The organism is Collinsella aerofaciens (assembly GCF_040926265.1).
GTDB lineage: Bacteria > Actinomycetota > Coriobacteriia > Coriobacteriales > Coriobacteriaceae > Collinsella > Collinsella aerofaciens_BB.
In genome coordinates, this window is the sequence record NZ_JBCOIL010000017.1 from 1 (window position 1) to 53,735 (window position 53,735).

Annotated in this window: 43 protein-coding genes; 18 read left to right on the plus strand and 25 right to left on the minus strand. The window is 58.8% G+C overall.

The features are described from left to right. Window positions 1-153: 153 nt before the first annotated feature. Both AB5767_RS06225 and AB5767_RS06230 read left to right on the plus strand, forming a co-directional pair. Window positions 154-756: an HdeD family acid-resistance protein gene (locus AB5767_RS06225; protein ID WP_035137275.1), complete on the plus strand. Its 603-nt coding sequence runs from the start codon at window positions 154-156 to the stop codon at window positions 754-756. Next, the gene (locus tag AB5767_RS06230; RefSeq protein ID WP_055310731.1) at window positions 757-1,239 is read left to right on the plus strand and encodes a YaiI/YqxD family protein; all 483 of its coding nucleotides are present in this window, start codon (window positions 757-759) and stop codon (window positions 1,237-1,239) included. 166 nt (window positions 1,240-1,405) lie between these two features. Here the strand turns inward: AB5767_RS06230 and AB5767_RS06235 are convergent, their stop codons facing one another. Next, window positions 1,406-2,506, minus strand: coding sequence for a putative manganese transporter (locus AB5767_RS06235; protein ID WP_368132074.1), 1,101 nt, complete (start codon window positions 2,504-2,506; stop codon window positions 1,406-1,408). Between the two features lie 172 nt (window positions 2,507-2,678). On the opposite strand from AB5767_RS06235, the gene AB5767_RS06240 reads away from it, so the two are divergent. From AB5767_RS06240 to AB5767_RS06260, 5 genes are all read left to right on the plus strand, one after another. After that, window positions 2,679-3,647 carry a 3'-5' exonuclease gene (locus AB5767_RS06240; protein ID WP_006235437.1) on the plus strand — a complete coding sequence of 323 codons (969 nt, stop codon included), beginning with the start codon at window positions 2,679-2,681 and terminating at the stop codon, window positions 3,645-3,647. Between the two features lie 351 nt (window positions 3,648-3,998). Next, complete coding sequence (locus tag AB5767_RS06245; protein WP_368132073.1) at window positions 3,999-5,189, plus strand: putative endonuclease domain-containing protein; 1,191 nt, start codon at window positions 3,999-4,001, stop codon at window positions 5,187-5,189. Window positions 5,190-5,608: 419 nt separating this feature from the next. Then, window positions 5,609-5,974 (plus strand): ArsR/SmtB family transcription factor, encoded by a 366-nt coding sequence (locus tag AB5767_RS06250; protein WP_035137284.1) that lies wholly within the window; start codon window positions 5,609-5,611, stop codon window positions 5,972-5,974. A 62-nt stretch (window positions 5,975-6,036) separates the two neighbouring features. Continuing rightward, a complete protein-coding gene (locus AB5767_RS06255; protein WP_195445857.1) occupies window positions 6,037-6,255 on the plus strand; it encodes a cation transporter in 219 nt (72 codons plus the stop codon). Between the two features lie 100 nt (window positions 6,256-6,355). Continuing rightward, a complete protein-coding gene (locus AB5767_RS06260; RefSeq protein ID WP_368132072.1) occupies window positions 6,356-8,308 on the plus strand; it encodes a heavy metal translocating P-type ATPase in 1,953 nt (650 codons plus the stop codon). A gap of 283 nt (window positions 8,309-8,591) precedes the next feature. Here AB5767_RS06260 and AB5767_RS06265 read toward each other — a convergent pair whose 3' ends face one another. From AB5767_RS06265 to AB5767_RS06305, 9 genes are all read right to left on the minus strand, one after another. Then, the gene (locus AB5767_RS06265) at window positions 8,592-8,981 is read right to left on the minus strand and encodes a metal-dependent transcriptional regulator (RefSeq protein WP_343000608.1); all 390 of its coding nucleotides are present in this window, start codon (window positions 8,979-8,981) and stop codon (window positions 8,592-8,594) included. A gap of 182 nt (window positions 8,982-9,163) precedes the next feature. Continuing rightward, window positions 9,164-9,934: a Cof-type HAD-IIB family hydrolase gene (locus AB5767_RS06270; RefSeq protein ID WP_195363826.1), complete on the minus strand. Its 771-nt coding sequence runs from the start codon at window positions 9,932-9,934 to the stop codon at window positions 9,164-9,166. Between the two features lie 6 nt (window positions 9,935-9,940). After that, complete coding sequence (locus AB5767_RS06275) at window positions 9,941-11,800, minus strand: ABC-F family ATP-binding cassette domain-containing protein (RefSeq protein ID WP_368132071.1); 1,860 nt, start codon at window positions 11,798-11,800, stop codon at window positions 9,941-9,943. 204 nt (window positions 11,801-12,004) lie between these two features. Continuing rightward, window positions 12,005-12,877 (minus strand): phosphate ABC transporter ATP-binding protein PstB, encoded by an 873-nt coding sequence (pstB, locus tag AB5767_RS06280; protein ID WP_368132070.1) that lies wholly within the window; start codon window positions 12,875-12,877, stop codon window positions 12,005-12,007. Further along, window positions 12,874-13,800, minus strand: a complete 927-nt coding sequence (gene pstA, locus AB5767_RS06285; protein WP_368132069.1) for a phosphate ABC transporter permease PstA — start codon at window positions 13,798-13,800, stop codon at window positions 12,874-12,876. The genes pstB and pstA overlap by 4 nt, the downstream gene beginning before the upstream one ends. Continuing rightward, on the minus strand, window positions 13,793-14,701 hold the full coding sequence (gene pstC, locus AB5767_RS06290) for a phosphate ABC transporter permease subunit PstC (protein WP_368132068.1): 909 nt from the start codon (window positions 14,699-14,701) through the stop codon (window positions 13,793-13,795). Before pstC ends, pstA begins: the two co-directional genes overlap by 8 nt. Window positions 14,702-14,725: 24 nt before the next feature. Beyond that, the gene (locus AB5767_RS06295) at window positions 14,726-15,664 is read right to left on the minus strand and encodes a phosphate ABC transporter substrate-binding protein (RefSeq protein ID WP_368132067.1); all 939 of its coding nucleotides are present in this window, start codon (window positions 15,662-15,664) and stop codon (window positions 14,726-14,728) included. A 392-nt stretch (window positions 15,665-16,056) separates the two neighbouring features. Further along, window positions 16,057-17,493, minus strand: coding sequence for a M20 family metallopeptidase (locus tag AB5767_RS06300; RefSeq protein ID WP_368132066.1), 1,437 nt, complete (start codon window positions 17,491-17,493; stop codon window positions 16,057-16,059). A gap of 55 nt (window positions 17,494-17,548) precedes the next feature. Beyond that, entirely contained in the window at window positions 17,549-18,217 is a 669-nt protein-coding gene (locus AB5767_RS06305) for an HAD hydrolase-like protein (protein WP_368132860.1), read from the minus strand. Window positions 18,218-18,367: 150 nt separating this feature from the next. Here AB5767_RS06305 and AB5767_RS06310 point away from each other — a divergent pair, with 150 nt between their 5' ends. Further along, window positions 18,368-19,228 (plus strand): DegV family protein, encoded by an 861-nt coding sequence (locus AB5767_RS06310; RefSeq protein WP_368132064.1) that lies wholly within the window; start codon window positions 18,368-18,370, stop codon window positions 19,226-19,228. Window positions 19,229-19,970: 742 nt separating this feature from the next. Then, entirely contained in the window at window positions 19,971-22,955 is a 2,985-nt protein-coding gene (locus AB5767_RS06315) for a TOTE conflict system archaeo-eukaryotic primase domain-containing protein (RefSeq protein WP_368132063.1), read from the plus strand. Window positions 22,956-23,019: 64 nt separating this feature from the next. On the opposite strand, the gene AB5767_RS06320 is transcribed toward AB5767_RS06315, so the two are convergent. The 5 genes from AB5767_RS06320 to AB5767_RS06340 form a co-directional block, all read right to left on the minus strand. Continuing rightward, the gene (locus tag AB5767_RS06320; RefSeq protein ID WP_195502729.1) at window positions 23,020-23,328 is read right to left on the minus strand and encodes a type II toxin-antitoxin system RelE/ParE family toxin; all 309 of its coding nucleotides are present in this window, start codon (window positions 23,326-23,328) and stop codon (window positions 23,020-23,022) included. Between the two features lie 2 nt (window positions 23,329-23,330). Then, a complete protein-coding gene (locus tag AB5767_RS06325) occupies window positions 23,331-23,630 on the minus strand; it encodes a type II toxin-antitoxin system RelB/DinJ family antitoxin (protein ID WP_022093815.1) in 300 nt (99 codons plus the stop codon). Window positions 23,631-23,742: 112 nt separating this feature from the next. Then, window positions 23,743-24,501 (minus strand): LOG family protein, encoded by a 759-nt coding sequence (locus AB5767_RS06330; protein WP_022093814.1) that lies wholly within the window; start codon window positions 24,499-24,501, stop codon window positions 23,743-23,745. 213 nt (window positions 24,502-24,714) lie between these two features. Continuing rightward, window positions 24,715-25,854: a tRNA guanosine(34) transglycosylase Tgt gene (gene tgt / locus AB5767_RS06335; protein WP_055285790.1), complete on the minus strand. Its 1,140-nt coding sequence runs from the start codon at window positions 25,852-25,854 to the stop codon at window positions 24,715-24,717. 422 nt (window positions 25,855-26,276) lie between these two features. After that, a complete protein-coding gene (locus tag AB5767_RS06340) occupies window positions 26,277-27,077 on the minus strand; it encodes an SDR family NAD(P)-dependent oxidoreductase (RefSeq protein ID WP_195544915.1) in 801 nt (266 codons plus the stop codon). A 294-nt stretch (window positions 27,078-27,371) separates the two neighbouring features. Here AB5767_RS06340 and AB5767_RS06345 point away from each other — a divergent pair, with 294 nt between their 5' ends. Continuing rightward, window positions 27,372-29,135, plus strand: a complete 1,764-nt coding sequence (locus AB5767_RS06345) for a coiled-coil domain-containing protein (protein WP_215673880.1) — start codon at window positions 27,372-27,374, stop codon at window positions 29,133-29,135. Window positions 29,136-29,375: 240 nt separating this feature from the next. Here AB5767_RS06345 and queA read toward each other — a convergent pair whose 3' ends face one another. The 4 genes from queA to AB5767_RS06365 form a co-directional block, all read right to left on the minus strand. Beyond that, complete coding sequence (gene queA, locus AB5767_RS06350; protein ID WP_215694831.1) at window positions 29,376-30,587, minus strand: tRNA preQ1(34) S-adenosylmethionine ribosyltransferase-isomerase QueA; 1,212 nt, start codon at window positions 30,585-30,587, stop codon at window positions 29,376-29,378. Between the two features lie 134 nt (window positions 30,588-30,721). Continuing rightward, on the minus strand, window positions 30,722-31,732 hold the full coding sequence (argF, locus tag AB5767_RS06355) for an ornithine carbamoyltransferase (protein WP_138112876.1): 1,011 nt from the start codon (window positions 31,730-31,732) through the stop codon (window positions 30,722-30,724). A 32-nt stretch (window positions 31,733-31,764) separates the two neighbouring features. Beyond that, entirely contained in the window at window positions 31,765-33,009 is a 1,245-nt protein-coding gene (locus AB5767_RS06360; protein ID WP_138112878.1) for an arginine deiminase, read from the minus strand. Between the two features lie 28 nt (window positions 33,010-33,037). After that, window positions 33,038-34,480: a YfcC family protein gene (locus AB5767_RS06365; protein WP_368132062.1), complete on the minus strand. Its 1,443-nt coding sequence runs from the start codon at window positions 34,478-34,480 to the stop codon at window positions 33,038-33,040. A 253-nt stretch (window positions 34,481-34,733) separates the two neighbouring features. Here AB5767_RS06365 and AB5767_RS06370 point away from each other — a divergent pair, with 253 nt between their 5' ends. Both AB5767_RS06370 and AB5767_RS06375 read left to right on the plus strand, forming a co-directional pair. Beyond that, window positions 34,734-35,984: an arginine deiminase gene (locus AB5767_RS06370; RefSeq protein ID WP_138112882.1), complete on the plus strand. Its 1,251-nt coding sequence runs from the start codon at window positions 34,734-34,736 to the stop codon at window positions 35,982-35,984. Between the two features lie 2 nt (window positions 35,985-35,986). Beyond that, on the plus strand, window positions 35,987-36,643 hold the full coding sequence (locus tag AB5767_RS06375; protein ID WP_052044062.1) for an XRE family transcriptional regulator: 657 nt from the start codon (window positions 35,987-35,989) through the stop codon (window positions 36,641-36,643). Between the two features lie 60 nt (window positions 36,644-36,703). On the opposite strand, the gene AB5767_RS06380 is transcribed toward AB5767_RS06375, so the two are convergent. Both AB5767_RS06380 and AB5767_RS06385 read right to left on the minus strand, forming a co-directional pair. Beyond that, window positions 36,704-37,279, minus strand: coding sequence for an epoxyqueuosine reductase QueH (locus AB5767_RS06380; protein ID WP_195544304.1), 576 nt, complete (start codon window positions 37,277-37,279; stop codon window positions 36,704-36,706). Between the two features lie 10 nt (window positions 37,280-37,289). After that, the gene (locus tag AB5767_RS06385) at window positions 37,290-37,856 is read right to left on the minus strand and encodes a DUF3267 domain-containing protein (RefSeq protein ID WP_138375224.1); all 567 of its coding nucleotides are present in this window, start codon (window positions 37,854-37,856) and stop codon (window positions 37,290-37,292) included. 132 nt (window positions 37,857-37,988) lie between these two features. Between AB5767_RS06385 and AB5767_RS06390 the strand changes: the two genes are divergently transcribed. Further along, window positions 37,989-40,139: a class I tRNA ligase family protein gene (locus tag AB5767_RS06390; RefSeq protein ID WP_368132857.1), complete on the plus strand. Its 2,151-nt coding sequence runs from the start codon at window positions 37,989-37,991 to the stop codon at window positions 40,137-40,139. Window positions 40,140-40,296: 157 nt separating this feature from the next. Continuing rightward, a complete protein-coding gene (locus AB5767_RS06395; protein WP_368132427.1) occupies window positions 40,297-41,400 on the plus strand; it encodes an RsmB/NOP family class I SAM-dependent RNA methyltransferase in 1,104 nt (367 codons plus the stop codon). Window positions 41,401-41,424: 24 nt separating this feature from the next. Here the strand turns inward: AB5767_RS06395 and AB5767_RS06400 are convergent, their stop codons facing one another. Then, window positions 41,425-41,595, minus strand: coding sequence for a hypothetical protein (locus AB5767_RS06400; RefSeq protein WP_006235403.1), 171 nt, complete (start codon window positions 41,593-41,595; stop codon window positions 41,425-41,427). Window positions 41,596-41,786: 191 nt separating this feature from the next. Between AB5767_RS06400 and AB5767_RS06405 the strand changes: the two genes are divergently transcribed. Further along, on the plus strand, window positions 41,787-42,878 hold the full coding sequence (locus AB5767_RS06405) for a beta/alpha barrel domain-containing protein (RefSeq protein ID WP_148332085.1): 1,092 nt from the start codon (window positions 41,787-41,789) through the stop codon (window positions 42,876-42,878). Between the two features lie 81 nt (window positions 42,879-42,959). On the opposite strand, the gene AB5767_RS06410 is transcribed toward AB5767_RS06405, so the two are convergent. Beyond that, window positions 42,960-43,850, minus strand: a complete 891-nt coding sequence (locus AB5767_RS06410; RefSeq protein WP_368132426.1) for a DegV family protein — start codon at window positions 43,848-43,850, stop codon at window positions 42,960-42,962. A 319-nt stretch (window positions 43,851-44,169) separates the two neighbouring features. Here AB5767_RS06410 and AB5767_RS06415 point away from each other — a divergent pair, with 319 nt between their 5' ends. From AB5767_RS06415 to AB5767_RS06425, 3 genes are all read left to right on the plus strand, one after another. After that, a complete protein-coding gene (locus tag AB5767_RS06415; protein WP_368132425.1) occupies window positions 44,170-46,086 on the plus strand; it encodes a fructose-1,6-bisphosphatase in 1,917 nt (638 codons plus the stop codon). Window positions 46,087-46,164: 78 nt separating this feature from the next. Then, window positions 46,165-46,560 carry a GtrA family protein gene (locus AB5767_RS06420; RefSeq protein WP_117583990.1) on the plus strand — a complete coding sequence of 132 codons (396 nt, stop codon included), beginning with the start codon at window positions 46,165-46,167 and terminating at the stop codon, window positions 46,558-46,560. A gap of 219 nt (window positions 46,561-46,779) precedes the next feature. After that, on the plus strand, window positions 46,780-47,184 hold the full coding sequence (locus AB5767_RS06425) for a GtrA family protein (protein WP_368132424.1): 405 nt from the start codon (window positions 46,780-46,782) through the stop codon (window positions 47,182-47,184). Window positions 47,185-47,364: 180 nt separating this feature from the next. Here AB5767_RS06425 and AB5767_RS06430 read toward each other — a convergent pair whose 3' ends face one another. Both AB5767_RS06430 and AB5767_RS06435 read right to left on the minus strand, forming a co-directional pair. Continuing rightward, the gene (locus AB5767_RS06430) at window positions 47,365-48,225 is read right to left on the minus strand and encodes a DUF4430 domain-containing protein (RefSeq protein ID WP_368132423.1); all 861 of its coding nucleotides are present in this window, start codon (window positions 48,223-48,225) and stop codon (window positions 47,365-47,367) included. Between the two features lie 9 nt (window positions 48,226-48,234). Further along, the gene (locus tag AB5767_RS06435; RefSeq protein ID WP_368132422.1) at window positions 48,235-53,136 is read right to left on the minus strand and encodes a DUF4430 domain-containing protein; all 4,902 of its coding nucleotides are present in this window, start codon (window positions 53,134-53,136) and stop codon (window positions 48,235-48,237) included. Window positions 53,137-53,735: the final 599 nt, after the last annotated feature.

A 53,735-nucleotide genomic window follows, 5' to 3' on the forward strand; every position in this document is an offset into this window, starting at 1 on the left:
CTCGACCTTCTCCCTGCTGTACATGCGAACCTCCAGTCCGGACCGCCCCGCGGTCCAACTTTCTGTCCGCACCCCCCCCGACCCATACGTCAGCGCCTTTAGGCGATACTGGTCGTAACGATCAAGGCTTACGCCGCACGGAAAGGAGACATTATGGGCATCTTTAAGAATGATGACCAAAAATCGAGCCAGTTTGGATTTGACGAGAAAAGCATGGCAGGCAAGGCCGTCAAGGCCGTACGCTGGATTTACGCCATCACGGGCGTCTTGGCGCTCGTCGCCGGCATCGCACTGCTGTTTGCGCCCGCCAAGTCCCTCGTCTTCCTAACGACCGTCTTGGGCTTCTACTTTGTGATCACGGCCGCGATCAGGCTGTTTACCGCTGTTTTCGAGCCACTGCTGCCCACCGGCTGGCGCGTGACGAGCATCATCTCCAACCTACTCATTATCTTGGGCGGCGTCATAATCCTGCGCAACCAGGCCTTCTCGACCGCGACGCTCACCACGATGGTGGTTATCGTGGCCGGCTTTGGCTGGATCGTCGAAGGTGTCATGTCCATTCTGGAGTCCGAGCTTTCGTCCAACCGTGCCCTCGCCATCCTGAGCGGCGCGCTCTCCATCATCGCCGGCATGTTCGTGTTTATCTATCCGCTGTGGTCGGCCAAGATGCTCGTCATCTTTAGCGGCGCCGCACTGCTGGTGTTTGGCGTAACGCTGATTGTTCGCGCTATTCAATTTGGCAAACTGGTGCACTAGATGCCGCGAACGCTCTTTATTGATGCAGACGCCTGCCCGGTCACGCGCGAGTCGATTGACTGCGCGCGGCGGGCGGGCGTCGCCGTCGTTATCGCCGGCAACAGCACACAGAACCTGGAACGCCACATTCGCCGCGACGATCCGCGCGACGTCGAGCATGCGCGACGCGGATTTTGGGTCACGACGCTCGATGTGAGCGTGGGCGCCGACAGCGCCGACTTTGCCATTGTCGAACGCCTGCAGGCGGGCGACGTAGTCGTGACGCAGGACATTGGCTTGGCGAGCATGGTGCTCGGGCGCGATGCCGCCGCCATCGGCGTACGCGGGCGCGTCTACGATAAGGCGACCATCGACATGCAACTGTTTATTCGCCACGAGGAAAAGAAGGTGCGCCGCGCCGGCGGTCGCACTCGCGGTCCGGCGGCATTTACCAGCGAAGACCGGGCCCGCTTTAAGCGCAACCTCACCGAGCTGCTGCGCTAACCAAGGTAGATTTTCGGGACATGCCCGGAAATCTACCTTTTTGTTTTGAGCGGTGTGAGCGCTCGGAATCCATGGCTCAACAAAAAAACGGGCTTCAAAATGCCATGCGTCGCCGCATTGCGCAGGCGCCGAGCATGGCTATTTGAAGCCCATTTTTTAAGCCTACTTAGAGGCCGAAGGCGGATAGGATAAGGCCCCAGCCGGCGCCGATGACGTACATCATGACCAGGAACACGGCGTTTTCACGAGCGCTGCGGTTGGTGCGGAACAGGACAAGATAGCCCACGCCGGCGGAAATGAGCGTGCCGGCGAGCATCGGCGCCAGCTGTAGCGCGCCCTCCAGGTACAGCTGCGTAATGACCACGCTGGCCGAGCAGTTGGGGATCAGGCCGACGAGTGCCGAGCCCAAGACGGCGAGCGTCTCGTTGCCACGCAGGAACTGCTCGATCGCGGACTCTCCGAAGGTCTCGAGCACGGCAACTAGAATCAGCGTCACCAGGAAAATAAAAACCGAAACCTGCACGGTGTGCGAGATCGCGCTGCGGATAATCGACAGGACGGGCGCACCTTCGTGGGAGTGACCGTGGTCGTGCCCATGGCCGTGGTGGTGCTCATGCTCGCTTGCGTGACCGTGGTCATGGCTGTGTCCGTGGTCGCGCTCGTGTTCATCTTCATCATCATCGCAACCGCAATGGTCGCGCTCGCACAACTCGTGGATGTGGTCGGCGCTCACGCCCGCCTCGGCCACTTCATCAATGATGTCGCCCCCGGTATGGTCGTCGTGCGCGCAGTTCACATGAGCCGGATTGGCAGCGGTCCCCAGCACGGTACGGCGAATCGCCGCATGCGCGCGGGCATTACGACGAAGGCCGCGGATAGCCGCGTCCACGATAAAGCCCGTGACCAGCGCGATCAGTGCCTTCGAAGCCAAAAGCATCGCCATGGTCTGCACGGGCACCTGCTCGGCGAGCAACAGCGGCAGCATCTCATCGGAGGTCGAGAGGAACACGGCGACCAGCGTGCCCAGCGTCACGACACGGCCGGCGTACAGCGTTGCTGCCATGGCCGAAAATCCGCACTGCGGCACAATGCCCAGCAGCGAGCCAGCCACGGGACCCGCAGCGCCGGCGCGCTTGATAGCGCCGTTGACGCGGTCGCCCGCAACGTGCTCAAGTGTCTCGAGAGCAAGATACGTCACCAACAAAAACGGCGCCAGCGAGAGCGTGTCCTTGCCGGCGTCGAGCAGAATATCAATCAGCAAATCCATGACGGATGGAACCTTTCATGTCTTTCGGCAGCATTGTAAAAGTCCTATCGGTCAACTAGGGTATTGTAGTTGTCCTAGGCGCGATGTCAATAGTTGCCCATGGTAAACTATCATCTCGCCACATCTCAATGAACCCGAGCCGCGCGGTGCGGCCCGTCCAAGGAGCAGTTATATGAACGTTTCACAAGCACTCGAATACGAGCGCCAGCCGTTTATTCCCATGTTTATCTATGGCGATCACGGCGCCATGGAGTCCGAGCGCCAGAAGGGCGAAGAGGCCCTTAAGGTGCTCGAAACCGAGTACTTTACCGCCGAGGGCGACCCCAGCTTCGACTTTGCCACCGTGCGCGACCTGGCTGACCGCAACCGCGACCTGTGCGACCAGATTGGCGAGGCACGCCTGCGCAACGTGACGCCCGCGACGCTTTCGCGCGGCCTGTCCGATGCCGACACCTGCGCCGCCATCGGCAAGATGCAAAAGCGCACCGCCGCGTCCGTTATGCGCGAAATCCGCGGCGACCGCGACGCGCTCGGCGTGGCCTACGCCCGCAAGCCCATCCAGGGCACCGTGCTCGGTATCGACATCGAGACCACCGGCCGTGCACCCGAGCGCGGCTATATCATCAACGTGGGCTGGGAGATCATGGAGCTCACCAGCGACGCCGTCCCGCATGACGCCGAGGCACACTACTGCGGCCTGCCCGACATCTACCGCGGCGAGGATGTGCCGCTATCGAACATCCATCACATTACCTGGGACGACATCGACGGCAAAAAACCATTCCGCGAGAACAAGGAACTGCAGAAGCAGCTGCTCAAACTTATGAAGAAGTACCCGTACATGGCGCATAACGCCGCGTTCGAAGACAGTTGGTTCAAGATCCACCTGGACGGTTACGCCGAGGCACGCCGCGCCGGCAAGATCATCGTCATCGACTCGCGCCAGATCTGCCGCAGCCTGGATGCCGACGTCCGCTCGCTCCCCCGCGAGTCCGCGCCCGCCGCGCTCGAGAACTGGGCGCGCCGCCGTGGCACCCTCGCCGCCGACGCCAACGAGCAGCACCTGGGCCTCGACGACACCGACCTCATGCTCCGCACGGTTCAGGCCGAGTTCAACCTCAAGAACCTATTCGCCAAGTAGAAACGCCTGCGACAAACCCCGGCGTAGATCACGAGCGGTCTCGCAGCGGGAAACCCCGCAGTGGGGCCGCCCTACGTTCCACAGATAGATTTGCCATCACAAATTCTGAACACTCATTGCGAACGATTTCGGCCAATTCCCGACACGTAATTCGTTGTCGGATGGCGATGCATCGATATCAAATGTGCGGCAATTGAGTATTTATATGCTATAGCTAAGCTGCGAAAACTTTTATTTAGGGCATACCAACTCATAATTGCGTCAAGCTTTTGGACAGCATTTGGTTAGACCTCTAAAACGGCTTTTCCACTCAGCGCCGTCAACACGGCATTAGCTGACACGATATATATCATGAGTATCGTATTGTCACATACCACTGCAAAAGCGGTCTACCAGGCCGCGCATTCGGTGTCTGCGAAAGGCATCGAGTCCTGTAGCCCTGCCGCGATTTACGGATCATGTCCCACCGGAACGTTCCTTGACGCAGCCGCAGAATGGCTCACCAAGCATGATGTTTCCCTCGACACAAATGATTCCCTCGAGGTGATGGTGTTTGATCGCAGGAATGCGCGCTATGCAATGAACTGTCAATGCCACGTTTCTTCAAAACGATTCTCGAACTCACGCTTTATAGAGCTCAAAGATGGCATCTTCATTGTTGGCGTTGAGCTTTGCGCACTTCAGGCCGCCACCTATCTTTCTTTTCGCGAACTAGTGGAGTACTACTTTGAACTGTGCGGCGCTTATTCCCTTGGAACCGACTCTTCCACCTCCTATACCGAGCGTTTCGCGCTCACCTCGACCGAGAGGTTAAAGCAGTTCTTTAATTCCATTACCAGATGCGACGGTCTGGCCCTTGCCCGAAAGGCGATCCAATGTGTGCGCGACGGATGCCGGTCTCCTATGGAAACAGCCTTTGTCATGATGTTAACGCTGCCCAAAAGCGAAGGAGGGCTTGGTATTAAGGGAATTGAGACCGATTACGAGGTGCAGGTCACCACTGCCGCAAAGAATCTCACGAGACGCAAAAAGTTCTTTATGGATGCGTATCTAAAGAAATCTCGCACAGACATTGAATACAACGGTTTTTATCATGACGCGGAAGAAGACCGCGCGATCGATGAGGAGCGCAAGAATGCACTTGCGTCCATGGGGTACGGAATCATCACCGTCAGCCGTTATTCCTTTATGCATGCCAGCTCTTTTGTTAGGGTCATGGAAGCAATCCAGCGGAAAGAGGGCGTACGCCCCTCGCGTCTGCCAAAAGACTTTCAAATCATGCAAGAGGACCTGAGACAGTTTGTGCTCAGAAGGTTTATAGAAGAGAAAAAGCGAATTCAGAAGCAGCTTCGCCAGGATTCCGAAGAGCGTCAACGAATCGACCTCGAAAAAGCAACGCTCGAAGGCATCACGCTGGATGACCCGACAATTAATAAAGTTCCGGCAATCGATGACATGCAGACTGTCGAATCCGACAGCCCATCATTTGTCCAAACAAGCAGCCTCGCGCCCGAGGGCAGGGTCTTCGGGGCCGGAGACTAGGCCGGCTAACAAGGTGGGTACCCTAGCGACGTGCAAAATTGCGAGTATTCAGCAGGGTCGGGTGTCTATCACCCTCGAGTGGATCCAAATGTGAAGCGAAATCACTCTTGCGTGAGAGCGTTAGGCAACATTTGAGGAAGAACTCATCGGATTAACACCCTAAGATAACTCTTGAACTGCATTATATGACCTGCAATAAATTAGCGGACCCCTATAGTTGCAGAATACTCCATTTTTTGCACGGCACGAGGGTACCCACCTTGGCATCGACTATCAAAAAACGCTCAGTCCGGGATCTCGTCCACTATTCCCCATCATTTTGTACAACGAATTACCTGAACGTCATTGACATATGAACATGCACTCATATAATCGAAAGTAAATTATATGAGCGCATGTTCATATGAAAGGATATTGCAATGAGCATCCGCGTTGATGAAACGAAACTCGACATCGAGGCCACCGAACCCGCGATCCCGACCACCTGCTCGCCCGAGGACCTTCCCGACGAGGAGCTTCTCTACGACCTCGCCGACCTGTTCAAGGTCTTCAGCGACACCACGCGCATCAAGATCCTTTACGCCCTCATGGGCCGCGAGCTCTGCGTGGCAGACATCGCCGAAGCGACCGAAACCTCGCAGTCCGCGGTGTCGCACCAGCTGCGCACACTCAAGCAGTCGCACCTGGTTAAATTCCGGCGCGACGGGCGCAATATCCTCTACTCGCTCGCCGACGACCACGTCTACACCATGCTCAACCAGGGCATGAGCCATATCTGCGAATAGCGGCCAACCACGGTACCAGCGCGGCCTGCACCCAAGCCGCAAAAACGGGAAAGGAACCCACCATGAAAAAGCAGTACAAGCTCGATGAGATCGATTGCGCCAACTGTGCGCGCGAGCTTCAGGACGAGTTGGCCAAGCTCGAGGGCGTCAAATCCGTTTCGGTCAACTTTATGACCCAGAAGTTGACGCTCGAGGCCGATGACGCCGAGTTCGACGAGGTCCTCGACCGCGTTGTGGAGTTCACCGCCGACGCCGAGCCGGACTGCGAGATCATTCTCTAGCCAAGGTTTACGCCAACCTGCAAGGCCGCGCTTGCTGCGGCCTTTGCTCGCGAAATTATATGAGCGAATGTTCATACATTCAAATGGGAGGATACGAGTCATGGCCACCGCCGACCCCAAAAAGAAAAAGAAGAAGCGCAAGAAAAAAGAATCACTCGAGCATAAGCGCAACCGCATCCTGGTAGCGCTGGGCATTTTTGCCGTGGTGTACGCCCTCGATGAACTCGGCACCCTCACTGCCGCATTCGGCACCCCGGGCGACATCTACGCCAGCTTTGTGCTGTTCCTCGTGCCGTTTTTGATTGCCGGCTACGACGTACTGCAAAAGGCATTCAATAACATCCGCCGCGGCAAGGCCTTCGACGAGAGCTTCCTCATGGCCGTCGCGACCATCGGCGCGTTTGCCATGGTGCTCTTCCCCGACACCGACCCGCACATGGCCGAAGGCGCCGCCGTCATGCTGTTCTACCAGGTCGGCGAGCTGTTCCAGGCATACGCCGTGGGCAAGAGCCGCAAGTCGATCAGCGCCATGATGGACATCGCGCCCGACTACGCCAACGTCGAGCAACCCGACGGCACACTCGAGCAGGTCTTCCCCGATGACATCGCCGTCGGCACCGTGATCGTGGTCAAGCCCGGCGAGCGCGTGCCTATCGACGGCGCCATCGTCGAAGGCGAGACACAGCTCGATACCGCTGCCCTTACCGGTGAGTCGGTCCCCCGCCCGGCCAAAACCGGAGACGATATCATCAGCGGCTGCATCAACATGACGGGCCTCATCCACGTGCGCACCACCAAGCCATTTGGCGAGTCCACCGTCGCGCGCGTCCTGGAGCTCGTAGAAAACGCCAGCGAAAAGAAGGCGCGCACCGAGAACTTCATCACGCGCTTCGCCCGCGTCTACACGCCCGCCGTCACCGGCGCTGCCGCGGTACTCGCGCTCGGCGGCGGCTTGGTCACCGGCGCCTGGTCCGACTGGATCCTGCGCGGCCTGACTTTCCTGGTCGTCAGCTGCCCGTGCGCGCTAGTGATCAGCGTCCCGCTCAGCTTCTTTGGCGGCATCGGCGGCGCATCCAAGCTGGGCGTCCTCATCAAGGGTTCTAACTACCTCGAGACGCTCGCCGATGTGGACACCGTCGTCTTTGACAAGACGGGCACCCTCACCAACGGCACGTTCTCGGCGGTCGCGGTGCACCCCGAGTCTGGCTATACCGAGCAGTCGCTGCTTGAGGTCGCAGCCCTCGCTGAGTCATTCTCCGACCATCCCATCGCGCAGTCGGTGCGTGTCGCCTACCAGGGCGAGGTCGACCCCAAGCGCGTAAGCGACTCCACCAACGACGCGGGCCATGGCGTGACGGCAACCGTCGACGGCAAGCACGTCGTCGTCGGCAACGCTAAGATGCTCGCCGCGACCGGCGTCGAAGCGCCCGATTGCGAGGTCGTCGGTACGATCCTTCACGTGCTGGTCGATGGCATCTATGCCGGCCACATTGTAATTGCCGACACCGTCAAGGCCGATGCCGAGCAGACGATCAGCGACCTGCACGCCGCCGGCGTCAAGCGCACCGTCATGCTCACGGGCGACCGCGAGGAAGTGGCTGCTGCGGTGGCCAAGCGGCTGGGGCTCGACGAGTTCCACGCGCAGCTGCTGCCGGGCGACAAGGTCGAGCGTGTTGAAGCGCTGCTTGCAACCGAGAGTGGCAAGGGCAAGCTCGCCTTTGTGGGCGACGGCATCAACGATGCGCCCGTGCTTACGCGCGCCGATGTGGGCATTGCCATGGGCGCTATGGGTTCCGACGCCGCGATTGAGGCCGCCGATGTTGTGCTCATGGATGACAAGCCGTCCAACATTTCCCGCGCGATTCGCGTGGCGCGCAAGACCATGGCGATTGTCTGGCAGAACATCATCTTTGCGCTGGGCGTTAAGCTGCTGATCCTGGTGCTGGCAGCGCTGGGCATTGCCGACATGTGGCTTGCCGTGTTCGGCGACGTAGGCGTGGCGATCATCGCCATCCTGAACGCCATGCGCGCGATGGGTGTCAAGAACCTGTAGCGTTCGTGGGCTGTCCGGCCGGGGCCGGGTTTGGTTTTGAAAACGTCCTCGCGCATGAGGCCCGTCTTTCCTGCTCCTGCGGAGCAGCGGAAAGGCGGGCCTCGCGCTGCGGAGTGTTTTCAAAACCAAGCCCGGCCCCGGCCTGCGGTAACGTTGCTGGCGGTTCTTGGGCATCGCTTGCTGGTGGGGTTCCTTGTCTGAGTTGGACTTAGTTGGTGGGACCACTCGTCTCGGTCGCTGTCCCGCGCCGTTCCGGCGCGGGAGGCGCGCCGCTGCGGGAGTGCTAGTCGGTCATTATTGGCGCCGAAGCACCGTCCCGTCCCAGCATCGCCCTCAGCTTCTCGAAGCTTTCCTCGCTTAGGCAGTGCTCCATGTGGCAGCCCTCTTGCGACGCGACCTCAGCCGAAACACCCGCATCCTCTAGCAGCCCCACGAAAAAGCAGTGACGCTCCCACATTTGACGAGCGACCTCCAGACCACGCTCCGTCAGATGAACATCTCGCTTGCCCATTTCGACATAGCCGTTGCTTTCCAACGTCGCCATGGCCTTGGAAACGCTCGCCTTAGTTACACCGAGGTACTCCGCAACGTCGATCGAGCGCACGATGCCCTGACGTTCCGACAGAACGTAGATCGATTCGAGATAGTCTTCTCCGGATTCACGTAGGGCCATGGGCCGCCTTTCGCGATGATTGCTAGTTAGCCTTTGGATACTTTCCACGGCTTACTTTACCGCAAAAGTTGCCCATGTCTTACTACTTTGCCTAAAAGTTAGCCGTGTTTCACAAAACGAGCGGGACGAAAACAAAATGGGAACACGCCCCGCAAGGAGTGTCCCCAAGTGCCGAGCCGCAGCTATAGCAGTCCAAAGTACTTCGCGGCGTTGTAGATGCCGTCGTCGTCCACGGCGGTCGTCACATAGGTCGCCGCAGCCTTCACCGTGTCCTGCGCGTTGCCCATGGCCACGCTCGTGCCCACGGCGGCAAACATCGACAGGTCGTTCTCGCCGTCGCCAAAGGCAATCGCCTCGCTCGCGTCGATACCAAGCCGCTCGAGCGTCGCCGCCACGCCCAGGTCCTTGCCGCCGTTAGCGGGAATAATGTCGCAGAATAGGTCGCACCAGCGCGTGGTGAGCGAATGCGACACGGCGTCGGTCACGATATGCTCGTCGACCGGGTCCACAAAGGCGCAAAACTGGTAGACCGGTGCGTCAAAGGCGTGCTCAAACGGCTCCTCGTGGTAGACGATTCCCGCGTTGCTGCCAGCCGTCACCACGCGCTCGGACAGGCGGTTCACAAACGAGTTCTCGCCCTGCATGCACAGCGAGTCGTAGCGCCCCTGCGCCACCTGGTCCACAATCACCGCGACGTCGTCCGAATCGATCGGGCAGCTGCGGTAAACCCCCTCGGCATCAAAGCAGTGCTGGCCCGAAAGCGTAATGTACGCATCCCAGCCCAGGTCGAACAGCCAGTCCGGCATCTGGTAGGTCGGACGGCCCGTGGCGATCACGCACGCAATCCCCTGCTCGTGAAAGCTGTCGAGCACCTGCTGCGCCGACGCCGGAATCCGGTGGGTCTTAAAGCTCAGCAGCGTGCCGTCGATATCGAAAAACGCGGCTTTGATCATTCTCGCCTACTCCTCGCCCTCGAGCTTTTCGCTCGCCTCGAGCCACGCCATCTCCAGCTCGTCCATGGCAGCGTGAGCCTCGTCGATCTTTGCCTGCTGCTCGCCGAGCGCCGTGTAGTTGGTGGGATCGACTTGGGCCATTGCTGCCTCGGCCTCCTCAACGCGGGTGCGCTGCGTCTCCATCTTGCGCTCGAGCGAACTCACCTCGCGGCGGAGCTTCTGGCGCTCGGCGTTGGACAGGCCGTTGGGCTGACCGCTCGACTTGGGCTTTTCGGCCGCAGCTGCCGCGGCACCGGTGTCGAACGTGCCGGTCTTGGCGCTCGGCGCGCCCACGGGCTCGCCCTCGGCGGTAGCGTTGCACAGGCGCAGGTACTGGTCCACGCCACCGGGCATATGCGTCAGGTGGCCGTCGAGCAGCGCCCACTGCTGGTCGGTCACGCGCTCCATCAAAAAGCGGTCGTGCGTCACCAGGATCAGCGTGCCGGGCCAGCCGTCCAGCAGGTCCTCGACAATCGCGAGCATGTCGGTATCCAGGTCGTTGCCCGGCTCGTCCAGGATGAGCACGTTGGGCTCGTCCAGAATCGTCAGCAACAGCGACAGGCGACGGCGCTGGCCGCCCGAAAGATCGCCGATGCGGCTCCAGAGCTGCTGCGTCGTAAAGCCCAGACGCTCGCAGAGCTTCTCGGGCGAAGTCTCCTTGCCGTCGATGACGTAGTACTTCTTATAGTTGCCGAGCACCTCGCGGATCGTGTCGCCCATGTAGGGCTTGAGCTCCTCGAGCTGCTGCGACAGCACGCCAAAGCGCACTGTCTGGCCAATCTTCACGCGGCCGCGCGTGGGTTCAATCTTGCCCTGGATCACGTCGAGCAGCGTCGACTTACCGGCGCCGTTCTCGCCCAAAAGGCCATAGCGGTCGCCCGCACCAATGAGCCAGGTCACATCGGTGAGCACCTGCTTGGGCGCGCCGTCGGTATCGGCATAGCCGGCATCCACGTCGACCACATCGATAACCTGCTTGCCCAAGCGGCTCACGGCCAAGCGCTTGAGCTCCAGCTCGTCACGCACGGGCGGCACGTCGGCGATCAGCTCACGAGCGGCATCCACGCGAAACTTGGGCTTGGTGGAACGAGCCTGGGCACCGCGGCTCAGCCACGCGAGCTCCTTGCGCGCCATGTTGCGACGGCGCTCCTCGGTAACCGCGGCCATGCGGTCGCGCTCTACGCGCTGCAGGATGTAGGCCGAATAGCCGCCCTCGAAGGGATCGACCTGGCCGTCGTGGACCTCCCACATGCTGGTGCAGACCTCGTCCAAGAACCAGCGGTCGTGCGTGACCACGAGCATGGCGCCCTGACCGCGCTGCCAGCGGGCCTTAAGGTGACGCGCGAGCCAGTTGATGGTGCGCATGTCCAGGTGGTTGGTGGGCTCGTCGAGCATGAGCACGTCGTAGTCACCAATCAGCAGGCGCGCGAGGTCCACGCGACGGCGCTGGCCGCCCGAAAGCTCGCCAACCGTGCCCTCCCAGGGCACATCGCTAATAAGACCGGCGAGAATCTGGCGCGTGCGGGGGCTCGACGCCCACTCGTACTCAGGCGTGTCGCCCACAACGGCATGATGCACGGTATCGGTGTCGACAAGCTGGTCCTTTTGGCCGAGCAGACCAATCGTGGTGCCGCGACGGTGCGTCACGCGGCCGTCGTCGGGCTCCAGCGTGCCGGCGAGCACGCTCAGCAGCGTCGACTTGCCGTCGCCGTTTTTGCCGACAATACCAATGCGGTCGCCCTCGCCCACGCCGAGCGTCACGCTATCGAAAATATGCTTGGTGGGAAACTCTAGGCTGACGGAATCGCATCCCAAAAGAATCGCCATATGCCCTGCTCCTTCGTAGAAATTCAACGTTGTCCATGATAGCAGCGAGCCCCACCCCAAACCACCACGAAGGCGCCTGTCCCCTTTGTGGTGGTCGTTTCGGTCGCAGAGCAAAAGGCGGGCCATCTCCCGCAAGAGATGACCCGCCTCTCCAATCAGTCCTGCGGCAACCGTGGCCGCTGCAGGCCTCAAGCATGTCCCGGACTAGGAGAACATGCCGGTGAGGTAATCATTCAGCCGCTTATCCTTGGGCCGTTGGAAAATCTCGTCAGTCTCGTCGTACTCGACCATATCGCCCATGTAGAAGAACGCCGTGCGGTTGGACACGCGCGACGCCTGCTCCATGTTGTGCGTCACGATAACGATGGCGCGGTCGGCCACGATCGATGACATGAGGTCCTCGATCGCCAGCGTCGAGATGGGGTCGAGCGCCGAGCAGGGCTCGTCGAACAGAATCACGTCGGGGTTGAGCGCCAGCGTGCGCGCGATGCACAGACGCTGCTGCTGACCGCCCGAAAGCGCATAGGCGCTCTTATCGAGCTTGTCTTTGACCTCGTCCCACAGCGCCGCGCCGCGTAAGCTTTCCTCGACCATGCGGTCGAGCTCGTCACGGTCGGTGATGCCGTGGCGCTTGGGCGCAAACGTGATGTTGTCGCGAATGGACTTGCGGAACGGGTTGGGCTGCTGGAACACCATGCCAATGGAACGGCGCAGCTCGTAGGTGTTTTCGGTCTTGGTGTTCACGTTGCGCCCGCGATAGTTGATCTCGCCCTCCACGCGGCAGCCGCGAATCTCGCGATTCATGAGGTTGAGGCTACGCAAGAAGGTCGACTTACCGCAGCCCGAAGGCCCAATGAGCGCCGTGATCTCGCCCTTGTGGAAGTCGAGCGACGTATTGTGCAGGGCATGGTGGTCGCCATAGTACACGTTGACGTCCTTGGTGGAGAGCGCAACCTCGTCGCTCACGGCCTTGCCGCTCACGCGCACGCGCTTCTCGCTCTCCCCCACGCTCGACAGGAAGTCCCGGGTGTCGGACGATGCCGCTTCGGTTGCGGGCGTTACATTCATCTCGCTCATTCGGCCGTCATCTTCCTTGCCAGTTGCTTGCCCACAATGCGGGCGATTACGTTAAACAGCAGCACGCAAATCATCAGCAGTGCCGCGGTACCCCAAACGATCTGCTGGGCCTCGGGGCTGCCTTCGCCATAGATCTTGTAGATATGCACGGCGAGCGACTCACCGGGGCGGAACACGTTCCAGGCGCAAGTAGGGCTCGACAGGTTAAGGCTCAAGAAGTTGAGGCGAACCGGCGAGCTCATGCCCGAGGTAAAGAGCAGTGCTGCGGCCTCGCCAAACACGCGACCGGCCGAAAGCACGATGCCCGTCACGATGGCAGGCATGGCCTCGGGGATCAGGATGTGCAGCGTGGCCTCCCAGCGAGTGAGGCCCATGGCCAGGCACGCATCGCGCTGGGCCTGCGGCACGTCCTCGAGCGCCTGCTGGATCACGCGCACCAGGATGGGGATGTTGAACATGGTGAGCGCGACGGCGCCGGAGATGATGGAGTACTTCCAGCCCAGCTGCACCGAGAACACCAGAAAACCGAACATGCCGACGACGATGGAAGGCAGCGAGGACAACGTCTCGATGGCGGTGGAGGCGATGTCGCGGATGGGTCCGTCCGGCGCGTACTCAACCAAAAAGACCGCTCCGCCCAGGCTGATGGGCACCGAGATGATCAGGGTGATCAGCAGCAGGTAGAACGAGTCGAACAGCTGGTAGAGCACGCCGCCCTGCGTTCCGTTGGCGCGCGACGGCTCCGTGAGAAAGCCCGGCTGGAACAGCGTCGAGATGCCCTCGAACAGGATATAGGCCACCATGGAGACGACGATGAGCATGACGATGGCGACGATCGCCGTCAACACGCCCGTGGCGAAGCGGTCCTGCTTTTGGACACGCCCGAGCCTCGCCTCGTCGATGTGGATACGCGTGCTAGCCACGAGCCTTCGCCCCCTTGCGGCCGATAAGGTGGATGATCAGGATGAAGATGAGGCTCATGCCCATCAGCAGCAGACCGAGCGCCCACAGAACATCGTCCTGGGCCGAGCCCTCGGCATAGACCGCCATAGACGTGGTGAGCGTGGTGGTGATGGTGGATGCCGGCGACAGCAGTGACGTCGGCATGGCCTCGATACCGCCGATAACCATGCGCACGGCAAGCGTTTCGCCAAAGGCGCGGGTCATACCAAGGATGACCGCAGTCATGAGCGACGGCATGGCGGACTTGAGTACCACGTGCCAGATGGTCTGCCAGCGGGTGTAGCCCAGCGCGAGCGAGCCCTGGCGGTAGCTGTCGGGCACGGCGCGCAGGCCATCGACCGAAAGTGTGGTCATCGTCGGCAGGATCATGACGGCCAGCACGATGGCGCCGGGCAAGATGCCCAAGCCCGTGCTTGCGTGGAAAACGCTCTTCATGAGGCCGACGACCACGTGAAAACCGATCAGGCCAAAGACGACCGAGGGAATACCGGTCAAAAGCTCAATGAGCGGCTGAAAGATCTTGGAACCAAACTTAGGCTGGATCTCGACCGCAAAGATGGCAGAGCCGATAGCGATGGGCAGCGCGATAAGCGTGGAGAGCACCATGACCGCAAACGTGGTGACGATCAGGGGCAGGGCGCCGGTATAGGGCAGGCCGCTTTCGGCTGTGTTGGCCAGGTCCCACTTGGTGCCGGTGAAGAACTCGACGACCGAAACGCCGTCCTTGAGAAAAGCCGAGAGGCCCTTTTGGGCGACCATAAAGATGAGCGCGGCAACGACAAGCGTCACGAGCGCAACGCACGCGCCCGTGACGCCCAGGCCCACGTTCTCAAGGTCGCGCTTTGGCAGCTGTTTTGCCATTGCAAACCTTTCCGGGGCGATTACTTATTTAGCGGAGACCTTGCCGCTGGCGTCCTTGACGACCTTCATGGCAGAGACGGGGATGAAGCCCTGCTCCTCGACGAGCTTGCCCTGGACGTCGTCGGAGAGCATAAACTCCAGGAAGGCCTTGGTGGCCTCGTCGGCGTCCTTGGAGCAGTACATGTGCTCGGTCGCCCAGATCTTGAAGGAGTCGTCGGTGACGTTCTTGCTCTTGGGCTCGACGCCCTCGACCTTGATGGCGTTGAACTTGGAGTCATCGAAGTGCGAGAAGTCGAGGTAGGAGATGGCGTTGTCGGTACTGCCCATCTGAGTCTGGACATCGCCGGACTTGTCGAGCTCGGCGTCGCCCTTAAAGTCGACGGCCTCGTCGCCAAAAACGGCGGCCTCGAAGGTGGCACGGGTACCGGAGCCAGCCTTGCGGTTGAGAACGACGATCTTGACGTCGTCGCCGCCGACCTCCTTCCAGTTGGTGATCTGGCCGGAGAAGATACCCTTGAGCTGCTCGAGGGACAGGTCGTCGACCGTCACGTTCTTGGAGACGACGGGACCCATGCCAACGACGGCGACCTCGTGGTCGACGAGGTTCTTGACCTGGTCGGCCTCGAGCTTGGTCTCGGCGAAGACGTCGGAGTTACCGATGGTGACGGTGCCAGCGGCGACAGCGGTCAGACCCTTGCCCGAACCGTTGCCCGAGCCGGAGATGGAGACGTCGGGGTTGGCATCCATGAACTTCTCGGCAGCAGCCTCGACGAGAGCCTGGAACGAGGAGGCACCGTCGTAGGTCACCTCGCCGGAGACGGACTCGGCAGCGGCGGCACTACCCTTGTCGGCGGCACCGGAGGCACCTGAGCCGCCGCAGCCAACGAGGCCGAGGCCCACGAAGCTGGCGAGGCCACCAGCGAGGCCGAGGAACTGACGACGAGAATAAGCCTGATCGAGCATGATCTTCCTTTCATACATGCGACTCGCGGGCACCCTGCCCGCTTTGCTGTTTGGAAAGATACGGCCCCGATCGGGCGACGGCCGCGTTATCTGCGGTTTCTTACGGGCATCTGATAGACCCTTACCGCGAGCGCGGCCCAGCCTTTACAAACGGATAACAAACCCCACCCAAGCATGGCACGCTTTTTACACCAGAGCAAAGTAGTCATTGAGGACGTTCTTGTTTGACTAGTCATTTAAGAACGTCCCCAATGACTACGCCAGAGCGAGCAAGGTGCCTTGAAACAAGGCGGCATTGACCTTCTGGTCATGCCGCCGAAGTTGAAAGGCAGATTGCCGCTCTGGCGGGCTTGCAGCGTCGACTGGTTACGCGGTTTGGTAAAACCGCGTAACTATAGTTCGAGTTCGTTGAGACGCAGGATTGCCACGATGTAAATCTTGAGTGCTTGCTTGAGCTGCTCTTCGTTGGCGCACTCGTTGGGACCGTGCATCTGGCCGCCCCACTCGGGCAACTCAAGGCCGGTCTCTTCGGGGCCAAACGAGACGGCGCGGGCAAAGTTGCGTGCGTACGTGCCACCGCCCATGGCAAAGGGTTCGGCATGCTTGCCGGTGAACTCGTTATAGGTATCGATAAGCGCCTTCACGGCCGGATCATCGGCAGAGACCGAGAACGGCACCTTCGCGCGACCCAGCTGGCACGTCACGCCGAAACGGCCCACGAGCGGATCGAGCTGCTCGCGGATGGTATCGGCACTCGTGCTGTCGGGGAAGCGCACGTCGATGACCTGCTCGATATGGCCATCCGCCACGCGGATGACGCCGGGGTTGCAGGTGAGCGGGCCAAACGCCGGGCTCGTCGCGTCGATACCCAGGCCGCGGCCATAGGCGTCCGCATGCACAAAGGCCAGAAACTTGACAAACTCGTGCTCGGCAGGCGTCAGCAGGCGCTCGTCGCGCGCACCAAACGCATCCTCGGCCTCGCGCAGATACGCCACGATGAGGCCGACGGCATTGATTGTTCCCTCGGGCATCGAGGCATGACCGCCAATGCCGTGGGCGAAAATCTGCGCATGCCCGTTGCCGAGCGCCGTGATCTCCAGGCGGTCGGCGTTCTCAACAGGCGCCGGCAGCTCATCGGCGGCAATCGCAAGCTCGCAGATAGACTGCGACGGAATGGCGTTGCTCGCTTCGGCGCCGCTCCACGACACAATGCGCCCGCCGTCAATCTTGGAGCTCACAAACGTCGCCCCAAACTGGCCCTTCTCGGCATTGCAGACCGGGAACTCAGCATCGGGCGTAAACAGAAAGTCGGGGTTCGCGTGGTTCTCCAGATAATGGTGAACGTCGGACATACCCACTTCCTCATCGCAGCCCAGCAGCGCGCGGAAGGTATAGCGCGGCACAATGCCGTGTTTGAGCAGATAAGCGCCGGCGTAGAGCGACAACACCGCCGGGCCCTTGTCGTCGATCACGCCACGGCCGAGCAGCCAGCCCTCGCGGCGCTCCATCGCAAACGGGTCGGTGTTCCAACCGGGGCCAGCGGGAACCACGTCCACGTGGCAGATAGTCGCGAGCTGCTTGTCGCCGCGACCCGGGATATCGGCGATTCCCACATAGCCCCCGTCGTCGCTCGTCTGATAGCCGAGCTTTTGCGCAATGCCGAGCGCGCAATCGAGCGCGTCACGGACCGGGCGGCCAAACGGCGCACCGGGCTCCGCATCGGCAGCAACGGCCACGGACGGATAGCTCACCAGTTGTTCGATATCGGCAACGACATCCTCCCAGACCTCGTCGACATACTCGGCAACGCTCTGCTCCACCTGATTCATGAACGACCTCCTTACCAATGAGCGACGGGTACGCCCGCCCCTCACATTATGTCTATTAGATAGCGAAAAGTTTAGCAAGCTCGGCCACCGAGTGCACCACCGCATCGGCGCCCGCGGCCTCGTGCTCCCCCGGCGCTGCCGCGCCCGAATAGATGCCGATGCACGGCACGCCCATCGCGTGCGCGCCCTCCACATCGTTAAAGCGATCGCCGATCATCACGGCATCGTCGGCCGTCGCGCCGAGCGCCGCCAGGGCATCGCGAACCGAATCGGCCTTGGTCTCGCGTCCCTGCGGCGGATTCATGCCAACCACAGCTTCGAACTGGCAAAGCCCCAGCTCATGAACCATATCGATGCACTTCGCCTCCATGCGAGACGTCGCCACGGCCATACGCTTGCCCTGGGCGGCCAACCCATCCAGCAGCTCGGGGACCCCATCGAACACGGGGTACTCCTCCGGCCCCAGCTCATCAAAAAAGGCGCGGTACTCGTCGGCCACCACAAGCGACTCCTCGCGGGAAAAGCCGTAAAAGTCGTGAAAGCTCTTCCACAGGGGCGGCCCGATCATACGGCGCAGATCACCCATCTGCGCCTCCGAAAACCCGCGCGCAGCCAGCGTCTTGCGCGTCGAGGTCATCACTGCCCGGCCCGTATCTGCCACCGTGCCGTCAAAATCAAACAGCACGACCGGCCGCTTGCATATCTCCAGCGCCTCCATCGGCATCCCTCTTCCCCAGTTGACGATTTCCACACCGACACTTCAAACTGTTGACTATTCAACAATTGAACCTATAAATGTGGAACGACTCCACTATACTTGTCGCACTTTGCTCTCAGAAGGCGGCGCTGCCGCGCCCCAACGAAAGGTGCAATTATGTCTTTTGCCATCATAACCGACTCCACGTCGGACATCTCCCCCGCCCGCGCCCAAGAGCTCGGCATTTACGTCATTCCGCTGCATGTGATTATCGAAGGCGAGGACCTGCTCGACCAGGTACAGATCACCGCCCAGGAGTACGTCGCCCGCATGGCCGGCTCCGAGCAGCTGCCGCATACCTCGCAGCCGAGTGCCGGCGAGTTCAAGGCGCTGTTTGACCGCGTGCGCGCCGATGGCCACGACAGCGCGATCTTTATCTCGCTGTGCAGCGAGTGGTCCGCCTGCTATTCCAATGCATGCCTGGTCGCCGAGACCCACGAGCTCGACGTGCGCTGCATCGATTCGCGCACCGGCTCGGGTGCCGAGGGCCTGCTGGTGGAGTACGCGCTCGCCATGCGCGAGGACGGCCGCAGCCTGGACGAGACCGAGGCGCAGATCCGCGCGACGCTGCCCGACGCCCACCTGCTGCTGATTCCCCGCACGCTCGAGAATCTCGTTAAGAACGGCCGCGCGCCCAAGCTCGCCGGCCAGCTCACGCAAATGCTCAACATTCGCCTGGCCGTTTCGCCGGAGTGGAAATCGGGCGAGATCAAGGCCATAAAAAAGGGCCGCGGTGCCAAGCGCATCGTTACCAACACCATGGCCGATTGCCTCGCATTTTTGGCCGAGTATCCGGGCTCCAGCGTGCGCGTGCTCACGACCGGCGCCGCCGAGGAGCAGGAGCTTGTCAACGAGGCACTCGCGGGCCAGGACTACGTAGACGCCGGCACCGGCCCCATCGGCTGCACCATCGCCACCCACGTGGGCGTCGATGCCATCGCCATCAGCTACTGCCCCCGCTACCAGCCCATCCACTAGGGGCACCTTTACCTCTTGCGGTGGAATAGGGACTGTTTTTGGCTTATTAGCCGCCAATCAATCCCTATTCCACCGCAAATTAGAAGCAGTTCGTTTGGGACGGGGCTAAAAAGACTGGTATCAAACGTTTCAGACCAGTCTTTTTAGCCCCGTCCCATTTTAGCTACTCTACATCAGCCCGCTCAGGGCGATGTCGACGGCCTCGTTGAGGTCGTCAGTAATGTGTACCAGATCCGGATCGAGCGGGCTGATCATACCGGCGCTCATCACCGGGCCGTTGGGCCAGTCGAACAGACCCCCTCGCGGTACCCACTGGACAAAAATGGCAAATATGAGTACTGCCACCAAATTAGTAGCAGCAAAATCTCGCCGGAATCGATCGTTTCGATTAATTTCACGCCTTGCCAAGGCTCAAAATGCCGTGTTTGGTGGGTTAGATATATAGAATAATGTCGAATTGGTATTCTATTCTTGCCAAATATTATGAGACTACATTAACAGCAGTACTCACATTTGACGTTATTTGACCACGGGGTCATTCGAAAACCCCTCCCCACGCCGCCAACCCGCCCCATAGCCGTCAAAAACCTTTAACAACAGCCGCCGCACGTTTTGGCACCGGCTGATTGCCACTCACGGATCGGTACCCCACTATTACCGAACCAAAATCGAAGTCGCGTATCTCATAAAGCTGAAATGACGTACCCTCATCCCAATGAACGCTGATAAGAATGGCTTTCAAATGAGCAACGGCACGCATCAATACGCCCTTTTCGGGAGCGCCCTATTCAAATTCAATAAAACGGTCGTCCACGCTTCGGATCCGCGCAAGCAAATCGTTATCTGCAGCAGCGGTCCAGACATCCGTTATACAACGCTGGAAGAATGGGAGAAAGCTGGCGATTCTTTCGATAGACGGGCGCAGATCGAAGATATCGTCACCAGCGCAAGCCCAGCGCGCGACAAACTCGAGCTCTTCCGCAATCTCTTTACTGGTCGCAAAGATGTCTACGCTCATGGGTACCGCAGAAAAGACGGAGGAATTGGCTATACGCCCGCCTGCGCAAATGAGTGGAAGTCAGGCATTTGCCCCAAAGCAAGCCACCAGAGAGTCAAATGCACGGAATGCAGCAGCCGCGTCTTCCCCGAGTTGAGCGATGCCGCGATCATCGCCCATTTCAGAGGCAATGACGATAGGCTTCGAGACGTTATAGGCCAATATGTGCTCGATAAAGACAGTAACACGAAAGTCCTGGTCATCGATTTTGACGGAGCCGATTGGAAAGAAGCGACGAAAGCCATTCGACATGTCGCAAAAAGCCACGGAATCGATGTCGCAGTTGAGCGATCGAGATCGGGCGACGGCGCACATGTCTGGTTTTTCTTCCTAGAGCTCGTCAGCGCAAAGACCGCACGAGATTTTGGAAGCAGCCTTATCACCGAAGCGGCGATACTGAACAAGACAATCACCTTCAAAGCATTTGACCGAATGCTGCCCGCGCAGTCCACCATTCCTGAGGGCGGCTTTGGAAATCTCATAGCGCTGCCTTTTCAAGGAAAAGCGCAGCGAAAAGGGAGCAGCGTATTTGTTGACGAGCAATTTGAGCCCTTTCCCGATCAATGGCTTTACCTTTCGCAAATCCAGTTAATCCCGCGCGTGACGGTGCAAAATCTGATCGAGAGCATCGAAAATAGGTCACATGGAATAGCAGCTGTTGCGGCGGCAAACACCGGTGTGCCACATTCCCAGAGACTGCGAAAGCGGCTTCCGCTCACACCGCGGGACTTCCCGTCATCGCTGTCCGTCACGCAGACCGATATGCTCTATATCCCCGAAAAATCTCTGAGTCCCGCAGCTCAAATGGAAGTCCGCAGGCTTGCAACATTTGCCAACCCAGAATTCTTCCGCGCACAATCTATGCATCAATCGGTATTCGGCAAACCGCGGTTCATAGACCTCAGCGAACTTAGAGATGGCTACGTCGCGATTCCCAGAGGCTGCAAGGTTCAACTTGAGCGGCTGCTTCAAGAAGCCGGCGTTTCTGCCCACTATTCAGACAAACGCAAGTCGAGCCATCCAATTGCGATGGCATTTAAAGGGACTCTTCGCCCTGAACAGCAAATTGTCGCTGAACAGACGCTCAGCTATGAAGACGGGATTATGTCCGCACCGACGGGGTTCGGCAAAACCGTCATCGGAGCTTATCTTATTGCTGCCATTGGTCTTCCAACGCTCGTCATCGTTCCTAAAACTGCGCTCATTGCCCAATGGAAATCCCAACTCGAACGATTTCTCGACATCACGGACAACAGAGAGCCCGTCCGAACCCCAAAGGGACGAATCAGCAAAAGACAGCCTCCGCTCATTGGGCAAATCGGAGGAGGCAAGACCGCCATAAGCCGTCTCATCGACATTGCTTCATTCCAGTCGCTATCCGGCAAGGATCCCCAAACCGGCGAGTCATTAGCCAAGGAGTTCGTTCGCGATTACAGTCTCATCATCTGTGACGAATGCCACCATGCGGCCGCGCCACAGCTTGAGCTTGTCCTCAAGTCCGCTCCTGCCAAATATGTATATGGCCTTTCCGCAACGCCCGAGCGTTCGGACGGACTCACGCGGGCACTCTCGATGCTCTGCGGCCCGGTTCGCTATGTCGTCGATCCAAAAACGCAAGCAATCCAACAGGGGATTCAGCGCATTGTTAGACCGCGTTTCACCGGAATTCGATTACCCACCTACGGACCAGGAGCATCCTTTAACCAAATTCTCGATCTCCTGTGTGTACACGCCGCGAGAAACGAAGCAATTATCGAGGACGCCCTCGAGGCCGCATCAAACGGCCGGCATCCGCTTGTGCTATCTAAAAGAAAAAAGCATGCCGAAGAGCTATGCAGGCTACTTCAAAGCCGTGGACACGAACCCATACTCTTAACCGGAGAAATCGACGCCAAAGAAAGAAAAGCAATACTGAAGAGTCTTCCCAGCTTTGAGCATGATCATCGAATCATCGTCGCAACTGAAAGTCTTCTGGGCGAGGGCTTCGACCTGTCTTACCTTGACACTTTGCTCATTGCCACTCCAATATCTTGGGACGGCAGCATAACGCAGCAGGCAGGTAGGCTACACAGAAGCCACGAGGGCAAACAGCGGGTTGAGATATTCGACTATGTTGACCTGTCGATACCCATGTTCGCGCGCATGTACCAAAAGAGGCTCAAGACCTACGCCAAGCTGGGGTATGAAGTCTTTGCGGCAAACGACAACAGACAGGACGATCGAAACATCCTCGTTAGGTCGGCAAGAGCCGTGGAGGCTTTAGTGAATGACATCGAGAACGCATCGAAAAGCATTTTTATTGCCGCACCCTACGCGTCCGCCGCATGCCTTGAAAAGCTCGCCGCTGCACTCGCGGATGCCGCTACCCGTGGAATTGCCCTTGAGATTTCTATTGCTTCAACTCCACGCGATGACGTGAAAGCGATTTTTGCCGAGATGAACGTCAACTATCTCATCAAAGCCGAAGGACGCCTGTGCGCATCAGTGATTGACGAGGAAACTGTCTGGTACGGAGCTATTCCGTTGCTGGCTTTCCCAAAGAAAGAAGACTGCAGCATTCGTTTCAAAAGCAGCGAAGTCGCAGCCGAGCTTTTGAGCGAAATTCAGCGAAAAGTGGAACCGGAGGCCGCGGCGACGAACGGGGTACCCCCAGCAGTTGCGGTGAAATAGGGACTGTTTTTGACTTATTAGCCGTCAATCAATCCCTATTCCACCGCAACTTAGAAATCGGCAATCAGCCCTGCGGGCCCTGGAACAGCTCCTCATGCGAGCCCATTCTGACCAGCCGGATCACAGGATTAGTCTTATGCGGTAAGTAGAGAACGACCACGTCGACCAAGCCATCGGATAGGTGGAAATCGATGTGGCCGTTGTAGTTTCCGCCCGGGTTTGAAAGCTCATGGGCGCCATATTCCGCGGGAAGCGAGCCGTGAGCTGCAAGCTCTGCGACTGCCGCCTTAAACTCACTCTTTAGCTGCGGATGCATGCGCATCGTTCGTTTGTAGTCCGCCCTAAATTGAGCCTCGACTTTAATCTCGAACATCGCTATTCCTCATCGAGGAATGACATAAGCTCATCAGCGTTGTTGAATGACGGGCTATCGTCCGGCAAAATCCCCAACTCATGAGCCTCGGCGATCACCATGGCACGCCTCGTCGCCTCGTTGGGCACCTCCGCCCTTCCTACAATCTCAAAAGGAATCTTTCGCTGATTTACAAGCTGCCGAACGGCAAGATTGAGATAGGAATTGAGGCTGAGGCCGACCGAATCCAAGAACTCAGTCGCCTGTTCCTTGAGCCCCTCTTCGATGCGAACCGTCGTAGGCTTAACCGTTGCAGTAGACATACGCGACCTCCTCGCCTCGTCTTTTGCATCAGTATACCCCGTTTTGATGGCATACTGATGTTAAATAGCATCAGTATGCCGTTCACATTACTATAACAACAGTCACAGCGCCCTACATCAGCCCGCTCAGGGCGATGTCGACGGCTTCGTTGAGGTCGTCGGTGATATGCACGAGCTCGGGATCGAGCGGGCTGATCATACCGGCGTCCATCACCGGGCCGTTGAGCCAGTCGAACAGGCCCTGCCAGTACTCGGTTCCCACCAAAACGAGCGGCATGCGCTTGACCTTGTGTGTCTGCACCAGCGTGAGCACCTCAAACATTTCGTCGAGCGTACCAAAACCTCCGGGAAACACGATGGCACCCGAGCTGTATTTGACGAACATGGTCTTGCGCACAAAGAAGTAACGGAAGTCCATGCCGAGGTTCACGTATTTATTGAGCCCCTGCTCGTGCGGCAATTCAATGCCCAGGCCAACTGACTTGCCGTTGACACTCGCCGCTCCCCTGTTGGCCGCCTCCATGATGCCGGGACCGCCGCCGGTGATAACCGCCACGCCGCGCTGGGCGATTTTGCGCCCGACGGTGCGCGCCGCCTTGTAAAGCGGATCGGTCTTGGGCGTGCGGGCGCTACCGAAGATGGTCACCGCAGGACCAAGCTCGGCAAGCGCGCCGAAGCCATCGACAAACTCGGCCTGAATGCGCAGCACGCGCCACGGATCGGCATGCAACCAGTCGGTCGACTCCTCGGGCGCCAGCAGGTTGGCGTAGGTGTTGTCCTTAGGAATCATGGGACCGCGCATGACCACGGGACCGCGTCGGTACGTCTCGTCGTAGGCAGGCTCGCCCTCGACGTTCTCATTCTTAATCATGGGTACTCCTATCGAGAAAAAGAAAAGCGGGCGGGGTCGACGCCATGCGCCAAACACCCGCCCGAACATCAACTATTCGGTATGGTACCCACGTTGCATCAAGCGCTTGCAAGGCATCGGTCAGCCGCCGCGCAGCCGGCGTCAGCGAATGTGACGAGCAGCTGCCGCTCAACCTTTGCCGTTGCCCACGCTCTGCAAGCGTGCCTGTCGCCCTTAGTAATCCACCGCAGCAGGACTGTTCATCCAGTCGCTCACGAATGCACCGTAACGGCCCTCGATAATGGCCTGGCGGGCACGCTGCATAAGGTTGAGCAGGTAGTAGATGTTGTGCATCGACAGCAGAATGCCGCCGAGCATCTCCTTCTGCGTGACCATGTGGCGAATGAGCGCGCGGCTGTAGCCGCCCGTGCACACCGGGCAGGTGCAGGTGGGATCGATGGGGCCGTCGTCGTGCGCAAAACGCGCGTTGCGGAAGTTGAGGCGACCCTCGCTCGAGAACGCTGTGCCCATGCGGCCGGTGCGCGTCGGCAGCACGCAGTCGAACATGTCGATGCCCACGCCCACACCGCGCACGAGGGTGGTGGGGTTGCCGACGCCCATCAGGTAGCGCGGCTTGTGCTTGGGCATGTACTCGCTTACGAGCGGTGCCAGGGTCTCGAACATGGTCTCGTGGTCCTCGCCCACCGAGTAGCCGCCGATGCCGTAACCGGGGAAGTCGCCGCACTCCTCCAAATGGCGCAGCGAGCGCAGGCGCAGATCTAGGTGCATGCCGCCCTGAACAATGCCAAAGAGCGCCTGGTCGTCGCGGGTATGCGCCTTATAGCAGCGCTCGGCCCACATACTCGACAGCTCAACGGCGCGCTCAACGTAGGCGCGCGTGGCGGGATAGCCCGGGCACTGGTCCAGCTGCATGCAGATGTCGGAGCCGAGTTTCATGGCGATTTCCATGTTGTCCTCGGGCGTCCAGAACACGTGGCGGCCGTCGTAATCGTTGACGATAAAGCGCACGCCCTCATCGGTGAGCTTGACCGCGTCGTTGTGGCTGAACACCTGGAAACCGCCCGAGTCGGTGAGGATAGGACCGTGCCAGTTCATAAACTTGTGCAGGCCGCCCAGCTCGGCGATAGTGTCCTCGCCGGGACGCATGGACAGGTGATAGGTATTGGCAAGCACGATCTGGGCGCCGAGCTGTTTGACGGTCTCGGTAGGAATGCCCTTGACGTTTGCCTTGGTGCCCACGGGCATAAAGATCGGCGTCTCGATGTCGCCGTGCGGGGTGTGCAGCACGCCGGCACGCGCATGCGTCGTCGGGTCCTCGGCGATCAGATCGAATTTAAAAAGGCTCTGGTCCATAAACTGGAACTCCTTGGTTGCGGTTCATACGCAAACCATTATACGGGCAACCAGCAAACCGCACCGACTCGACAGAAACTGATGCATTAAACGACTAGTCGTCGAGGACAATCTTCAGCGCCATCTTGCAAAGGAGTGTCCCAATCTGCCGGCACTTAGGGACTGTCCCCAAGTGCCGGCAAGAGTGTCCCTTATGACTAGTCATTTAAGAACGTCCCCAACGACTACGAGATCATCTCCAACAGCCAAGGCAACGCCGATGCTCTGGCGACGTCAGCGAGCGGTCGCCAGGGCGAACAAATTGGCATGAAAAGAGGGCGGCATAGACCTTCTGGTCATGCCGCCCTCTTTGAATGACAAGTTGTCGCCCTGGTGACCGCGCAGCGTCGAGCCGTTACGCGGTTTGGAAAAACCGCGTAACCCTACGGCCGCTGGCCCATACCACCCTCGAGGGTGACGGTCTCGCCGTTCATGTACTTAAAGTCGGGACCGCAGAGCTGAACGACAACGCGGCCGATTTCCTTCTCGACGTCGCCGTAGTGACCCGCCGGCGGCATGTGGACGTTGGCCTTGAACGCCTCGGGATAGGCATCTTGGAAGTTCTCGAGCGCAGCGGTCCAAGCAAGCGGGCAAACGATATTGACGTTGATGCCGTCCTTGCCCCACTCGTTGGCGGCAACGCGGGTCAGGCCGCGGATGCCCTCCTTGGCGGCAGCATAGCTGCACTGGCCATAGTTGCCAAACAGGCCGGCGCCCGAGGCAAAGTTGACCACGGAGCCCTTGGTCTCCTTCAGGTGCGGATAGGCCTTCTGCATGTACAGATAGGTAGCATACAGACCGGAGTAAATGGCCAGGTTAAACTGGTCCATGGTGTGATCGGCGATGGTCACGCCCGAGGCGCTGGCCTGAGCATTGTTGACGACGGCGTCGATGCGGCCGAACTCCTCAATGGCCTTGTCGATGACGTTCTGGACGACGGCCTCGTTGTCCTGGCCAGCCGAGACATCGGCCTGAACAGGCAGAACCTTGACGCCGTGCTCGGCCTCGAGGGATTCCTTGGCAGCCTCGAGCTTGGCGACGTTGCGGCCGGTGATGACGAGGTTCGCGCCCTCCTTGGCAAATGCGATATCGATGCCGTAGCCGATGGAACCAGCGGAGCCGTCCTTAAGCGTGGCCTTGCCGCCGCCGGTGACGATCACGGTCTTACCAGTGAAAAGTCCCATACAAAGTCCTTTCAAATCGCGACGGGCACGCCCGCCGACTGCGCGTATCCAACTTCACGCGCCAAAAGCTGAGATGCAACTTTAGCGTGTTCAAGCGAAAATAAAAGACCGCGGTAGGCGAACGGCACCACGTCGTTCGGCGAAGGGATTGTCAAGTACAAACTGGATAAAACGGCCGAGTTATTGTTATCAAATCGAGCCATCGAACACGTTTTGAAACTTTGCTGCGGCGCGTGGGATGTCGGCGCGAAACTTTATCATAGGGTGACAAACAACGATGAGGAGCACATGCCTATGACAGACGAGCTGGACCCCCAGACTCAACAGCATATTGATGATTCCGCAGACGTCATCGCAGATACTGACGTTGTAACCTGCGATGGTATCGACATCGACGACCCCATCTTGGACGAAAGCGCTACGGCGGAAACCCCTGCCGCAGAAAACGCCGATGAGCAAAACGACGATGCGCCCGCTCAGGACGACGCCCCTGTACAGGACGACGTCCCGCAAGCAGCGGGCCCCATCGAGGTCTCTTCGGAAGAAGAGCTCGACGCCGTCATGGACTCCATGATGGATGCCGTCAAAGCGATGAAAGACGCCGTGGCCGACGCTGACGTTGACGCCGAGGAAGAGGAGGCTGCCGAGGCGGCCTCGACCTTTGTACCCGGCGAGACTCCGGTTGCCGACCAGGGCAGCACCATGCCCTCGTTTCTGCAGCTCGAGCACCCCACGATTGGCGCCGATGCGGTCGACCCGCACGCAGCAGGCTTTTCTGTGGTCGAGGGCGGCACCGGCAACATCTCCGTGCCGCAGGCTGCCGATGCGGATGCTGCTGACACCGCTCGCCCGACCGCCTCGCACTCCCCTGCCGCGAACCGCGATCTGGGGACCGCTGTCTCGAACACCGCGAACGCCGTGGGCACCTTTATTGCCCAGGGCGCCTCGGCCATGCGCGAGATGAACGCCGCGAAAAAGGCACTTGCCGATGCCCGCGCCCACCTGGCCGAACTTGAGCAGCGCATTGCCGATCAGGCCGAGGAACTCGAGACGCGCCAGGATATCGCAGGCCGCTACGACCAGATCGTCGCCGACCAGCGCCAGGCGATTGCCACGGCCCAAAAGACTGCAGCGGCCGCCGAGATTGACCGTGATGCCCACGCCGCCAAAGCGACAGAGCTCAAGGGTCAGTTCGAACAAATGAAGACAGAGGATGACGCGACTGAGCTCCGCCTGAAGGCCGCGCTCGACGCCGTGGAGGCCCGCGAGGCGAGCTCTCGCGAGACCGGCAACCGCCTCGTTCGACGTCTTGAGGATTCCAAGCGCATCCGCGACAAGGTGAAGGCCGAGCGAGACGCCGGCATTGCCGCCGCACAACAAACCGTCGACGCCACGCGCGCCCAGCTCGAGACGCTGCGTCATGAGTATGCCGAGCTGCAACGCAATCCCTCGGCAAATCCCGCCAACTATACGGTGCGCACCAGCGAGCTCTCGATGCAGATCTCCGACACGGCAGATGCCCTGCGTAAAGCCGAAGAAGATGTCCCGCGCATCACCGCCGACCTTGAGCACTCGCTTGCCGCAGCCGAGCAGGCCGTCGAGCAGGCTCAAGCCCCCATTGCCGAAGCCAAACGCGCGCACCAAGCCGTGACGACTGAGGCTGATGCCGCGCGCGACGAGCTGCAGACGGCGAAGACTGCCGCCGCGACGCGCCAGCGCGAACTGCGCGAGAAGATCGCTGCCGAGGACAAGGCACGCCGCGACCAAGAGCAGAGCATCGCCAACGCCCAAGCAGATGCCGCGCATGCGCAGTCGATTATCGAACAGGCGACCGAGGTACACGACCACCCAGAGATCACTGAGTCGCTTGCAGGGTCCTTGGCCCGAGACAAAGCCGAACACGCCGAGACCGAGCGAGAAGTCGCCCAGCTCGAGGCCACCGAGGACGCGGTGCGCGAGCGTACCCGCGACTCACGCATCAAATTCACCGGCGCCATCGTCTGCATCGTCGCTGCAATCCTGGTGATCATCCTAGTCTGGCTGTTCGCGAGCAAGTAACCACTCCCCAAAGACTACAAGGAGTGTCCCCAGGTGCCGGCACATAAGGAACGTCCCCAAGTACCAACAACGGCGGCGCCGATGCCTTGGCAAAGTCAGCGAAAACCCGCCAGAGCGAGCAAGGTGCCTTGAAACGAGGCGGCATTGACCTTTTGGTCATGCCGCCGAAGTTGAAAGGCAGATTGCCGCTCTGGCGGGTTTGCAGCGTCAACTGGTTACGCGGTTCGTAGAACCGCGTAACTAACAAATGAGCATCGCGTCGCCGAAGCTGAAGAAGCGGTAACGTTCTTCGATAGCAGCAGCGTAGGCATCCATGATCTGGTCGCGGGTGGCAAGTGCGCTCACGAGCATCATGAGCGTGGAGCGCGGCACGTGGAAGTTCGTGATCAGCGCGTCGACCACGTGATAGGTCGAGCCGGGCATGAGGTAGAGCTGCGTTGTCGCGTTCTCGCGCACCACGATGTCGCCGCGGCCGAGCGTGTCGGCCCCGTCCTCGCGGCCCTCAAAATAGCGCGCCGTCACAGCCGGATCGGACACCGGCGCGTCCGCGTCAAACGCGCTCTCGAGCGAGCGCACCGCGGTGGTGCCGACGGCGATCACACGATGACCCTCGGCCTTGGCCTTGTGCACGGCATCGACAACCTCCTGCGACACGTGGTAGCGCTCGGTGTGCATCACGTGCTGCGTGGGGTCGTCCTCCTCCACCAGACGGAAGGTATCGATACCCACCTCGAGCTCGACGGCGGCAAACTTGGCACCCTTGGCCTCGATAGCGGCCATGAGCTCGGGCGTAAAGTGCAGACCCGCCGTGGGAGCGGCAGCCGAGTGCTCCTCCTTCATGGCGTAGACGGTCTGGTACTTCTCGGGATCGCCCTCGTAATCGGTAATGTAGGGCGGCAGCGGCACGTGACCGGCGGCGTGAATGGCCTCGTCGAGCGTGCGCGGCTCGCCGGCGGCATTGCAGCCGGCCGGCTCAAAACGCACCAGGCGGCCGCCGCGGCTATCGGTGACAAAGTCGACAACCTCGGCCGTCAGCACCACGGGAGCCCCCTCGGGCGCATGGGCGCCACCGGCGCGATACTCAATATGAGCACCGGGCTTCAGGCGCTTGCCCGGCTTGACCAGACACTCCCAAACGTGACCCAGCGGGTCAACATCCTCGCGGCGCTTGAGCAGCAGTGTCTCGACCACGCCACCCGAGCCCGCCTTGCGACCGATAAGACGGGCCGGCATCACGCGCGTCTTGTTGATGACGAGCACGTCGCCCGGCTCGATATAGTCGATGATGTCGCGGAAGATGCGGTGCTCAACGGTACCGCCATGCTTTAGCGGCGTTCCCGCCTGAGAGCCCTTGCGATCCACCACCAGCAATCGGCAGGAATCGCGCGGCTCGGCAGGAGCTTGGGCGATCAGTTCCTCAGGAAGGTTGTAGTCAAAATCATCGGTACGCATCTTTGCCTCTTTCACAAAGCGCGTCAGTCGAAAAAATCGACTGACGCGCGCATCATTCTCCCCTGTATCCTATCAGCTTGTTGAGAGAAATATAGTATGGCAAACAGATTTGCGACTGTTTTCTCAACGCCCCGCTACTTAAGCGTTGCGTACATCACCGCCTTAATCGTATGCATGCGATTCTCCGCTTCTTGGAAAACACGAGATTTATCGGACTCAAAAACCTCGTCCGTGACTTCCATTTCGGTGACTCCAAACTTCTCAGCAATTTCGGCACCAACAGTAGTATTAGTATCGTGGAAGCTCGGAAGGCAGTGGAGGAAAATCGCCTCGGGCTTTGCCATAGACATCACCTCAGCGGTCACACGATACGGCGACATTAGCTTAATGCGGCTTTCCCACAGCTCTGCGGGCTGACCCATGCCAACCCAAACATCCGTGTAAATTACATCGGCATCACGAGCGCCTTCCTCAATATCCTCTGTAATGGTAATCGTCGATCCATGCTCGGCCGCAATACGACTACATTCTGCAAGGAGTTCAGGGTCATAGGATGTAGCCCCCTCCGAATTTCCCCCGATTGGGCCGCAAGAACAGTAGTTAATGCCGAGCTTAGCGCAAATGACCATGAGCGAATCGGCGACGTTTCCGGCCGCCTTACCAAAAAATGTAAGTTTCCTGCCCTTAATCTCTCCAAACTCTTCACGCATGGTCAGAATATCGGCAAGCACTTGAGTCGGGTGAAATTCAGTAGTCAGCCCATTCCAAACGGGAACCCCAGCTTTTGCAGCAAGCTCCTCAACCTTCGTCTGCTCAAAGCCGCGGTATTCAATTCCGTCATACATGCGGCCAAGGACGCGAGCCGTGTCCTCAATCGACTCCTTTTTGCCCATCTGGGACGAGCCCGGATCCAAATAAGTTACACCCATGCCAAGGTCAAGTGCACCAACTTCGAAGGCGCAACGAGTACGCGTGGAAGTCTTCTCAAATAGCAAAACAATATTCTTACCTTCAAGGTATTTATGCGGAACACCGGCACGCTTCATGCTTTTGAAGTTAGCAGAAAGCTCAAGCAGATACTCAATCTCTTCCGTCGTGTAATCAAGCAGCTTCAGAAAACTGCGCCCAGCGATGTTAACACCCATATTCGCCATCTCCTATCACAGTGGATTTGCAACTAAATATCTTCGCGCCAGAAGGGCATGCTCATGCAGCGCGGGCCGCCACGACCGCGGGACAGCTCCTCGGAGGGAACGACCAAAAGTTCCAAACCGTTCTTGTAGAGCTCATCATTTGTGACAACATTGCGCTCGTAAACACAGACTTTACCAGGAGCAACGGCAAGAGTGTTCGACCCGTCGTTCCACTGCTCGCGAGATGCCTCAACCATATCGCCGGCACCGCACTCAATAAGCTGCACCTTCTCCACGCCAGTAGCCATTTCAAGAATATGTTCAAGCGTGTCATCAATCTCTTGAACAGCGACCATTCCCTCAGAGTCACCACGAGTCAGACGATAAACACGAAGGGTCTCAAAAATACCGGGATAAACTGTGAACTTATCGAAATCCACCATGGTGCAAACGGTGTCAAGATGCATGTAAGCATAGCCGTTGGGGATTTTAATAGCGTAAACGGTATCGATCTCAGAATTCCCAGATCCCCAGAACAAATTCTTTGCAAGCTCCTCAATCGCAGCCGCCTCAGTTCGCTGGCTAATTCCAATAGCCAAGGTATGAGCGTTAATGTTAAGCACATCACCGCCCTCGATATGCCAGGGATTCTTATGGTCGTACCAAATCGGAGTCCCTACATAATCGGGATGGTATTTGAAAATCGCTTCATAGAAGGGCACTTCACGATCTCGCTGTTTCCAATACATATGGTGAAGCAGAACGCCTTTGCCCACGGAAGCAAGAGGATCGCGAGAGAAATACGAGCTCGGAAGAGGCTTCAACACCAAATCATCGGGCTTCGCATCCTCATTATCCATCATACTAAGCGTAGTCGAGACGCGAGGCAGCTCAAGGTCACGATAACGATACCCCCCCATAGCCTCAAGTACAAACTGATACGAATCTGAAATAGCGTCGAGCTTTTCACGAACAGCCTGCTCAAGCAGAGGATTGACAATCCCGCTCTCAGCCATAAATGTATCGGTAAACTCAGCGCGAGCCGAGGGGCATGCATCCAGCGCCTCAGCAACGAGTTTCTCCATATAGAGAACCTCAACACCTTCGCTCCTCAGAAGATCCGCAAAGGCATCATGCTCCTTTTGAGCCACATCAAGATAGAAACAGTCGTGAATCCAGACATCCTCGAACTCTTCCGCCTTTACGTTCACAAGGTCACGACCGGGGCGGTGAAGCACAACTTTCTTGAGCTTACCAATCTCGCTGTGTACATTCAGTCCTTTAGACATTCCTGTTACTCCATTTCAGCCATGAAACCTACAGGGCAATAAGTCCCGAGATTGCTACGAATACGATATTGATGAGCGACACGACCAAGAAGAATTTCCAAACGGTCTTCCACCACTGGCCAAGCTTGATCTTACACACGCCCAAACCCGCTACAAGAATGGCGCTAGTAGGACAGATCAAAGACATCGTCGCGCTACCCATGGAGAGAGCCCACACGGCAGCCTCGGGATTAAGGCCCATGAGTTCGGTCAAAGGTCCAAAAATGGGAGCGGTCAGTGCTGCAAGGCCAGATGAGCTGGGAACCAGAATCGCCAGGAGGTTCTCAACCGCATAAAGAAGCGTAGTAAAGAGAACCGCCGGGATGCCGCCCAGACCAGTAGCGAGCGCATTGAGGATGGTATCAATGATCATGCCGTCAGAGGCAATGACAAGGATGCCACGCGCAAGTCCAACGACAATTGCCGAGAAAGCAAAGTCAGCGATACCCGCAACAAATTCCTGAGCGATGACGTCCTGACTAAAGCCCGCAATAACACCAGCCAACAGGCCCATGGCCAAAAAGACCGCAGAAATCTCGTTCATATACCAGCCCTGGGTCACAAGTCCCCAGATGATAAGGCACATACCAGCGATAAATACCGCAAGCACGCCTTTTTGACGACCCGTAAATTCCGCGTCAAGGGCAGATTCATCGGCAGCGAACTCGACTTTCTTGGCGATATCATCCTCAAATGTGATCGATGCCTCAGGGTTCTTCTTTACCCTTCGTGCATAGAGGACAACCCAAGTAATTGCAACGGCGGTCAAAACAACCCAGGCAATCATACGCAGCCACAGCTGGGGGTTGCCCTGAATACCAAGAATACCTTGCGCAATGAGAACATTAAACGGATTAATCGTTGAGGCGATGTAACCCGTGCGCGCTCCAACGAACACGACCATGAACGCCGTCATCGAGTCGAAGCCCATAGCCATCATAATTGGCATGAAGATCGCAAAGAACGGAAGAGTTTCTTCCGCCATGCCAAAGCTCGTTCCGCCCAATGCAAAGAGAACCATCGCAATAGGAATAATTAGAATGTCTTTGTTCTTAAAGCGGCGAACGACACGACCCATTCCGCTCGTGATAGCGCCCGTTTTAGTAATAACCTGAAACGAACCGCCCACAATCAAGATGAATGCAACGACCTCAATTGCCTCTTGTATACCGCGCGTTGGAGCCTGAAGAACATCGAAGACGCCTTGTCTGAGATCTACTTCATCCCCGGTTTCCTCGTCAATATATGTCTTTTCACTCTGCTCATACGTACCTGCGACAGTGACTTCACGACCGTTCACCTCCTGACGCTGATAGGACCCAGAGGGAACAATCCACGTGAGAACAGCGAAGATGACCATAAGTGCAAAGATGATCGCATATACGTGCGGGACCTTGAACTGCTTGATGCCTTTCGAACTTTCCGCTGCCATTTCTCCTCCTTCATTCCTTTTCCCATCTATCCAGCTGGCACCATAAATGTATGAGGTTGCTCAGCGTTGGTCGGCCAACCATCGCCATCGTGTCGCTTTTCACCTATGAACGGCAGCTAAAGTGACGTTATTAATCAATCTGATATTTACAATTGATGTTATTTATCAATTACATACGTCTTTTAACTTTTCCGCAACACAACAAGGAACCTGCCTTAGCCTTATATAAAAACCAGCAGGACAGGAGACAGACATGCAAGGCGTACACATAACAAATGAAATCGGTCATTTAAAAGCCGTACTTGTCCATCGACCTGGAGCTGAAACACAAAACTACCCTGATGCCGACTTCAGCCAAGTTTTCTCCCTGCGAAAATGGAGCGGTCGTTTTGACCTCGACAAAGCAATATATGAGCACGATTCCATGGTTCAATTGCTTAAGAAGCATGGCGTAGAAACCATTGAAATTAGGGACCTTCTCGAAGACTCACTTGAAACTGAGCCCCAATCACTTAAATATTTTATTGATGACTACCTCCGTTGCAGCGGAGCAACAGGCAGAGAGTTCCTCGAGACAATAACCCAGCTGTTTGAGAACGCTAAGAACACCCAGGAATTGGTGAATATAGTACTTAACGGCATTCGCTTTGGAGACACTGAGCTATGTTCAAACCAGTCGGAAACACTACGAGCGCTCGTGCACGAGCAATTTGACCCCGCCTCGCTCTTGGTCAATCCCCTCAACACGCTTTTTTTCACTCGTGATCCTGCTGTGGTAGTCGGAGACGGCATCATCCTAAATCATATGTATTGGCCTGAGCGTGATCGTGAGGTCGCCTTATACCGGCAGATATTCACCCACCACAAGATCATGGGAGAAACCCCAGTATGTGATTTGAACAGGAGTAGTTACCATATCGAAGGCGGAGACATTCTTGTTATCAGTGCTAAGACAATTTTAGTTGGAATCTCTGACCGAACTGAACCCGCCGCCGTCGAGTCACTTGCAAAAGAGCTCCTGACCTCAAATAAATTCCAGACCACCGAGCTAATTGCGATTCGAGTCCCCTCTGACGGGCTGCGTATCCACCTCGATACGTTCATAAGTAGAATTGATCACGACGCGTTCCTCATCGATCGTGAGATATGCAATGCCGTTGATGCATACAGCATTCAACTAAAACGATCCGGAAAGGGCCTTACGATCACTCCTATCGATCGCACGATTCCGGAAATACTCTCTGCAGCCTGTTGCGAACCAATAAAAGTAATTGACTGCGGAGGCGGGAATCAAACCGCCTACGAAAGAGAGCGCCGGAACAACGCAACGTCTATCCTTGCGCTCTCGCCAGGAAAACTATGCGTATATGAAGAAAACGTTTGGACCAACGAAGCGCTTGAGAAAGCAGGAATGGAATTATTCCCGTTATCCATTGACGAGCTCACCAAAGGCTATGGTGGCACAAACTGTCTATGCCTCCCCCTGTGGCGAGAGGATCTATAGCCATGGGCTTCGGGGCAAATATTCGTAAACTCCGCACCATGGAGCATCTTGGTCAGGCGCAACTTGCAGAGATGTTGGGGGTATCTAAAGAGACCGTTTGTCGTTGGGAAAAAAGTCGGTATGCCCCCCGTGAGCGCCATATTGAAAAGTTACAAGCGCTCTTCGGTTGCACCCGCGATGAACTTGTTGGCGAGGAAAACGGTTTGGCCGTAAAGCTCGCAAATAAAAGAATCGTCACCGACGAAGACCCTGCTATCCACGAAATGGAGGGCGCATTTCCCGTCATCGATATCGAATCGCAAAAGCGCCGCATCACGCACAGCCAACAAAATGCTTGCGCGCCCGTAGACGTAGCCAAGCGTCACCCACATAGCGTTTTCGTTAAAATCAAAGGTGACGAAATGTCCCGCATTTACCCTCCCGGCAGCTTACTACTTGTCGATACCACCGCAAAGCCTTGGAACGGCTGTGCTGTATTGGCGCTCGCAGACGGTAAAACACCGGTAATTAGGCGATTTGCAGAAGGAAACGACATGATTGTGCTGTCGTCCCATTCATATGCAACAGCAAGTCCGGATCTGATGTTTAACAAACGGAGGATTAGAATCATAGGAGTCGTCGTTTGGTATCAAGCGAGCCACGATCACACGCTTAATTAAATCGACTTTCCCAAAAACGACCGTACCGCACAGACAGCTCAAGGCCCCAGCCCAAATGAACTACTTTTTGGCGGCTTTGCGCTCGTCGCGGATACGGGCGCGGTCCATGGCCGCCTCGACAGCCGAGAAGCGGCAACCACAGTAGTTCTGCCGATACATGCCAAGCTCGCGCGAACGGCGTGTCGCCTCGGGGTAATACGGGCGAAAATCGCGAATCACCGGGGTGAGACCGCGGGCGGCAGCCAGACGCTCCAACACATCATTGCAGGTTTCGAACAACTGGTACGGCGAGACGGCGAGCGTCGTGCCCACAAACTCAAACCCGCGCTCCTGGGCCACGCGGCACGCCTCGGCCAGACGCAGGGCATAGCACGCGCGACAGCGACGGGCTCGGTCGGCACCCAGCGGCGCCACGCCGGTCTCCCAGCGATCGCGGTCCTCCCCTGCCTCGATGAGCTCGATGTCGCCATCGGCACACCACCGGCGCAGCTCGTCCAAGCGGCGCTGCCATTCATCGCGCGGTTGAATATTGGGGTTGGTCCAGCAAATCGTGGGCTCAAACCCCTCCTCGCGCAGCAGGCGAACCGGCTCAAGCGAGCATGGTGCACAGCACGCATGCAGCAACAACGACTTCATCGACATCTCCTCACCCAAAAAAGCGCACGCCAAAGGACGTATCCTCGCAGGCGACAATGCGGCGGTCGCGCAAAATGGTCCGCACGTAATACCAATCGCCCACACAACCCGACAAATGCAAGCCGGCCGCCAGGTAGCACAGCAGCGGATAGCCCGAAAACGCAAACCCCAGGGCAAGCGCCGCCGTCACAACAACCGTCGGCGCCAGGCAAACCGCCATGTACCGCCGGCGCGAATACACAACGCCCTCGGCGCAGGCATAGATCATCGCCGTCTCGCGATTCGCCCCAAAGGTCACCTTCGCGCCCGCAGGCGCCAGCAGCTTAAAAAACACACCGTGCACCAGCTCGTGCACGGCGAACGACGCCATTGAGATCGCAGCCAAGCCGACTATCCAGCCCACGACAGCCATCCAGCCGCCCGCGTCAGCCGCATCCAAGTCTGCAGGCCCACCCAGCAACATAAACACCGGCACCAAGCACACGGCAAACACGCCGACTACGACCATCCCCCACACAAAGCAAGCGTGCAGAAAATCCTCGTCTTCAAACGCATGTATGTTGGAAATCTCATTCATAGCATCTTAGGATAGCGCCCCTGCCACGTACCCGTCCGCATGTGCGATAATGTCGAACGATATGCACGAATTGACCACCGCGTCGCCAGGCCTTGCGCCCGGCCGCGCTCTCACCATATGCGAAGGAGTCCCATGGCATCCAAATACTCCATGAACGACCGTCCCAGCTGGCCTCGCCGCGCCATCGTTACCGCCGGCGAGCCCTACGGCAACAAGGGCCTTCACTTTGGCCACGTTGGCGGCGTCTTTGTCCCTGCCGACTTCTTCGCCCGCTTCCTGCGCGACCGCCTGGGCCGTGAGAACGTCATCTTCACCTCGGGCACCGACTGCTACGGCTCGCCCATCATGGAGAGCTACCGCAAGCTCAAGGAGAACGAAGGCTACGATAAGTCCATCGGCGAGTATGTCGAGTCCAATCACTCCCGCCAGGCCGCGACCCTCAACAACTACAACATCAGCTGCGATATCTACGGCGGCTCGGGCCTTGAGCCGGCCGCGCAGATTCACAACGAGGTGACCGCCGAGATTATCAAGCGCCTGCACGAGCAGGGCACCATCTCCAAGCGCTCCACGCTGCAGTTCTACGATGCCAAGGCCGGCACGTTCCTCAACGGCCGTCAGGTAATCGGCCGCTGCCCCATCCAGGGCTGCAAGTCCGAGAAGGCTTATGCCGACGAGTGCGACCTGGGTCACCAGTTTGAGCCCGAGGAGCTCATCGCGCCCAAAAGCCAGCTCACCGGCGAGGTGCCCGAGCTGCGCCCGGTAGACAACCTCTACTTCGACCTGCCGGCCTACCTCGACTTTATGAAGACCTATACCGCCAAGCTCGCCCAGAACCCGCAGGTTCGTTCCGTGGTCTCCAAGACCATGGAGGAGTGGCTGCTGCCGGCCCAGCTCTATATCCAAAACAAGTTCCGCGAGGCCTTCGATGCCGTCGAGGACCAGCTGCCCGAGCACACCGTGCTGGAGCCCGAGGGAAACAAGAGCAGCTTTACCGTCACCTTCCCCAGCTGGAAGGAGCGCGACGACGCCCATGCGGTGCTCGCCAACGGCGGCGTGCGCTTCCGCAGCGGCAAAGCGCTCGTGCCTTTCCGCATCACCGGCAACATCGACTGGGGCGTTCCGGTGCCCCAGGTCGACGGCGTTTCCGACGTCACCTGCTGGTGCTGGCCAGAGAGCCTGTGGGCGCCCATCAGCTATACGCGTACCGTGCTCGCGCGCGATGCCAAGGCCGCCGGCGTGACCGAGGGCGTCGCCGCCCAGGATGCCGCCCTCATGGGCGAGCCCGCTGCCGACTCCACACAGGTGCCCGCGCCCACCTACCAGCACAGCTCGCTCGACTGGCGCGACTGGTGGTGCTCGGACGACGCACAGATCTACCAGTTTATCGGTCAGGACAACATCTACTTCTACTGCATCGCGCAGACCGCCATGTGGGAGGCCCTGGGCTGGGACCTCACGCAGAGCACCGTCAGCGCCTGCTACCACCTGCTCTACATGGGCAAAAAGGCCAGCTCGTCCTCGCAGACGCCTCCCCCGCCGGCAGACGACCTACTCAACCACTACACCTGCGAGCAGATGCGCGCGCACTGGCTGTCGCTCGGCCTGTCCGAAAAGCCGGTGAGCTTTAGCCCCAAGGCATACGACACGCGTGTGACCGGCAAGGACAAGGACGGCAACGAGGTGCGCGCCTGCGACGACAAGCGCGTTATCGATCCGGCCCTTAAGGAGAGCGCCCTTTTGACCGGCGTATTCAACCGTCTGGCCCGCAGCTGCTTCTACGGCGTCGCCGTCAAGGAAGGCGACGAGAGCCCCTATCGCAACGGCTGCATCCCCGCCGGTGCCGCCTCTGCCGCCGTGGTCGAGGCTGCCGAGCAGGCAGCTCTTGCCTTTGAGCAGGCCATGTACAAGTTCGAGACGCACCGCGCGCTTGCCGTGTGCGACGACTACCTGCGCGCCGCCAACAAGCGCTGGAGCGACGCCTCCAAGGCCGCCAACAAGCTCGAGGGCGACGAAGCAAACGCAGCGATGACGCAGGCCCTGGTTGATGCCTTTACCGAGCTGCGCGTGGCGACCGTCCTGATGCACGGTATCGTCCCGGCCGGCTGCGAACTCATCTGCGAGTACTTCGACGTCGATCCGGTCGCCTTCTTTAGCTGGGATAACATCTTTGCCTCCACGGACGAGTTCGTAGAGAGCCTGGGCGAGAAGCCCGGCGACCACCGCGTGAAGCCGCTGCCCCCGCGCTTCGACTTCTTCAGCAAGCACGAGAGCCAGTACTAAAGCACGCTAGTAGCAACGCGCCCGGGAATGATTATTCTGGGACGGGGATTAAAAAATCATTCCCGGGCGCCACAGTACAGTCTTTTTGTGACGGGAGTCATGGAATGATTATTTAATCCCCGTCCCAGAATAATCATTTAGGTGGAAGGAAAGACGGATGTCCAAGCCGCGTCGTCGTAAGCAGAAAAAGCAGGTTAAGCCCGAGCTCAAGCTCAGGCAGTTTGCCGCTACCGAGCTTTCCGACCAGCTTGCCGCCCTTCCCTGCGCCGCCGACCTGCCGCGCTTTATGGTCGACACGGTCGCCGGCGCCTATGCGCCCGCCGATGCCGAGCTCATGATCGAGGGCTTCGGCGCCGCGGCCACACGCCCGGTCACGCTGCGCGCCAACACGCTCAAGGCGACCGCCGAGGACATCGCTGCGGCGCTCGGTGCCGCCGGCATCGCCCACAACCCCGTCGCTTGGTATCCGGACGCCTTTATCCTGCCCGAGGCCCAGGTTTCCGACCTATGGGACCTCGACATCTACCGCGACGGCAAGATCTACCTACAGAGCCTGTCGTCCATGATGCCGCCTTTGGTGTTGGGCGCCCAGGCAGGCGAGGACATCCTGGACATGTGCGCAGCCCCTGGCGGCAAGACGACGCAGATCGCCGCCCTCACCCAGGGCCAGGCACACCTCACGGCCTGCGAGATGAGCATTCCCCGCGCCGAAAAGCTTGAGTCCAACCTCCACCGCCAAGGTGCCAAAAACGTGCCCGTCATGCGCATCGACGCACGCGAGCTCGACGAGTTCTTCCGCTTTGACCGCATCCTGCTCGACGCTCCCTGCACCGGCACGGGCACCGTCATCAGTGGCAACGAGAAAAGCCTGCGCGGCCTCACCGAGCAGCTGCTCGTCAAGTGCGCCCGCTCGCAGCGCGCGCTTCTGGACCGCGCCATGGGAGCCCTCAAACCGGGCGGCACGCTCGTCTATTCCACCTGTTCGATCATGCCGCAGGAAAACGAGGACGCCCTGCAAGAGGCCCTCGACAAGCACATGGATTGCGAGCTTATCCCCCTCGACGGCACACCGAGCGAAAGTGAAGCGCGTCGCGCCCAGGATGCCGGCGAGGAGCCGCATATCGAGTGCAACGCCCTCACCGAGGCCATCGCCGCCGGCCATGTCTCGGCCATCGCCAACGGTATGCCCGGCACGCTGACCATTCCGCCTAGCCGCGATTTTGAGGGCTTCTACATTGCCCTGATCCGAAAACGCAGCTAGCGCACGGATCAAAAACTCAACAAGCTATCTCTGTGCGCGTTTGCCCTGCTGGTCGCGATGCTGTTTAAGCATCGCGCGCTCCTTGCGTTCGGCCCTTTTGCCCTTAATGGCCGTGACCACAAAGTAGATGACCGCGGCGGCAACGATTGCGCCCACGCACAGGCCAATCGAGCCAAACATTGCTGTCAATTCCATACCGCGTCACCTCTCTTTTAAACGGGACTTTCAAGATAGCACCTCGATCCTCGCCACCACAGCTCCTTCACGTTCTCCCGCCCTTCGGTCTAACGGATGGTGCGGCGGGGAAAAATCAACTCGTCAAACGATTTAGCATTCGCAATTCCGGCTGCATCGCGCCGGCCACCATCGCATAGAATCGAGCCTCCATGGATACCCTCAACGACCTAAACGAACGCGTCGACGCCTTTGTCGGCACCAGCTCCTTCGACACGCCTGCCGCGGCAAACGACCAAGCTCCCATCGATGTACCCGCCGAGGTTCACGAGGACATCGTCGCCTCGGTCGATTTCTCCGAGGTCGAGCTCGCAGACGAGTTCACCGAGCCCCAGGTAGCCGTGACTCCCAACGGACTGCTCCCCATGGAGCCACTGCCCATCGACGGGCGTTTGCGCAAGGCGGCCCTCCGCATGCCCGACGAGATCGAGGAGGCCAGCGGCTTTACGCTCTTCGGCCGTCGTATCAAATCGCTCATCTACACCACCGATGTCGCGGTTATCCGCAACTCCAACGCCGACGCCGTCTTTGCGGTCTACCCTTTCACGCCGCAGCCCGCCATTACGCAGGCACTGTTGACCGTCGCCGAGTGCCCGGTCTTTGTAGGCGTGGGCGGCGGAACTACGACCGGCAAGCGCTCCGTGCAGATGGCAGCCGTCTCCGAGATGCAGGGCGCGGCGGGCTGCGTGGTCAACTCCCCCGCCACTGCCGAGATGGTCGAGCACATCACCAACATCGCCGACATCCCCGTCATCGCCACGGTCGTACGTTGCGACGATGATGCGCATGCCAAAGTGCGCGCCGGAGCCAAGATTCTCAACATCGCCGCCGGCAAAAACACACCCCAGGTCCTGCGTGAACTGCGCGAGCACTATCCCAACCTGCCGCTCATCGCACCGGGCGGCAAGACGCCCGAGAGCATTCGCGAGACCATCGCCGCCGGCGCCAACGCCATCATCTGGACGCCGCCTTCGGCCCAGCAGCTACAGGCCGACATGATGCAGCGTTATCGCAAGATGAAGGAAGACGCCACACCTGTCATCTCGCGCGACGATGTGCCCATTATCGACCAGGTCGCCGCCGCCGAAGTCAGCCAGGTCGAGAACATGAATCCCGACGTGCCGATTCCCGACGAAGTCATCGAGCGCGTCGCTTCGATCCACGAGCGCGTCGAGGAGCATCGCGCCAATCGCGGCCTCAAGCCGTCACTGCACGGCTTCTTCTTCCGCGGAAAGAAACGCTAGCCGCAACAGCAAGGCCCGCCCCACAAACGTGAGACGGGCCGTTTTCGTTTGAGCAATCATGCAGCAACGTGATGGGGCAAATTAATCCACGCGCTTGTCGCCCATAAAGAAGAGCGCCACCGTACCAGGTCCGGTATGCGAGCCAATCAGAGTACCGATGTCATTGATCTCAATCTTGCCTTTAAGCTGCGGAACCTGTTCCTCAATCAGCGCCGCAACTGCCTCGGCATCCTCGCGGCACGCCGAGTGCGACATGATGCACTTACCCGAATAATCCGTACCGCCCTGCACGTGTGCCATCATGGTCTTAGCCATCTCGGAAATCGCGCGCTTCTTAGTGCGAATTTTCTCACGTGGCGACAGCTTACCTTCGCAATCGACCGTCATAAGTGGGCAAATCTTAAGCGCCGTGCCGATGATCGCGCTCGCAGCCGAAATGCGACCGCCGCGCAGGTAGCTCGACAGATCGGTCGAGAAGAACCAGTGGTGAAGGTTGAGTTTATGCTCCTCAATCCAAGCGGCCGTCTCGTCGAGCGAAGCGCCGCTATCGCGCACGTCGGCGGCATATTCCAGCAATAGGCCAAAGCCCGAAGACGCCGCCAGCGAATCGATGACGCGCACCTTGCCGCCCTGAGGATAGCGATCCGCGAGCATCTGTGCCGCAACGCAGGCCGATCCATACGTGCCCGAAATACCCGACGACAACGCCAGGTGCAGCACGTCTTTACCCTCGGCAACAAACGGCTCCCAAAACTCCTCGTACTCACCCACGCTCACCTGAGACGTCTTGGGCATGGCGCCCGCGGCAATCTGGGCAAAAAACTCGTCCGGCGTAATCGACTGATACAGATCGTCCGTATAGACAACATCGTCGATCTCGTAATGAAAACACACGACAGGGATATTGCGCGACGCAAAGAACTCACGGGTTCGGTCGGCGGCGGATTCACAGGTCAGGACAAAATCACTCATATGAGGCTCCTTAAGTACTACTGCGCAAATTATCGCACAGCAAGCCTAAATACGATACAAACGTCCACTATTTACCAATTCGAACCATTTGCATTGAATATCTTTACCACCATCGTCTCCACCGACCCCACGTATGAATATCTGAGAAATCACCCCCTTCGTCTCCACCCAACCGACACATCAACCTCAACTAAATCGATTTACCAAACCGTTCAGCCGACAATTCAGCCGCCGGCGCAAAATCGAAACAAAGCCAGCGCATACTGATAAACGTTTGACGCTGTTTATCAGTTTTACCAACCATATCGGAAGGTGTTTCATGGTCGCATTCGATCGCAACCCGCAAGACTTTAAGTATCTGCGTCTGCTGTCGAGACAATTTCCTACCGAGCAATCCGCGTTCACCGAGATCATCAATCTCTCGGCCATTCTCAACCTGCCCAAGGGCACCGAGCATTTTATGAGCGATGTGCACGGCGAGTACGAAGCCTTTATGCACATCCTCAACAACTGCTCGGGCGTTGTGCGCGAGCATGTCGACGAGATCTTTGGCGACACGCTCTCCTTTGACGAAAAGGGCGAGCTGTGCACGCTCATCTACTATCCGCGCGAGAAGATCGATCTTGTCCGCAGCCGGCGCGAGGACTCGCCCACCTGGTATAAGACCATGCTCGACCAGCTCATTGTGGTCGCCCGCTCGCTTTCGAGCCGCTATACCCGCTCCAAGGTGCGCAAGGCCATCCCTCGCGATTACGCCTACATCATCGACGAGTTGCTGCACACGCATCCGGATGAGAACAACTACCGCGTGCGTTATCACGAGCGCATCGTGGAGTCCATCCTAGAGACCGCAAGCGCCGACGACTTTATCGAGTCGCTCGCCTCGCTCATCAAGCGCCTGGCCGTCGACCACCTGCACCTGGTGGGCGATATATTCGACCGTGGCGGCGGCGCTGCCAAGATTATGGACCGCCTGCTCACCTATCATTCGCTCGACATTCAGTGGGGCAACCACGACCTACTGTGGATGGGCGCTGCGGCCGGTGAGCCCGCCTGCATAGCCACGGTGCTGCGCAACAACCTGCGCTACGACAATTACGAGATCCTCGAGAACGACTACGGCATCTCGCTGCGCGAGCTCGTCGCCTTTGCCGATGCCACCTACACCGCCGGTGAGTCCATCACCCCGCTGATCAAGGCCATCAACGTGCTGCTCTTTAAACTCGAGGGCCAGATTATCCAGCGCCACCCCGAGTTCGACATGACCGACCGCCTGCTGCTCGACAAGATCGACTACGACGCCGGCACGGTCACGCTTGCCGACGGCAGCGTGTGGCCGCTCACGACCAACGACTTCCCCACCGTCGACCCGACGGACCCCTACACGCTCACGCCCCAGGAGCAACATATCATCGACAAGCTCGTGTCCGAGTTTGTCACCGCCGATCACCTGCATCGCCATATCGATTTCCTCTACACCCACGGCTCGATGTACAAGGTCACCAACGGCAACCTGCTGTTCCATGGCTGCGTGCCGCTCAACGAGGATGGTACCTTTAGCAGCATGAACTGTCTGGGCACCTGGCACGCAGGCCGCGATTATCTCGATTTTTGCGACCGTATCGCCCGCCGCGCCTGGCGCGTGGGCGACCGCGACGCCCTCGACTGGATGTGGTACCTGTGGATCGGCTTTAACTCACCCGCGAGCGGTCGCCTGGTGCGCACCTTTGAGCGCGCCTATATCGCCGATAAGAGCACCTGGGTCGAGCCGATGGACCCGTACTTCACGCTTACCAAGTCGCCCTCTGTCTGCGATGACATCATGCGCGAGTTTGGCGTCGCGCCCATGGCATGCTCGCCGACCGGCCACATCATCAACGGCCACACGCCCGTTAAAACCACCAAGGGCGAGCAGCCCATTCGCGCCGAGGGCAAGCTGCTGGTCATCGATGGCGGTTTCTGTCGCGCCTATCATCCCAAAACGGGTATCGCCGGCTACACGCTTATCTCAAGCTCGCGCGGATGTCGCCTTAAGTCGCACCAAGCCTTTACCACGGTTGCCGAGGCACTTACCCGCAACGTGGACATCGAGAGCGAGACCAACCGTTTTGACCAGGCCGACCGTCGCCGCATGGTGAGCGACACCGATACCGGTGCCAAGATCCGCAGCCAGATCCAGGACCTACGCCAACTGCTCGATGCATATAGAAACGGTGCTATCGAGGAGCGCGCCTAGCTCCACCCGTGGGGATTGGCTAAACTTGCTGAGTTCGTCATCCCCACGGCGCTATGGCGCCACCCTAAGGCAGGTACCATGCAAAAGCTCCTTGCGCAGATCATGAAGTTTGGCGTCGTCGGCGTCGTCGCCACGGTCATCGACTTTGGCATCATGAATCTGCTCCACTACGGCCTGGGCCTTAACATCCTGATCGCCAATACCAGCGGCTTTATCGTCTCGCTCATCTTTAACTACGTCGCGAGTATGAAGTACGTGTTTGCGCACAAGGAGGGCATGAGCCGCCGCCGCGAGTTCATTATCTTTGTCGTGCTGTCCGTGATCGGCCTGGCGCTCAACGACGGTATCGTGCTGGCGCTCAACGCCGGCCTGGGGCTCGAGGCCAATATCGCCAAGATTTGCGCCACCGCGCTTGTTATGGTCTACAACTTTGTGACCCGAAAGATCTTCCTGGAGGGCGACGAGACCAAGTAGCTCGACCTCCTCCTTGCACTACGGGGCCCACGGACGGCGCGCGTCGAACGCTGCGTTGTTCGTGGGCCTTGCTCGTTTACGGAAGGATTTACGACGTTTGCGGATTGTCTCTTGCAAATTTGACGAGTTCGTATAGTTCTTGGCAAAGCCCTTACGTTTCCCTTGCAAAAGCTCTAAAGTATCCTCTGCTCGATTCGTCAACGCATTGGATGTGATTACGTGCGCAAGGCACTGGCACAACCTCATACTAAGCAATTCCTCAAGTTCGCTGTCGTGGGTCTTATCTCCTTTGGCATCGACTGGGGCATGCTCATTGCGCTCGTCGAGCTGTTCCATCTCGACTTTCTGATGAGCACCACGATCTCGTTTATCACGTCCGTCGTGGTCAACTACTGGCTCAGCATGAAGTACGTGTTCGACCACCGCGAGGGCATGAGCCGCAAGCGCGAGTTCACGATCTTCACCATCCTGTCGGTGATTGGTTTGGGCCTCAACGACCTGTACATGTTTGTGGGCGTCACGTTTTTGAGCATCGGCTACCAGGCCATGAAGGCCATCGCCACGTTCCTGGTCACCTGGTACAACTACTTTAGCCGTCGCTTCTTCCTCGAAGGCGCGCAGTAGCAGTCAGTCAGACATACCCTTGCATTCGCAACCGGCTGGAATTCCCATTCCAGCCGGTTTTTTGTTTGCAAGGCCGCCGAGGAGGGCGCACGAGGCGAGAAACGGCGTCCCATTCGCATGAAAAACGGGCGGCTCGGATGCTTGTCCGAACCGCCCGTTTGGCATGTTATGTCGAGGCATTTAGCCCGTTACGTAATACCAGACCACGTTGTCACCATTGGAGAGAACGTAGTTGCTGCAGGCCGTCATGGGCGTTGTGCCGTTGACGGAGTACATCCAGCCACTCGTGCCGCCGTGCTCCTTCTCGGCCAAACCGCCAATAGCGGCGACATACGTGCCGTACGACGAACCCTGCGCATTGACGGAAAGCCCCAGCGCACACAGGGCGTCGTAGACGGTAGCGCCTTCGTTAAAGGTAAAGGTGCCACCAGAGGACACAGGATTGCCCACAGCGCTCGATGTGACCGAAACCGTCACCGTAACGTAGCCGGACTCCTGCGAGCCGCCCTGATTGCCCGCAGAGGCGTTGCCACTGTTGGATGCAGACCCATCGCCGGTCGCCGAGCCACCGCCCGAAGAAGAGCCGTCAGAAGAACTCGATCCACCAGCGGATTCGGAGCCCTGTCCGGCAGACGTGTTGCTGGACTTCTTGCCGCCCTTGCCTTCGGACTTCTTCTCCTTCGAATCCTTTTTTGAGTCCTTCGACCCGTCCTTCGCATTGTCCGAAGATTTGGAGTCCTTGGGCGCAGCCTTGCCCGAAGCGGTAGTCGAGCCGGAAAGCGAAGCATCCTTGGCAACGACGCTCTCCCCTGTCACAGCCCGCGCAATCCAGTCGATGGACCATGCACCGCTGGTAGAGGGATGGACAAAACCCAACGAGACGATGATGAGTGCAATACAGACGGCCGTCAGGGCGCCAACAAGCGCCTTGCGCCGAGGGGCGGACGCCGCCGAAGCGGCGCCCTTTTGCTTTGCATCGTCGAGCTGAATGAACGACGAGTCGAGTTGCTTGGAGTCGGCGTCCTGAGGTTTATTGGACACAACCCTCACCTACCGACGCTTGGTAAACACGAACACGCCGATGACCGCAAGCCCGATCACGCCGGCCGCAACACCAACGATGGCAAGCGGATTGAAGCCAGACTGCTGCACAGGAGCCTCAGCGGACTTCTTAGCGGTAGTCGCGGCAGCCGAGCCCGTATCGGACTTGGAGCTGGACTTACCGGACTTCTTGTCCTTCTTGCCGTCCTTCTTGTCGGACTTGTCGGAACCCTTCTTGGAATCCTTGCCGTCCTTGGTCTTGGTCGAGGTCGCGGTCGACGACACCGGCTTCTGAACCGGAGCAACGGCACCGCCAGGCTGTTGACCGTCCGTGCCGTTGCCGGAGTTACCGCCATTGCCATTGGAACCGCCATTGCCGCTATTGGAGCCAGAGCCACCGTTACCGCCAGGGTTAACGGCATTCTTGGTCCACTTGGCGTAGAGCGTCATATCGCCCGTCACGACGTCTTTGGAGAAATCCCAAGCCTGAGTACAATCGACATCCTTATACCAGCCTGCAAAGGTATAACCGGAGCGCTCGGGGTTCGCAGGGGCAACCATGGTCTTGTTTTGTGCGGTCATAGCGCTGGGAACCGTGCTGCCACCGCGCGTATCGAAGGCCACCGTATAACCCGGAGCAGCCTTGAGAGCAAATAGCGTACCGGAATCGTTGGTGTAGTAAAGGTTGCCCTGGACATCGGCTATCACGCTTGCGGTGCAATAGTTCGCATTGGAGCCAGACGGCGTATAGATCTCCACAGCCTCGCCAGTTGACTGGTTAAAGCAGTAGACAGCGCCCGGAGTCTTGTTGCAGGTAAAGTACACGTAGACATCGCTGCCCTGCACAGATGCAATCGGCGAAGCCTTGACCTCAGCATATTTTCCCATGTCAAGCGACTTTTCGACCGTCATAGACACAAGGTCGATAACGGTGAACTGGCCGTTGTTCGAAGCGTCGCTTCCGCCGATATAGGCCTTGCCGTTTGCCACGGCCGGCGTCGAAGTCGAGGTGTTCGCAAATGCGCAAGAGTCGACAATACGAAGCATGTCGCCCTCACGAACAATCTTATAGAGCGTAGCCGGCTGACGACCGATCGCCAAAAAGACCGGGTTGCCACCCTCGGTACCGGCAGAAACGATCGTTGCGCGAACAGGATTTCCGGACAGGCTCACGGAAGACTTAACCTTGCCGGACTTGCCGTCGATCAGCTTCACACAACCGCTCTCGTCTCCGATGACAAGATCGGAGCCGGACGCGGCAGCGCCTGCCCAGTAATATCCTTCACCCGTAGAGTCATCGCTCTTGACAGTCAACTTGGTCCACTTAACCTGACCCGTCGCAATATCAACGCAAACCATGGCGCCCGCACTTGCGGTGCCCGTAGCCCCGGCGCCCGCCTCGAACTCAGCATAGACGCAGCCGTTTGCCACCGTCATCGTCGAATTCGCCTGATAGCGCCCGCCCGCGGCAGGAGCCTCGAGTGCAGAGGTCTTCCACACGCACTCAAGTGTCTCGGCAGAAAAGGCGTACACGGAACCATCGTCGTTTGCCGAGATAATCAGACCATCCGTGTACACAGGACGCGAGAAATACGAAGTGATCCCGCCCTTGGAAACGCGCGCAACAACCTTGCCCGCATTGTCGATCTTGACGAGCTCTGAGTCCGTGGTAACAAAAACGTAGCCGCCCGCAATGATGGGGTCGCCCAGCGAAACCCACTTATCGGCAGCCGTGGCCAAATTGACCTTCCACAGCTCCGCGGCAGACTCGGTGGGCGTCGGCGTGTTCACGAGCGTCGTGCCGCCCGCATTGCCAAAGCCGTTCCAGCTTGCAGTCCAGTCCGGACGCGAAGCGAAGGGATTGACAACAAGGCCCTCCAGGGGCTTCTCGTTATCTGCAGCGTAGACCCACTGAACCTTGTCTCCCGGCTTGAGGGTAACCTGGCCCGCACCCTTTTGAGAATACTCGCCGTTGACATAGAGCTGCCAGTACCTGCCGGTCGACTGGTCCCAGCCATACGTCTTGTCTGCGTGCGTAATGCTGGCAAGGTAGAACGATGCACCGGACGTACCCTGGCTGTCATAGATGAGACCTGCGGCCTTAAGCTCCTGCTCGGTAAGATCGGCTGCCGTGGATCCATCGGACATCTTGACGTCGCTGGCAAACGCCCATACGGAGTTGCCGCCGTTCTCATCCGGTCCGATGAAGCTCACCGAGGCTTTGACGGTAGCCTTATTCGCATCGTCAAGGCTTGCGCCAAAGGCGGAGTAGTACAAAGCGATAGAGTCGCCCGCGCCAAGCGTCACACTGCTGGCGCCAACCTCGGATGCTTTACCGTTTACGAAAAGCTGCCAGTACTTATGCGTGGCGGCATCATAGCCAAGCGTACGGCCATCGCTTGAAGTGATATCGGAGAGATAGTAACCATATTCCGTGGTACTGGAGGTGTGAGCGAGACCCTGGGCATCCAAGATCTGCTCAATCAGGGCATCGGCAGTCGAGCCGTAGCCAACGCTCTGCGCGCCGTCGAACCAAACTTCATCGCTGCCGTCGGCGCTAACACCCACGAGCTTGAAGTTGACCGAAATCTGAGGATCGGAGTGGTCGGTCGTGCCCACCACACGATACGTCGCTTTAACTGGCTGATTGACCAGGCTCTGAAGCTTGGCGTTATCCGGATGGGCCTTGGCGAGCGCTGCGTACTTCTCGTAGGTGAGCGAACTCTCCACCGTAACAAGCGTGTCTGCCGCAGGCTGCGTCACACGCAGCGTCTCATCGGCGATAATAGAGGTGTCGCTCGAGCGGTAGGTGCGCCAGCTGGTGCCTGCCATGGAATCATAGCCAGGCAGATCGTCCGCATGAATCTGGCCCGTCTCGTACTTCTTGGAATACGAAATGGTACCGTCCTCGGCAACCGTGGCAGAGCTCCAGGGGCTGAGGTTCGTGCTCACCGCGTTAGCGGAAGTGTTGGTGCCCAGGATTGAAGTAGCGTAGGCGTCCTTGACAGCCTGCATCTGCGCCACGGCGGCGTCAATCTCGGACTCGTCGATGGGCTTGACCGTCACGGTGATGTCGCGCGTGGCGGTAATACCATCGCGCGTGAGCGTGGCCGTAATGGTTGCGGTGTTGGAGCTACCTGCGATGTCGCGAGTAACGATAACGCGGTAACCCTTTAACTTTGCTACGGAACCATTGCTGGACGCATAGGAGAGCTTCGCCGAGCCGGCATTGATCTTACTCGCACGAGGCAGGATAAAGTCGCCCTCGACCGCTGAGAGGTCGACCGTCTTGCTCGAGTCGGCGTAGTCCTTCACCAGGCCGTCGATCTTAGCCAGCGAGGCTTCGAGCTCGGCCTTCTCGGCAGCGATGTCCTCGGCGGACTTGGAGGCTACCTTGACCGGGTAGCCGCGCGTAATTGCAGTCGAGGGAGAGTTGCCGTAACCAGAGGCAAATAGTGTTGCTCGCACGGTAAACGTCACGTTTTTGTCGCCATTGCCATGAGTGTAGGCGACCTTGTAGACCGTGTTGTAATTGGAATCGTAGCTCGAAGTCAGCTTGGCCGCAGACGAATCGCTCGACGTCCAGGTGAGGTCGGCAACCTTCTTGCCTCCCACATAGAGCGCGCCGGGAAGCACCTCTTCCTTAGCAGTCGAAGGCGCGATGCCCGCCTTGACCGAGGCGGTAAGAGTCGCGGCGTTGAGCTGCTCGTTCAGGCACGCTTCAACCTTGGCTTGATCCCACGCGAGCGAAGAACTGGACGAGGGCGTGAATTCGACGATTTCGCTGCCGAGCGTCAGCGTATAAGTAGGTTTGAACTGGCGTAGCACCGACCAATCCGCGGATACGGTCTTCTCCGCATTGGACAGGAAGAAGTACGTGATGGTGCCATCTGCAGCGATGCCACCCTGCTGGGCCGGGTCGGTCGCACCGAAGGTCACAGACTTGAGAGTCGGCTTCACGTTCGCGTAGCCGAGCGCCTTGAGCTTGGCCGAGAGCATGTCGACGATATTGGTGTCGGTGCCATAGACCGGGCTCGGCTTCCAAGTGGAGAGCTTCTGCTTGGCCTCGGCAAGCGTCTTGGCATCGGGCGTCGCAGGCGTGGTGGCGCCTTCGTCCTCGACAATCGCCAGCTTCGTGCTTGCGGTGAACTTGTAGTCCCACTTGCTCGAGCCATAGGTCACCTTGCAGGCAACATACTTGCCCGCCTGAGCGGCCGTGAGCTTGAACTCGCGCGACGTTGCGCCGTCGATAGGCGTGTAGCCCGAGGCGGTAGGAGCCGAGCTCTGCTTCTCGCCCACGTACCACTGATACTTGAGCTGCGCGTACTCGGAATCGAGAATCTCCTCGTCGTCGCCCCAGTCGTCCTCGTAGTAGGCGCCAACTTTAATCGTATCGCCAACCTTAAGAGCAGTATTGGACGCAGATCCATCGACGATGTCCTGGCCCTTGGCGTTCAACAGACTGACGGAGTCGACCGTCACGTATGCTGCGGTAGCGATATCCGACTCGTCATCATCACTCGACACAGCGGACTCGGCTTTGGCACTTGCCTCGGCGGCAGCCTCCACTTTTGCAGCGGGCTGCGAAACATCCTGCGACTCGCTCTCCTGCGTATCTGCAGAAGCGGCAGAATCACTCGCATCCGCGCCCTTTGCAGGCTTCTCACTCTCGGTCGCTACCTGGTCAGCACCGGTCGCCGTGGAACTATCCTCCCCCGTCGGCTCCGCATCACGCGAAGTAACGGCCTCGGCAATGCCCTCGGCACCCTCAGCCCAAAGTTGCGCCGGCGTGGTGCCAAAAGCCATGGCAAAAGCCAGGAACGCCACCAGACCGCGCTTGGCTACGCCACGGGCAATCGCTCCATGACGACGCCACGAGGCGCGCTGGCTCTCGTCCTCAAACATATCCATTTGTCTCCTACTGTCTGCTCTTGGAGCATTGCCCAGCGGCTGCCCCACATCATTGCGCATATTGCGCTCGAGTACCCCCATCGGGGTCCCCCTTCCCTCCAGAGCCCAACGCGTACCGGCGGCATGCGCCGCGGCCACGTACAAGATGGGAGGCGATCCGACTTAACCTTACCGACCCGGGCGCGCCGTCCGATCTGCGACGTGACCATCCCGGGCCAAGAGGAATTACGGTTACTGGTACAGCCGGGGACTTGCACCCCGATTCTCCCAAACACGCAGGAAAACCGCGCATTCGTGCGTCTCCGCACCACCATCTAGGCCATCGATTATTACTGTCATTATGGTATCACGCAAAAGGGCCCCGCACACAGGCGAAGCCCAAGGTAAAAGCTATGGTTTGCGATAGGAAGGACTGTCGTCGGACCTTGCAAGAACAGCCCGTTTCAAAACTATGCCGAATTACGGCGCCGAATCAGCACCTCGCAACCATACCTGTCATTTTTAAAAACCAACGACTCATCTACCTGCACTGATAATTGTTCTCGGGGGAAGCGGGCACTGCGGGGCGCGGCGACAGCGCGCGATTTCCGCGTCGCAGC

Excerpts from the sequence above, each read along its gene's own strand:
- AB5767_RS06225 (WP_035137275.1), top strand. The coding sequence starts at position 154 with ATGGGCATCTTTAAGAATGATGACCAAAAATCGAGCCAGTTTGGATTT.
- AB5767_RS06230 (WP_055310731.1), top strand. The coding sequence starts at position 757 with ATGCCGCGAACGCTCTTTATTGATGCAGACGCCTGCCCGGTCACGCGC.
- AB5767_RS06235 (WP_368132074.1), bottom strand. The coding sequence starts at position 2,506 with ATGGATTTGCTGATTGATATTCTGCTCGACGCCGGCAAGGACACGCTC.
- AB5767_RS06240 (WP_006235437.1), top strand. The coding sequence starts at position 2,679 with ATGAACGTTTCACAAGCACTCGAATACGAGCGCCAGCCGTTTATTCCC.
- AB5767_RS06245 (WP_368132073.1), top strand. The coding sequence starts at position 3,999 with ATGAGTATCGTATTGTCACATACCACTGCAAAAGCGGTCTACCAGGCC.
- AB5767_RS06250 (WP_035137284.1), top strand. The coding sequence starts at position 5,609 with ATGAGCATCCGCGTTGATGAAACGAAACTCGACATCGAGGCCACCGAA.
- AB5767_RS06255 (WP_195445857.1), top strand. The coding sequence starts at position 6,037 with ATGAAAAAGCAGTACAAGCTCGATGAGATCGATTGCGCCAACTGTGCG.
- AB5767_RS06260 (WP_368132072.1), top strand. The coding sequence starts at position 6,356 with ATGGCCACCGCCGACCCCAAAAAGAAAAAGAAGAAGCGCAAGAAAAAA.
- AB5767_RS06265 (WP_343000608.1), bottom strand. The coding sequence starts at position 8,981 with ATGGCCCTACGTGAATCCGGAGAAGACTATCTCGAATCGATCTACGTT.
- AB5767_RS06270 (WP_195363826.1), bottom strand. The coding sequence starts at position 9,934 with ATGATCAAAGCCGCGTTTTTCGATATCGACGGCACGCTGCTGAGCTTT.
- AB5767_RS06275 (WP_368132071.1), bottom strand. The coding sequence starts at position 11,800 with ATGGCGATTCTTTTGGGATGCGATTCCGTCAGCCTAGAGTTTCCCACC.
- pstB (WP_368132070.1), bottom strand. The coding sequence starts at position 12,877 with ATGAGCGAGATGAATGTAACGCCCGCAACCGAAGCGGCATCGTCCGAC.
- pstC (WP_368132068.1), bottom strand. The coding sequence starts at position 14,701 with ATGGCAAAACAGCTGCCAAAGCGCGACCTTGAGAACGTGGGCCTGGGC.
- AB5767_RS06295 (WP_368132067.1), bottom strand. The coding sequence starts at position 15,664 with ATGCTCGATCAGGCTTATTCTCGTCGTCAGTTCCTCGGCCTCGCTGGT.
- AB5767_RS06300 (WP_368132066.1), bottom strand. The coding sequence starts at position 17,493 with ATGAATCAGGTGGAGCAGAGCGTTGCCGAGTATGTCGACGAGGTCTGG.
- AB5767_RS06305 (WP_368132860.1), bottom strand. The coding sequence starts at position 18,217 with ATGCCGATGGAGGCGCTGGAGATATGCAAGCGGCCGGTCGTGCTGTTT.
- AB5767_RS06310 (WP_368132064.1), top strand. The coding sequence starts at position 18,368 with ATGTCTTTTGCCATCATAACCGACTCCACGTCGGACATCTCCCCCGCC.
- AB5767_RS06315 (WP_368132063.1), top strand. The coding sequence starts at position 19,971 with ATGAGCAACGGCACGCATCAATACGCCCTTTTCGGGAGCGCCCTATTC.
- AB5767_RS06320 (WP_195502729.1), bottom strand. The coding sequence starts at position 23,328 with ATGTTCGAGATTAAAGTCGAGGCTCAATTTAGGGCGGACTACAAACGA.
- AB5767_RS06325 (WP_022093815.1), bottom strand. The coding sequence starts at position 23,630 with ATGTCTACTGCAACGGTTAAGCCTACGACGGTTCGCATCGAAGAGGGG.
- AB5767_RS06330 (WP_022093814.1), bottom strand. The coding sequence starts at position 24,501 with ATGATTAAGAATGAGAACGTCGAGGGCGAGCCTGCCTACGACGAGACG.
- tgt (WP_055285790.1), bottom strand. The coding sequence starts at position 25,854 with ATGGACCAGAGCCTTTTTAAATTCGATCTGATCGCCGAGGACCCGACG.
- AB5767_RS06340 (WP_195544915.1), bottom strand. The coding sequence starts at position 27,077 with ATGGGACTTTTCACTGGTAAGACCGTGATCGTCACCGGCGGCGGCAAG.
- AB5767_RS06345 (WP_215673880.1), top strand. The coding sequence starts at position 27,372 with ATGACAGACGAGCTGGACCCCCAGACTCAACAGCATATTGATGATTCC.
- queA (WP_215694831.1), bottom strand. The coding sequence starts at position 30,587 with ATGCGTACCGATGATTTTGACTACAACCTTCCTGAGGAACTGATCGCC.
- argF (WP_138112876.1), bottom strand. The coding sequence starts at position 31,732 with ATGGGTGTTAACATCGCTGGGCGCAGTTTTCTGAAGCTGCTTGATTAC.
- AB5767_RS06360 (WP_138112878.1), bottom strand. The coding sequence starts at position 33,009 with ATGTCTAAAGGACTGAATGTACACAGCGAGATTGGTAAGCTCAAGAAA.
- AB5767_RS06365 (WP_368132062.1), bottom strand. The coding sequence starts at position 34,480 with ATGGCAGCGGAAAGTTCGAAAGGCATCAAGCAGTTCAAGGTCCCGCAC.
- AB5767_RS06370 (WP_138112882.1), top strand. The coding sequence starts at position 34,734 with ATGCAAGGCGTACACATAACAAATGAAATCGGTCATTTAAAAGCCGTA.
- AB5767_RS06375 (WP_052044062.1), top strand. The coding sequence starts at position 35,987 with ATGGGCTTCGGGGCAAATATTCGTAAACTCCGCACCATGGAGCATCTT.
- AB5767_RS06380 (WP_195544304.1), bottom strand. The coding sequence starts at position 37,279 with ATGAAGTCGTTGTTGCTGCATGCGTGCTGTGCACCATGCTCGCTTGAG.
- AB5767_RS06385 (WP_138375224.1), bottom strand. The coding sequence starts at position 37,856 with ATGAATGAGATTTCCAACATACATGCGTTTGAAGACGAGGATTTTCTG.
- AB5767_RS06390 (WP_368132857.1), top strand. The coding sequence starts at position 37,989 with ATGGCATCCAAATACTCCATGAACGACCGTCCCAGCTGGCCTCGCCGC.
- AB5767_RS06395 (WP_368132427.1), top strand. The coding sequence starts at position 40,297 with ATGTCCAAGCCGCGTCGTCGTAAGCAGAAAAAGCAGGTTAAGCCCGAG.
- AB5767_RS06400 (WP_006235403.1), bottom strand. The coding sequence starts at position 41,595 with ATGGAATTGACAGCAATGTTTGGCTCGATTGGCCTGTGCGTGGGCGCA.
- AB5767_RS06405 (WP_148332085.1), top strand. The coding sequence starts at position 41,787 with ATGGATACCCTCAACGACCTAAACGAACGCGTCGACGCCTTTGTCGGC.
- AB5767_RS06410 (WP_368132426.1), bottom strand. The coding sequence starts at position 43,850 with ATGAGTGATTTTGTCCTGACCTGTGAATCCGCCGCCGACCGAACCCGT.
- AB5767_RS06415 (WP_368132425.1), top strand. The coding sequence starts at position 44,170 with ATGGTCGCATTCGATCGCAACCCGCAAGACTTTAAGTATCTGCGTCTG.
- AB5767_RS06420 (WP_117583990.1), top strand. The coding sequence starts at position 46,165 with ATGCAAAAGCTCCTTGCGCAGATCATGAAGTTTGGCGTCGTCGGCGTC.
- AB5767_RS06435 (WP_368132422.1), bottom strand. The coding sequence starts at position 53,136 with ATGGATATGTTTGAGGACGAGAGCCAGCGCGCCTCGTGGCGTCGTCAT.